This window comes from Hymenobacter amundsenii, from assembly GCF_002204745.1.
Lineage (GTDB): Bacteria > Bacteroidota > Bacteroidia > Cytophagales > Hymenobacteraceae > Hymenobacter > Hymenobacter amundsenii.
On record NZ_NIRR01000004.1, the window covers coordinates 1 to 57,671 of the forward strand.

Below are 57,671 nucleotides of genomic sequence, written 5' to 3' on the forward strand. Positions count from 1 at the left end.
GCCTGCCGCTAGCGTTCATCCTGAGCCAGGATCAAACTCTCCATTGTATAAATTACTACACTATGCCGAAGCATAGCTGATGTCAAGTGCTGATCCGACTCGATTTTCATTTGACGAGCTTTAGTGGGCTCCTCCCATGATTCGCTTTGTTGTCATCTTACCTCAATCAGGTAACGGAGCTTCTGGTTTCACTAGCTGTTTCCCGAAGGAAGCCAGCAGCGAAGCAGGTGCTTCGTTACTCGTTTTGTTTTTTCCAGTCATTCAAAGAACGTGTGCCGATGCCCCGTTGGGCGTCTGCAGTGGACTACTCTAAAAGAGTAGTCGGTGGTTGTTTTTAGCCCCTTCCGGTTGAAGCGGGTTGCAAAGGTAAACAGCTTTTCTCAGCTTGCAAGGAAAAGAAGGAAACTTTTTTTTGAAGCGCTTCTCGTTTCGCGGCTGTTTCCCCTTCCGGTTGAAGCGGGTTGCAAAGGTACACAGCTTTTCGCTTTTTCCAAGAACCGAAGCAGAAAATTTTATTTTTCTTTTCGGTGTCCTCAGCGCTTCCTGTGTTGTTTTCCCACTTATTATAGGGAAACAACGAGGTAACCACTGGTTGCACTTTTTCAAGGATGCTGTTCGAAAGAACGGCGGGTGAAAAGCGCTTCCGGTTGAAGCGGGGTGCAAAGGTAGCATACTGGGTTTCTACTTTGCAACTCCGGAGCAAAAAACTTTTTCAAGTCCTGGCTGCCGTAGCGGCCGGTCCCTTCCGCGTTTCGGATTGGGAGTGCAAAAGTGCGGCATCTATCCCGCTTTTGCAAGCTAGAAAGAGAAGTAGTTTATGAACTAAGCCAGTCGTAGTTTCGAGCAGGCTGTATTATAACCTTTTAGCATCCTGAATAAGTTCGCATCAGCTCTGATTTTTCTTCTTGTACTTCGATAAAGCGCAAAGAAACCTGGATTACAAGTCGTAATCCAGGTTTCGGGGAGGTTAAAATACCTTGCCTATTATGCCATGTGCAACGTGCTTACCCGGTCGGGGCCGACACTAACAATGCTTATAGGTACTTCCAGATGCTGCTCGAGAAAGTGAACATAGTCCTTAAGTTCCTGGGGAAGGGCCTGCGGATCGGTTATTTCCTGAAGATTGGTGCGCCAGCCGGGCAGACTTTCGTACACCGGCGTTAGCTTTTCCAAGTCGCCGTGGTCGGGCATGTGGTCAGTTTTATCACCGTTAGGCATCTGATAATGCGTACAGACCCGGATTTCATCGAATTCATCCAGCACATCGGCCTTCATGAGATGGATTTCGGTGACACCGTTCAGCATGATGCTGTAGCGTAAGGCCGGCAAATCAATCCAGCCGCAACGGCGCGGGCGGCCGGTAGTGGAGCCGAACTCGCGGCCGGCCTGGCGGATCTGCTCCCCTACCTCATCGTGCAGCTCGGTGGGAAAAGGCCCGCTGCCCACCCGGGTACAATAAGCTTTGCTGATTCCGTACACTTTATCGATGTGGCGCGGGGCAATACCTAAACCGGTGCAGGCACCGGCAACAATGGTACTCGACGATGTGACGTAAGGATAGGTACCGAAGTCGATATCGAGCATGGAGCCTTGAGCACCTTCGGCCAACACATTTTTACCTTGGCGGAGCAGGTCATTCAACAGATACTCTGTGTCGGTGAGTTGGAGGGTGCTCAGGAATTCGACGGCGGAAAAGAAATCGGCCTCGAATTCTTCAATTTCGAGGCCGCGGCCGTGGAATTCAGCAATCGTGGTATGGCGGGATACAGCCTCTTGGTAACGTTCTTGGAAGTCGGGCAGCAGGATGTCACCGACGCGCAGGCCGGTGCGGCCAATCTTATCTTGGTACGTGGGACCAATACCCTTCAACGTCGAGCCAATTTTGCTACCGCCACGGGCTTCTTCGCTAATGCGGTCGAGGGCGCGGTGCGAGGGCAGAATCAGCTGGGCTTTGCGGGAGATGTAGAGGTTCTGGCCCCAGTTCACGCCCCGGTCGGTGAGTTTCTTGAGCTCCTGACGGAATACTACGGGGTCGAGCACTACGCCATTACCGACTACATTAATGATGTGGGGGTGGAAAATACCCGAAGGCACCTGATGCAACACATGCTTGGTACCATCGAAGGTGAGGGTGTGACCGGCATTGGGACCACCCTGGAATCGGGCTACTACATCGTAGGTGGGGGCCAATACATCGACAATCTTGCCTTTGCCTTCGTCGCCCCACTGTAGGCCTACTAGTACATCAACGGGCATTACGCGGTTTTTAGGAGTTGAGCGGCCGCCGTTTCGTCGTCGGCCACGGAAAAAATAGCGTTCAGCTTGGTCAGCGCCAACATTTTGCGCGGATGGTCGGCAGGATTTACCAGCACTAGCTCACCGCCACGGCTGCGAAACTTGGTGAGCAGCGACACGAGAACCCCGATGCCTGTGCTGTTGATGTAGCGGATACCCGACAGGTCGACGGCGCAATGGAGCAGTTCTTCACCGAGGTGTTGGTCGACGCTCTGAAGCAGTTGTTGCGTATCGGGGCTGCCGATCAGGTCGCCGGAGAGGCGCACGAAGAGAATGCCGTCCTGGACGGCGGAATCAGTTTTCATTCGGTTGGAGGGCGGCGGCTTTGGCGCGGCAGTCGCCGCACACGCCATAAAGGTTCAAAGAGTGATGCAAGATATGGAAGTTGAGCAACTCCCCGACCATCGTCTGGATGCCATGGATGCGTGGGTCGCAGAACTCGACCACTTTGTGGCACTCGGTGCAGATGACGTGGTCGTGCTGACGGTAACCGTAACTCTTTTCGTATTGCGCTAAGTTGCGCCCAAATTGATGGCGGCTTACTAAGCCGTGCTCGACTAGTAGGTCCAGTGTGTTGTAAACCGTAGCCCGGCTTACCTGCAAGCCTTGCTCCTTCATGCCGGCATAGAGCTGTTCAACATCGAAGTGGCCAGTACGGGAGTATATTTCCTCCAGAATGGCGTAGCGCTCCGATGTTTTGCGCAGCCCTTTATTTTCGAGGTAGGCCGTGAAAATCTTCTTCACCTCCTCGTACTTTTCCTTATCGAGATGCTTCGTTGAAACTGCCATTTAAGGGGCCTTATATATAAGGAGTAGAAAACGTCCGTAAAGCAGCTCCCGCCCACCTGACAAAGGGCTCAGGAATTCGCTAACGAGGCTTTTTTTTGGACTGTTATATACTCGCGGTTTTGAGGAGTACTTTTTAGAGCCTTTGCATGATTATCGATTTAGACAATCATGTCAACACTCAGAGAAACGCCATTGCGCCTCACCCATAGTCAGGAGTCGAATCTATCGACAGCAAGCACGCCAGCCACCCGACTCAAGCGCTGAATGAGGCGGTCGAGGTGGGCGGTGTCATTCACAAAAACCATGATCTGACCATCGAAGATACCATCGTTCGAGTCCATCGTAATAGAGCGCATGTTCACTTTAAGGCTGGTGCTGATGATGCGCGTGACGTCGTTAACGAGGCCCACCCGGTCGGACCCCTTAATGCGGATACCAGCCAGAAAGGCCAACTCCAGTTGTTCGGTCCATTTGGCCCGTACAATGCGGTTGCCGAAGTTCGACATCATCTGCACCGCTTTGGGACAAGAGGTGCGGTGGATGTCAATGCCCTTATCGGTTTCGAAGCCGAACACATCGTCGCCGGGGATGGGGTTGCAACAGGGTGCAATGGTATAGTCGAACTTGTCGGTTCGCTCGCCGATGACCAGCATATTAGCATTCACGCCGCGTACTTTTTGCACCTCATGGTCGAAGGCGCGGGGCTCCAGCCGGGAGGGCAACCGTGGCGATTCGGCAGTGGCGTCAAAGACACTCTGCACGATTTCGCGGCCGTCGAGCTGGCCTAGCGCAATTCGATAGAAGAACTCGGATAGCGTGCTAATGTTGAAATGAGCAAGCAACCGGTTTAGGTTCTCCTGGTTGAGCTCCACCCCGAGCAGCTCCAGCCGTTTCTCTACCAGAAAGCGGCCGTCTTCAGACTTGGCTTTGCGGTCGTCGCGGAGCCAGTCTTTGATGCGGGTGCGGGCCTTGGAAGTGGTTACATACTGCAACCATTCCTCGGTGGGCTTCTGCTTTTGCGAGGTCAGAATCTCAACCTGGTCGCCGTTGCGCAACTGGTAGCTGAGGGGTTGCAGCTTCTGGTTGACCTTGGCCCCAAGGCATTGCATGCCGATTTGGGAGTGAATTTCAAAGGCGAAGTCCAGCGCCGTGGCCTTATCGGGCAGAATGATGAGCTTGCCCTTGGGGGTAAAGGCATACACTTCCTTCACGAACAGGTTCTGGCGGAACTCGTCCATGAATTCGAGGGCGCTGGAGTTGTTGGTTTCCAGCATCTCGCGCACTTTATTGATCCAAGCTTCCAGCGTCGATTCGGGCTGGGGCGTACCGGTTTCCTTGTACTTCCAGTGAGCGGCGTAGCCCTTCTCGGCAATATCATCCATGCGGCGGCTCCGGATCTGCACCTCCACCCACTGGCCAGTGCGCGACATAACGGTGGTGTGCAGGCTCTCGTAGCCGTTGGCCTTGGGCGTACTCACCCAGTCGCGCAGGCGGTCGGGGTTGGGCTGGTAGAAATCGGTGACGATACTGTATACCTGCCAGCAGGCGGCCTTCTCCTGTTCCGGCGGCACGTCTAGAATCACGCGGACGGCAAACAAGTCGTACACCTCATCGAAGGTGATGTTCTGCTTGCGCATCTTTTTAAGGATGGAATAGATGCTTTTGGGCCGGCCTTTCACTTCGTAGGCAAAGCCCTGGGCCTTGAGTTCTTCGTCAATAGGCTGCACGAACTCCTTGATAAAGCGGTTGCGCGCCGTGCGGGTCTGCCGCACCTGCACCGCCAGCTCCTGGTACACTTCCGTATCGGTGTACTTCAAATGGAGGTCTTCCAGCTCCGTTTTAATAGCATAGAGGCCCAGCCGGTGAGCTAATGGAGCATAGAGATAGATAGTCTCGGACGAGATTTTGAGCTGCTTATGCCGGGGCATCGACTCCAGGGTCCGCATGTTGTGCAGGCGGTCGGCGAGCTTGATAAGAATTACGCGCACGTCGTCGGAGAGCGTGAGCAGCATTTTGCGGAAGTTCTCGGCCTGCTCGGAGGTGCCGTAATCGAACACGCCCGAGATTTTGGTGAGCCCGTCGACAATGCGGGCCACCTTGGGGCCGAACTCGCGCTCTACGTCGGCCACTTCCCAGGGCGTATCCTCCACCACATCATGCAGCAGGGCTGCTACAATGCTGGTAGTGCCGAGGCCAATTTCCTCCACCACAATCTGGGCAACGGCCAACGGATGCATAATATAAGGCTCGCCCGATTTGCGGCGCATCTCCTTGTGCGCTTCCAGGGAAGTATTGAAGGCCTTCTTGATAAGCTTGGCGTCGCCGGGCTTGAGGGAGGGTTTGGCGGTGCGGAGCAGGCGGCGGTATTGGCGCAGGATTTCCTGGCGTTCTACTTCGGGGTCGATAACGGTGGACATGGCAGGCAGGCGGCACCCGATGGTGCCCAAAAGAGCGAGTAGCGAAGGTACGACACCAAGCCGGACGCATTCCATTAAAAGTAACAAGAACAAGGCGCACTTGGTGCGGGAAAGCCGCAATGCGCAGCTTATACGGCGCGCATCAGGCCCTGAGGCTCCCTGAAGTACTCTTGGGCAATAAAACGCACGACGGAAGCGGTGCGCAACGACTCTTCATAATGGCTGCGCAACAGTTTAGCAACAGGTTGTTGCGAAAGACGTTGGTTTTGTAAAGAGGCTTGCGTAGTTTTGCGCCCCCGAGGTTAATGACCTCGCGACGCGGATGTGGCGAAATTGGTAGACGTGCCAGACTTAGGATCTGGTGCCGCAAGGCGTGTGGGTTCGAGTCCCTCCATCCGCACAAAGTGGGTTTCAGCTTGGCTGAAATCATTTTTAAACCCTCAACCCACCCGTTGGGGGTTTCTTTTTTAGGCCCCAACGTAGCACTTTTAACCGACCCATCACTTTGGACATTACCCTCGACAAGCAAGACGACCAGCTTCATGCCATCCTGACAGTGAATCTCACGGAGGCCGACTACGCCCCCGCTGTGGAGAGCAAGCTGAAAGAGTACAGCAAGAAGGCCCAGATCAAGGGCTTCCGCCCGGGCAAGGTGCCCGTTACGCTCGTGCGCAAAATGTATGGTAAAGGTATTTTGGTGGACGAAATCAACGGTTTGCTGGGCAAGTCGGTGGATGAGTACATCAAGGAGAACGATATCAAAATCCTGGGCGAGCCCCTGCCGGTAGCTTCCGACATCGACTTCGATGCCCAGAAAGAATACGCTTTTCAGTTCGAGCTGGGCCTGCTACCCGATTTCGAACTGCCCGCCGACCAGGCCGTGACCGTTGACCGCCACAAAGTGAGCCTCGACGAGAACACGCTGAAAGAAACTTACGAGCAGCTGGAGCGCCAGTTTGGCGAAACCACCGAGCCCGAAGCCGCCGAAGCCGGCGATTACCTGCTGGGCAAGTTGCGCAAGGAAGGCGAGGAAGGCGAAGGCCGCATGGTGATGCTGCCAACCAACAAGCTCCAAAACGACACTGATAAGTTTATGGGTGCCAAGCCCGAGGACGTTATTACGTTTGACTTCAAAAGCGCCTTCGGTGGCGACGCTAAAGTAATTGCTGGCTTCACTGGCATGAGCCAGGAAGAGGCTGGTTCGCTGGAAGGCCCTTACACCCTGACCGTGGAAAAGGTAGAGCGCACGACGCCCGCCGAATTCAACCAGGAGCTGTTCGATAAGGTATTCGGGAAGGACATTGTGACGTCGAAGGAGGATTTCGACGAGAAGGTAAACTCCACCGTACTGGAGAACTACGATAGGGAGTCCGACAACCTGATGAATCGGCAGATCATCGACAAGATGTTGGAGAACGTCACCATCGAGTTGCCCCAGGAGTTCTTCAAGAAGTGGTTGCTGCGTGCCAACGAAGGTAAGCTGACGGCAGAGCAGATTGAGGAGCATTACGACGACTACGCCAAGGAGCTGAAGTGGTCGATGATCCGCAACAAAGTGGTGGAAGCCAACGAGCTGAAGGTGGCCAACGAGGAAATCGTAGACCGCACGATGCAGAAGATTCTGGGTCAGTTCAACATGGAAATGACGCCCGAGCTCGAAGAGTCGGTGCGTGGTTTCGCCGACAACTTCCTGCGTCAGGAGAACGGCAAGAACTACGTGCAGGAGTACGAAGCCATTCTGGCAGAAAAAGTACTGGAAAACCTGCGCGGCAAAGTTGTTGTTAACGACAACGAGATTACGGCCGAGGACTTCCGCAATCAGAACGCCGGCTAAGCGCCGTCATTCTTCCGGTTTTCGAACCACCAAAACAAGCCCTTACTTGTCGTAGGGGCTTTTTTTATTGAGAAGTTAGGAGACAGAAGTTAGGAGTTAGAATCATTCTTGCTCTTTAACAACTACTGCTTGCCTCTCAATTCTAGCTCCTAACTTCTATCTCCTAATTCCTTTTTTCTCTCCATGCTGAATAAACAAGAGTTCCGCAAGTTCGCCGTGAAAGGCCAGGGCCTGAATGGCCTGGGCGTTGACCAATACCTAAGCCACGTGGAAGGCCAAGTGCGCAATGGCATGATGATGCCTTCCAACATGACCCGCTCGGTAATTGAGGAGCGCCCGACGCGCTTCGCCGAAATCGACGTTTTCTCCCGCCTCATCATGGACCGCATCGTGTTCCTGGGTACGGCCGTAGACGATTATGTGGCCAACATCCTGACGGCGCAAATGCTGTTCCTGGAGTCGGTTGATGCCAAGAAGGACATTCTGCTTTACATCAACTCGCCCGGTGGTTCGGTGTATGCCGGCCTCGGTATTTACGACACCATGCAGTATGTGAACCCCGACGTGGCCACGATCTGTACTGGCCTGGCGGCCTCGATGGGCGCCGTACTGCTGGCCGGTGGTGCCAAGGGCAAGCGTTCGGCTCTCCCCCACGCCCGCGTGATGATTCACCAGCCTTCGGGTGGTGCGCAAGGTCAGTCGTCGGATATCGAAATTACGGCCCGTGAGATTCTCAAGCTCAAGAAGGAGCTGTACGACATTCTGGCCGACCATACGGGCAAAACCTACCAGGAAATTCACGACAACTCCGACCGCGACTACTGGATGCGGGCTGATGAGGCCAAAGAATACGGCCTGATTGACGAGGTGCTCGAAAAGAAGAAAGCCGAGTAAGTGCACGGCTGAACAAGAACGGCTCAGGCTAAACGGAGCTGGAACCTGGTGCCCTTTTTCGGGAGTGGCGCCGTTTTTACAACCGTTGCTGATTCGTTCTCTATCAACTGAATACCTAAAAAAGCCGCTTCGGCGGGCTTTTTTAGGTATTATAGCGGTAACCTCAACGGCACGTTTTTACCGCTGTTAGGCGTTGGCCTTTTCGTACCTTTGAAGTAGGGTTGGGCAAACGCCCCTCCTCTCCCCTATCCAGCGAGTTCCCTTGGCAATGGCAGATATTACGTGTTCTTTCTGCGGCAAGAGCAAAAAAGACGTTACAGTGATGATTTCGGGCATCAATGCCCACATCTGCGAGCGGTGCGTAGGGCAGGCCCAGCAGATTTTGAACGAGGAGAATAAAATCCGGTCCAATTCCAAGACTCCGAAGTTCAACCTCGTGAAGCCGCGGGAGATGAAGGAGTACCTCGACCAGTATGTGGTGGGCCAGGACGAAGCAAAAAAGGTGATGTCGGTGGCCGTGTACAACCACTACAAGCGCCTGATGCAAACGCCGCAGAAGGACGACGTGGTGATTGAGAAGTCGAACATCATTATGGTGGGCGAAACCGGCACTGGCAAAACGTTCCTGACCCGGATGCTGGCCAACATCCTGCAAGTGCCCTTCTGCATTGCGGACGCCACCGTACTCACGGAGGCCGGTTACGTGGGCGAAGATGTGGAAAGCATCCTCACCCGTCTGCTGCAAGCTGCCGATTACAACGTGGAAGCGGCCGAGCGCGGCATCGTCTACATCGACGAAATCGACAAGATTGCTCGCAAGAGCGACAACCCCAGCATAACGCGCGACGTGAGCGGCGAGGGCGTGCAGCAGGCCATGCTGAAGCTGCTCGAAGGCACCACCGTGAACGTGCCGCCCCACGGTGGCCGCAAGCACCCCGAGCAGAAGATGATTACGGTGAATACCGAAAATATCCTCTTCATCTGTGGCGGGGCTTTCGTGGGCATTGAGCGCATCATCAAGAACCGCCTCAACACTAAGCCCATCGGGTTCGCTAAAACCCAGCTCGACGAGAAGGTGGACACCAATAACTTCCTGCGCTACGTGACGGCCCAGGATCTGAAGTCGTTCGGACTGATACCCGAGCTGATTGGTCGCCTGCCGGTGCTCACCCACCTCAACCCCCTCGACCACGCCACGCTGCGCAAAATCCTGACCGAGCCCAAGAACTCCATCGTCAAGCAGTACCAGCGCCTCTTTGACATGGAAGGCATCGAGTTGAGCTTCTCGGAAGGGGCTCTGGAGTACATCGTGGTGAAGGCCGACGAGTACCGCCTCGGGGCCCGGGGCCTGCGCAGCATCTGCGAAGGCATTATGACCGACGCCATGTTCGACATGCCTTCGGAAGAAGGCGTAAAGGAACTGGTTATCGATGAGGACTACGCCCGCAGCAAGTTCGAGCAGACCGCCATTAAGCAGTTGAGGGCGGCGTAACTGTTTCAGTAGACAGAAAAAGAAAAGCCCCTGTACAGGGGCTTTTCTTTTTCTGTCTACTATGCCTCAAACTCATTTCCTTTTGGCATTGGCTCGTTGTAGTTGCCCGAACCGAAAGGGTCTGAAAAGAACATCTCTTTCCCATGGATTGTACGAACATACTGAGCAATAGCTACTGCATGATACGGTAAACCAATATCTTCTCCTGTAGGTGACAGTTCGTAATGCTGATTTAATTGTAAAAAACCAACTATAGTTGCTTCACTATTTTGCCACGGTAGGCCTTTACCTACCCCTCGGATTTTATTCCAGTGATCCTGATTTTCAGTATCAAAATCAGGTATAAGAAAATAATATTTAGTCAATCCTGACTCATTTTTCAGAATAGGCCCTTGCTTGATTTCCATTTGCTTTATTTATTAGGTGAATACTTTTACTTTATTTCTTAATTAGACTTCGTTACCCCCTCAAATACCCCACCATCAACCCAGCCGCTTTCTCGGCGGATTTCTGCTGCCCCAGCTTCGCATGAATCTCGGCGTAGCCGGCTTTCTGCTGGGCGATAAAGGCTTCGTCGGCAGTGATTTTCTTGAGTTCGGTAACAAGATTGCGGGAGTTAAAATCGCTCTGGATGAGCTCTTTTACGACTTCCTTGCCCGCAATCAGGTTGACAAGGGAAATGTAGGGCACCTTGATAACGGCCTTGCCTATGGCGTACGACACGGCGCTGGTGCGGTAGCACACCACCTGGGGCACGTTGAAAAGGGCTGTTTCGAGCGTAGCCGTACCGCTGGTGACCAGGGCGGCGGTGGCGTGGGCCAGCAGGTCGTAGGTCTGGTCGAAGAGGACGCGGACGTTGTTGCGCTCGAAGTGGGCGTAATAGTTGCGCTCTAGGTTATCGACCCCGGCCACGATGAACTGGTAGTCGAGGAAGGGCGGCAAAATGGCCAGCATTTCGTAGAGCATCTCCTCGATTTCCTGCTTGCGCGAGCCGGGCAGCACCGCAATAATGGGCCGCTGGGGGTCGAGGCGGTTACGCTCGTAGAAGTCGGTGGAAGGCTCGAATTCGCCCACGCTGTCGGCAATGGGGTTGCCGATATAGTCTACTTTATAATCGAAACGCTGGTAGAACTCCTGCTCGAAGGGCAGAATCACGAACATGCGGTCGACCAAGGCCTTTACCTGATGCACCCGACCCTGGTTCCAGGCCCATATTTTGGGCGAGATGTAGTAGAACACCTTTAGGCCGGCGGCTTTGGCGAACTTGGCCACCCGCATGTTGAACCCAGCGTAATCGACCAGAATCACTACGTCGGGCTGCCAGGCCAGCAGGTCGCGCTGGCACTCTTTGAGGTAGCCGCGAAATTTGAGGACGCTGGTAGCGGCTTCCCAGAAGCCCATGATGGCCATTTCCTGGTAGTGGCGCACCATTTCGCCGCCCTCGGCCTGCATCAGGTCGCCGCCCCAGAAGCGGAATTCGGCGGCCGGGTCCTGGTTGCGCAGTTCCTGCATGAGGCTGGATGCGTGAAAATCGCCGGACCGCTCGCCCGCTATCAGGTAGTACTTCATTCTTTTAGATTAAACCTGGCCGTCAGGCTCCGCAACGCGAAGCATATCGCGGGCTGACGTTGCCAAAATAACTTGATTCCTGATGAGCAAAATGCTTCTTCTCCGGCCTAACACGCCACATGCTCAGCACGACAGTTCCGAAACTTACGCTTCCCCGTAGTATTCGACGAAGTTGCGGGGGGTTTCGTAGAGCTTGAGGCAGTGCAGGCGGGCGGGGGAAATCTGCTCGATTTCGGGCTGGAGGATCTTCCAGAAAGCTACGACCAGGTTTTCGGTGCTGGCTAGCTGGCCCTGCATAAAAGGCACGTCGATGTTCAGGTTTTTGTGGTCAACCTGATCGATGACGTGGGTACGGATAAGGGTGCTGAGCTCCTTGAGGTCGATGACGAAACCGGTTTCCGGATCGGGCTGGCCCTTAACCGTGACAATGAGGTCATAGTTGTGGCCGTGCCAGTTAACATTGGCACAGGGGCCGAACACTTCGCGGTTGCGCTCCTCGCTCCACTTAGGGTTGTGGAGCTTGTGGGCAGCGTTGAAGTGTTCCTGGCGGCTGATGTATATCATTTTAAAATCGGATGGTCGGAGGAATTTGGGGCTTTACTGACGCGCTGGGCAGGTTGTAGCCCGGCCGTGCTGAGCGGTGCACAGAAGCTCACAGGAAGTGGCTTCTGTGACACCCACTTTTTGGGTTCTGGGCTTCGTTCAGGCTAAGAGAAATAGAACGCAGACCGTTACGAGCCCATTCGGCGCAGCAAATATACGAAGAACGGTACGCCGAACAGGGCCGTGACCAGGCCCACGGGCAAGCCAGCGGGTGGGTAGAGCAGGCGGGCCAGCAGGTCGCAGAGGACCAGGAAATTGCCGCCCAGCAACGCGCAAAACAGGATGTTGCCCCGGCCCGTGGTGCCCAGCAACCAGCGTGTGATGTGCGGAATAACCAAGCCCACGAACCCAATGGGGCCACACAGCGCTACCACGGTGCCCGTAAGCCCCGAGGCAATCAGCAGCAGCAGCCACCGCGTACGGGCCACGGGCAGGCCCAGAGCAGTGGCCCGCTCCTCTCCCAGCAGCAGCAGGTTCAGGTTGTTGCGTAGCAGTGCCAGTGCCCCCAGCCCCAGCCCTATGGCCACCGCCGGGTAGGGCAAAGTGGCCCAGCTGGCCCGCTCGAACCCGCCCAACGACCAGAACGTGATGGTGCGCAGCTTCTCCTCGGTGGCGGCCAGAAACGTGAGCAGCCCGCCCAGCGCCGTAGTCAGGGAGCCCAGGGCCACGCCGGCCAGCAGCAGCAGCGTGGGCACGATCCGGCCGCGCCGGCTGCCCACCACCACCACTACCAGCGTGGTACCCAGGGCCCCGACTAGGGCCGCTAGCGGGGGCATATAGAGGCCCGCCAACGTGAGCCCGGGCAGAAACATAAACGTGAGGCTGGCTCCTAACGCGCCCCCCGAGGCTGTGCCGAGCAGGTAGGGGTCGGCCAGCGGATTGTTTACCATCGCCTGCATCACGTAACCGCTCACGGCCAGCCCCGCGCCGGCCAGCAAGGCCAGTAGCAGCCGGGGCAGGCGCAGCTCCATCAGCACGAGTTGGGCCGGGTCGCGGGCATCGTAGTGGAGCAGCGCGCGGCCGATCAGGGCATAATCGGTTTCGTAGCTGCCCACCCGCAGGCCCACGGCCAGCAGGCCCGCCATCAGCAGCAGACACGCCAGAATCCAGGGTAGCGCGGGGCGGCTCATGGCGCGGGAGGAGCCCAGATGAGCCGGCGCAGCTCCCGCACCGACTCCACTACCCGCGGGCCGGGGCGCGACATCAGGTCGTCGGTGGTGCCGTACACGCGGCGGGTTTGGTAGGCGCGGAGTCGTTTGAGTTCGGGATACAGCCGGAAGAACGTACTGTCGAGCTGGCCGATGCTTCCGCCGAGTAGCACCTCCGGGTTGAGCTTGAGGATGTATTCGCGGGTGAGGGCGGGGTAGGGCTGGGCGAATTTTTCCACCACCGCGTTCTGCCCCCCCGCTAGCCAGATTTTATCGGTGAACAGCGTATTCTGGCCATACGCGTAAATCGGGTCCTGCCAGGTAATGGCCAGTACTGTAGCGGCCCGCCGGGGCCGGGGCAGCGCCTGAATGGCCCGCAGCTCGGCCCGCAACGAATCGGTGAGGCGGCGCGCCTGGGGCTGGCGACCCAGGATGCGGCCCAGGTCGGTGAGTCCTTGGAAGATGTCCTCTACCTTATCGTACTGCTGGTAATAGACCGGAATACCCAGCTCCTGCAACCGTTGGGCATCGGCTTCCGACGTGATGCCGGTGGTAGTGAATACCACGTCGGGCCGCAGGGCCACGAGGCGCTCCAGATCGAGCGGGTAGCTGCTAACCACGGGTTTGCGTAGCGCGGCCGCAGGATAGTCGCAGACCTGGGTTCGGGCCACGATGGTCGCCGTATCGGCCACGGCGTAGAGCATTTCGGTCATAGAAGCCGCCAGCGCCATAATGCGGCGCGGGTGAGCGGGCACCGTGAGGTTACGGCCTAAATCGTCGCGCAGGTGCTGGGGCGCGGCTTCGGCCGCGGGCAGGACGGTGGTTGCGGGCGCATCGGGGCGGCAGGCGGCCAGCAGCAGCGGCAGGCAGTAGCAACCGAAACGGACGAAGGATGGGCGAAGCATGGGCGCAAAGGTAACCGGCCGGTTGGGAGCAGGAAATAAGAATAGTAGTTCCGACGCAGGAGGAATCTCGCGTGCTGACGCTGGATTTGCATTACAACGTCAGCACGCGAGATTCCTCCTGCGTCGGAATGACCGTTCCTGATTTCGGACTTCTCCCCTGTTCAGCCCGGCTACGGCTACCTTCTGCGGCCCGTTCCGCGTATGCTGGTTACTTTTGAGCTTAACTCTTCTGCCTTATGATCGTCGTCACCGGAGCGGCCGGCTTTATTGCCAGTGCCCTCGTTACCCGCCTAAACGCCGCCAATTTCAACGAAATAGTGGTGGTCGACAACTTCACCAACGAGCGGAAGCTGCTCAATCTTTCGGGGAAGCACCTGCAGCAGTACGTCGATCGGGAGGAGTTTTTTCCCTGGCTCGATGAGCACCATGCCGACGTGGAATTTATTTTCCACCTCGGAGCCCGTACCGATACCACCGAAACCAATCGCGACCTGCTCAACATCCTCAACCTCGAGTACTCGAAGCAGATGTGGCAGGCCTGCTGCCAGTACCAGTTGCCGATGGTGTACGCCTCCTCAGCCGCAACCTACGGCTCGGGCACGCTGGGCTACTCCGACGATGATGCCCTGCTCCCGCTGCTGCGGCCGCTTAACCCCTATGGCGACTCCAAAAACGATTTCGACAACTGGGCCGTGCAGCAGCCGGAAAAGCCGTTTTTCTGGGCGGGCCTGAAGTTCTTCAACGTGTACGGCCCCAATGAGTACCACAAGGGCCGCATGGCTTCCGTGATTCTGCACGCCTTCCGCCAGATTACTGAAACCGGTTCCATGACGCTCTTCCGCTCCCACAACCCCGACTACGCCGATGGCGAGCAGCAGCGCGACTTCGTGTACGTGAAAGACGTAGTGGACGTGTGCATGTTTCTGATGCAGACCCGCCGGCATTCCGGCATTTACAACCTCGGCACCGGAGAAGCCCGCACTTTCCTCGACCTCACCTTGAGCACGTTTGCCGCGTTGGACCGCCCCGCCGATATCCACTTCCGCGACACGCCCGAGGATATCCGCGACACCTACCAGTACTTCACCCAGGCCGATATGAGCAAGCTACGCGGCATCGGCTACGAGCGGCCCTTCACCCGCCTCGAAGACGGCATCAACGACTACGTGCGCCAGTACCTCGTACCCGGGGCTTACTATTAACAGGGTTATTTAACGGCTTTTTTGGCTTGAAAACAGGCGACAACTAGTTACCTGTGAGGCTGCTATTATACTTGTTAATAGTTCGGGCCGCCGCACGGGCGTTAAATAAACGTGTGACAATCACAATTAGCGCGTGGCCTTCTCGCGCTCAAGCCGGGCAATCATGCGCTTCATTTCGGCAATTTCGCGCTCCTGGGCCTTGATGATATCATCGGCTAACTGGCGTACTTCCGGGTCTTTGATGTCGGCCCGTTTGCTGACCATGATGGCAATGGAATGGTGGGGAATCATGGCCTTCATCCAAAGCGTATCATCAACGAATGTCTGGGCCCGGACCATCAACAGGGAGGCAATGAAGAGCGAAATGCTCCCCGTAATAATCAGCCCGTTGCGGGTCTTGTTGGGGTACATCTTCAGCATGAAAAGCAGCATGACCACCGCCATACTCGCAATCATGAGCACGGTCATGTAAAAGCGGGTGAGGCTGAAGTACACGTGGTCGAACTCGTACGTGTTGAAATACATCACGACGTACATGATGACGAACGACACGCCGAGCATGACGAAAAAGCGGCGGTAGTGGCTTTGTTCCATAAAAGAGAGGAGAAGCTGACGGGTAGAAGTGATGAGCATTCTACGTCCGGAAAAGGGTTCGTGCCAAATCTTACCCCAATTCTGCCCAAGATCTGCCCGAATTATGTATGCCGTTGCTTGGACGCATCCAACAGCTACCGGGTTTTGGTGAGCTCGGGCAGCAACCGGAAATACGTGGCCACGAAGCGGTTGTCAACGACCTCGCCCTGCACTTCGGCCCGCCGAATTTTCTGGCAGAAACCATCCTTGGCGTGGGCGTCGCCGTGGGAATCGATGTTGGTGCCGTCGAGGAAATAGGCGTGCCCATTCAGGCGGATGGCCAGGTCGCAGCTCTTGCCCGGCAGACCCAGCTGGCACTGCCCGCAGGAGGCCTCTACTACCTGTAAGGACTTGGTTTTGTCGGGCGCGACCGACGCTTTAGGAGCCGATTGGGCCAGCGCGGCCGTGGCGGGCCCGGCAGCCAGCAGGCCCAGCAGGAGCAGAATTTTCATGGCAAAAACGGTTAGCGAGAGCCGGAATATAGCCAAAAAGCCCGTCGGGCCGGCTATACCGGTGGCCGACGGGCTCCAGGGTGTTACGCTAAGCCGTCCGGGCTACGGAAACTTGGGGAATTTGTCGAAGTCGGGCTCGCGCTTGTCCACGAAGGCATTGCGGCCTTCCTTGGCTTCCTCGCTCAGGTAGTAAAGCAGCGTGGCGTTGCCGGCCAACTCCTGAATTCCGGCCTGGCCATCGAGTTCGGCATTGAAGCTCGACTTCACCATACGAAGAGCTAACGGGCTGCGCTTGAGAATTTTGTGGCACCAGGCGACGGTAGCTGCCTCCAGCTCGGCCAGGGGCACCACTTTGTTTACCAAGCCCATATCGAGGGCTTCCTGGGCGTCGTACTGGTCGCAGAGAAACCAGATTTCGCGGGCCTTTTTCTGCCCTACAATACGGGCCAGGTACGAGGCCCCGAAGCCGCCATCGAACGAGCCAACCTTCGGGCCGGTCTGGCCGAAGCGGGCGTTATCGGCGGCAATGGTCAGGTCGCAAACCACGTGCAGCACATGGCCGCCCCCAATGGCCCAGCCGGCCACCATGGCAATCACGGGCTTGGGCAACGAGCGAATCAGTTTCTGCAAATCGAGCACGTTGAGGCGGGGCACGGCGTCCTCACCGATGTAGCCACCGTGGCCGCGCACGCTCTGGTCGCCGCCCGAGCAGAAGGCCTTGCCGCCCTCGCCGGTGAGAATGACCACCCCGATATCGGTCCGGTCGCGGCAGATGTGCATGGCCTGAATCATCTCGTCCACCGTGAGCGGCGTGAAGGCGTTATGCACCTGGGGCCGGTTGATGCTGATTTTGGCGATGCCGCCGGCCTGGGTGAAGAGGATTTCTTTGAACTCCTTGATCGGGGTCCAGGTGATTTGTTCGGACATAGAAAGGTGTCGTTTTGGGTGCGGCGAAACAGCTTATCACGGCCGCGCCGCAAGGTTATACATGAGCCAACGCAAGCAACCGTGATAAGCTGTTGCCTGCATCAGCCTACTAAGTTGTTAGGCAAAAGCCAATTTCACGGCTGTACGGTACTGCTCGAAAAAGGCAGCGTTGGTTTTGCTGTCGGTGAATATTTCGAGAATGGCCGCGCCGCCTTCGGCTGCGAGGAAAACCGGCAACGCGGCCTCAAGTTCAGTAAAAGTAGCAACCGGAAAGTAGCGCAGCCCAAAATCCCGGGCTGTATTCTCGGCCGTTAGGGTTTGGCGGGTCTCGAAGAACTCCTCCAGCTCGGGCTGCTGGCGGGGCCCATCGATGAGCCGGAAAATGCCCCCGCCGTGGTTGTTGAACAGCACCACCCGCAGGTTGGGCGTGGGGTAGTTGTGCCAGAACGCGTTGCGGTCATAAAAGAAGGCCACGTCGCCCGTCAGCAGCACCACCGGCTGCGCCGGCTGGGCCAGCGCCGCACCCACGGCCGTGCTCGTGCAGCCATCAATGCCGCTGGTGCCCCGGTTGGCGAATACTTCGATTTGCCGGCCCTGTGGGATGCCCAGGATGTTGGCGTACCGCACCGCCATGCTGTTGGCCAGGTGTAGGGCCGTGCGGTTCAACAGTGTGCTCAGAACCTGGTGAAAAGCCGAAAATTCGTTGAATGGCTGGTCATCAGCTGTGAAAAAAGCGGCCAGAAACGCTGTGGCTGTCGTTTCGGCCTGCTGCCAGGGTTGCAGGATTTCGCGCACCGGTAGCTCGGCCGATTCCCAACGCGCAAAAAAATCAGCTGGCGCGCACCGTACGACTTGCGTGAGGCTACCAAACGTATCGGCCACTGGGCCGCTGGCTTGAATATGCCAGTGCTCTTTGGGTTTCGCAGTGCGCAAAAACAGTTTCAGGCTTTTTGAAATCAACGACTGACCGCAGGTAATAAGTAGGTCAGGTTGGAGCGCGTTTTTATCAGCCGCCGACAGGCCCGCCAGAAATACGTCCTGGTGCGTTATGAACTGCTCAGCCGGTGCGGGAAGTAAGCTGGAAACGGCAGGAAAATAGGCACTTCCAACTTCTGAGGCATTTTCTCTTAGGGGCACCATGCCCGTCAAATTGCCAATAACATCACTCACGACGGGAGCTCCGAAAACGGCGGCGAATTTGGCTACCGCCGCCGTTAGCTTGGCGTTGGCAGGCTGTTGCCCCATCACCACCAGAATGCGCATCTCTGGCTTAAGTAGCTGATAAACCCCTAAATCAAGGGAGGTATGAGACCGAGTGCCTCCAAGCTCGTCATCCCGAATAATCTTCACGTCCTGCTCGTACTCAATTTCCTCCTTCGGATAAAACGGCTCCCGCAGCGGAATATTCACCTGCACCGGCCCGGCGGGCGCGGCTTGCGTCAGGTTGATGGCCTCGTTGATAATGCGCCCGGCGTGCCACTTGGCGTCAGGGTGGCTAGTATCGGGGGGGAAATCAAACGCGCCCTTGGCGTGGGCGCCGTAGAGGTTGCGCTGGCGGATGGTCTGGCCGTCGAGTTGGTCGATCCACTCCGGAGGTCGGTCGGCGGTGAGGATGAGCAGCGGTATCTGTTGGAAAAAGGCCTCGGCCACGGCCGGCGCGTAGTTGAGGCCGGCCGTGCCCGAAGTGCACACCAGCACTACCGGCCGCCGCGTGGCCTGGGCAATGCCCAGCGCGATAAACGCGGCGGCCCGCTCGTCGGGCACCACCCGCAACTTGCCCTGGTAGGCCGGGTGCCGGGCAAAGGCCAGCGTCAGGGGGGCCGAGCGCGAGCCGGGCGACAGCACAACGTCGGTAATGCCATGCTGGGCGCAGATTTCGGGTATGTTGTGGACGGCCTGAAGGCTGGACATGGCAGAAGTTAAGGGAGAAGTACTCGTGGAAGCCCAGTGTTATCTGAGAGTAGGTCTTGCCTGCTTTTATATCGAAATATCGTCAGGATTAACGCCCACTATAAGCAGGATTTCGCACGCTAAATCGTATAAATATTCGCGCTCCTCAGTATCGAATTCAATAATATCCCACTCTTCTAGATATTCCTGCACAGCTAGCGTCAGGGGCTTACTGCCAGGTGCCAGTGTGGCTATGCAGGATTGCAGAAAACGCAAAAAATCGACCAGCGCCACCTGCATTTCCTGCTGCGTTTCTTCCGAGGACGGCATTAATCCCCGTTGGTCCCAGTCGGCCAAAGGAAAATTATTGCGGGTAACATAGGATTCAAGTTTCTGAAAAAGGGTGGTTTGCATAATAAAAAAAATAGTGAGGTAGGTAGAAATCACCCTCCCAGAACCGCGCCCACGGTTCGGAGTTTTAGCTCCGTTTCCTGCCATTCGCGGGTGGGGTCGGAGTCGGCGGTGAGGCCGGTGCCGGCGTAGAGCACGGCCTGGCCGGGGCGCAGCTGGAAGCAGCGCAGGTTCACATAGAGATGGGCCGCGCCGGGCTCGGGTAGGTTCACGGGCCCCAGGAAACCGGCGTAGTAGGCCCGGTCGTACCCCTCGTGCTGGCGGATGAAATCCAGGGCCGCCTGCCGGGGCATGCCGCTTACGGCCGAGGTAGGGTGCAGCAGCCGCAGCATATCGGTGCCGAGCGTGGCAAAGGGCACATTGTGCAAATCCACGGCGAAATCGGTGCGCAGGTGCAGCACGTCGCCGGCGGCTACGGTGCGGGGCCCCGTTTCCTGGTATTCGCGCAGCCGCAGCTGTTTGAAGCAATTCACGATGTAGCGGGCTACCAGGGCCTGTTCCTCAATCTCCTTCTGCCGCCAGATGGCCTCGCTGGGTTGGTGGCCGGGCAGCAGGGGCTGGGTGCCAGCCAGCGCCATCGTCCGGAACACTTGGTCGTCGCCCACTTCGGCCAGCACTTCGGGCGTGGCGCCCAGCCAGGTGCCCGCCCCCGGCGCACTCACCAATGATACAAAAGCGTTAGGGTAGCGCTGCTGCAACTGCTCGAAGGCGGCCAGCGCATCGAAGCCGGCCGGCAGCGCTTGGTGCACGGCCCGGCTCGATACCACCTTCTGCACCGTGCCGGCCCGGATGGCGGCTACCCCGGCAGCTACCAGGGCCTCATACTCGGGCTGAGAAGCTGGTTTTGGGGCGTGGCGGGGCCGCACGTGCCAACCGAGCGGGGCGGAGCGGGGTAGGGCCGCGAACTGCTGCCGCAACTCGGGTAGCCGGCCGGCAGCGGCGGCGCTAACCAGTACTTCTTCGGGATGGGCCAAATCGAAGAAAACGTCGGCCGGCAGAAACAGGGGCGGATTATGGTCGGAATCCTGGAACGGAAAGAATGCGAAACCAGCCGGGGCGGTGGCCTCCAGGGCCGGGGGCAAGCCCACGTAGGCCGCCTCCACCCGCAGGCTCAGACAAAGCCGCGCCTGGGTTGCGCCGGGCAGCCGCCACAAAGCCACCGGCCGGCCGCTGCTCAGGGCCAGGGCCACCAGTTGCCGCAGCCGCTGGGGCGGCGTCAGATCAGGATTCCAGGCAACGGATTGGAGCATGTTGGGAAGGGCTTGGGAGCTTAGGGTTTGGGGGAAAAGAACGTCATGCTGAGCGAAGGCGTAGCCGTAGTCGAAGCATCTCTACCGCTTCGTTGCGATTATGTGGAGTTGGCATTGCGGTAGAGATGCTTCGACTGCGCTCCGCTTTGCTCAACATGACGTTCCTTCTTCTCACTTCTCCACATCAATCACCGCCATCGTAATGCGGCTTATGCAGACCAGGGCGCCGGTTTGCTCGTGGGTGATGCGGATTTCCCAGACCTGGGTGCGGCGGCCGACATGCAGGGCCGTAGCCCGGCCGACCACGTAGCCCTCACGGACTCCCTTGATATGGTTGGCGTTGATTTCGAGGCCCACGCAGGCTTGTTTGGTAGGGTCGGGCAGGCGGGTGTGGGCGGCGATACTGCCCAGGGTTTCGGCCAGGGCCACCGAGGCGCCGCCGTGTAGCAGGCCCATGGGCTGGTGGGTGCGACCATCAACGGGCATGCGGCCTTCGAGGTACTCGGGGGTGATGGCTGTGAGTTCGATGCCCAGCGCATCGGCCAGGGTGGGGCGGGTGCTTACCCACTGCTTAAGTTGGTCGAGCTTCATAGGGGAAAAGAGAAGAGGGGCGCAGTGTAAACCGGCCAGCAGCCAAAAGTTGCCGCAGACCCGGGCAAACCAAAGAAACTTCTGCTCAAAAGGGCCGAAAGCTTGCAGCTTGCAGCCTGAAGCTTGTAGCTTTAAAGAGCTTTAGAAATCAAACCGCAAAACTAGGGGGAAAGTGAGCGTCAAAAAAATATACCTGATTCGCCACGGGCAAACCGATTTCAACGTGCGCGGCATTGTGCAGGGCAGCGGGGTCGATTCGTCGCTCAACGAGTCCGGCCGGCGGCAGGCGGCTCGCTTTTTCGCGGCCTACCGCCATGTGCCCTTCGCCAAAGTGTACACGTCGCTGCTGCGCCGCACCCACGAGTCGGTGGCCGGGTTTCTGGAGCTGGGCCTGCCCCACGAGCAGCACGGCGGCCTCAACGAAATTAGTTGGGGCACCCGCGAAGGCACCCGCATTACGCCCGAAGAAGACGAAGAATATCACGGCGTGCTCCAGGATTGGCGGGCCGGCCGTACGGCCTCCTGCCTGACGGGCGGCGAAAGCCCGGAGCAGGTAGCGGCCCGCCAGCGCCCATTTATCGAGCTGCTCCTGAGCCGGCCCGAGGAGGAAACGGTACTCGTGTGCATGCACGGCCGGGCTATGCGGGTGCTGCTGTGCCAGCTGCTTGGCTATCCACTCAGCCAGATGGAACACTTCGAGCACCGCAACCTGGGCCTCTATGAGCTCGATTATACCGGCTCGCTCTTTACGGTGCGCAGTTTTCTGGATACCCGGCATTTGCACGATGCCGAATGAAGGCTGCCGGAGCCTGGCTGGCAGCGGCTGTGGCAGCGGCCGCGAGTGTATTGCTTGCCGGTTGCCATCCGAAAACTGCCCAGCCGCCGGAAGCCCGGGCGCTACAACCCCTGGTTGCCGTCCCGGTAGCGTCCGTTGCCAAGCCTGCGCCGGAAGATACTGCCTCGACTAAATTCGTCTGCTACTTTCCGGAGAGCTGCTACCGGCTGGCAGCGCCCGTTGCCGCCCCACCCGCTATGCAACACCAAGAGCTGGCGGGCCGGGTATTCGTGTACTTTATGGTTGACTCACTGCTTAACAAGCACGATTTCAGGATAGCCTGCGCCCGCCTGACCTGGAAGAGCACGGGCCGCCAGTACGCGGCGGATTGTCAGCACCTGACCCCAACTCAGCAACGAACTCTATTGGCGCTGGTGACGCCCCTGATCCAGCCGTTGCGCTTCGCCCACTACCGCCTCAACCGTAAAGGCTGCGGACAGGAGCGCTGGACCATGCCGGTAACCTTCCGGTAGCGGCGGAGTATTGTTTGCGGGCTGCCGCCAAGGGCGCTCAGGCAATAAAATCCCGGGCAGGCGAAAATTCGCTGTTTTCTAGCGTTTTGGCGAAGATGGGGTTTGGTTTGCACCCCCGGATTTTCGGGCTAATTTTGGCCCTACTAAACTCAACGACGACGACGCAGATGGCCGAACTCATAAAAATGCCCAAGATGAGCGACACGATGACCGAAGGGGTTATCGCGGCGTGGCTCAAAAAAGTAGGCGACAAGGTAAAGTCAGGCGACGTGCTGGCCGAAGTGGAAACCGATAAGGCCACCATGGAGCTCGAAAACTACGAGGATGGCACCCTGCTCTACATCGGCCCCAAAGAGGGCGAGGCTGTGGTCGTGAATGGCCTGTTGGCCATTGTGGGCAAAGAAGGAGAAGATATTGCGGCTTTGCTCCAGGACGCCGAAGCGGCCACCGCCAAGCTTGCCGCGGGCGAAGAAGAAGCGCCCGTAGCCGAAGCCCCCGCACCTGCCCCAGCCGCTCCCGAAGCGCCTAAAGCCGAAGCGCCCGCGCCCAAAGCCGCCGAAGCCCCGGCCCCGGCGGCTCCTAAAGCCGACGCCCCAAAGCCCGCTGCTCCGGCTGACAACGGCAAGAAGGCAACCGTTATCCGGATGCCCAAGATGAGCGATACGATGACCGAAGGCACCATTGCCGCCTGGCTGAAAAAAGTGGGCGACAAGGTGAAATCGGGCGATATTCTGGCCGAAGTGGAAACCGATAAGGCCACTATGGAGCTGGACAACTACGAAGATGGTACCCTGCTCTACATCGGCCCTAAAGAAGGCGAGGCCGTGCCCGTCGACGGTGTGCTAGCCATTATCGGCGAAGAAGGCGCCGACGTGCAGGCCCTGCTCGGCGGCCAGAGCGATGATGCTGCTGCTGCGCCGGCCGCTGCTGAAGCCACCGCTCCCGCGTCTGTTTCTACCTCAGCTGCCGCCCCGGCTGCCGAAGCCGCGCCAGCCGTAACCGGTGGCCGCATCTTCGCCTCGCCGCTGGCCAAAAGCATTGCCAAGGATAAGGGCATTGATCTGAATACCGTGAAGGGCTCGGGCGAGAACGGCCGCATCGTGTCGCGCGACCTCGAAGACGTGGCTGCTTCGGCCGCGCCGGCCCAGGCGGCTTCCCCAGCGGCTTCGGCTTCGGCCACCACCGCTCCGCAGTCGGAATACATTAAGGCCGCTTTGCCCGAGCAGGCCGCCCCGAAAGCAGCCCCGACGGCCCAACAACCAGATGCAGGCACCTACACCGATACGCCGGTGTCGCAGATGCGCAAGGTTATTGCCCGCCGCCTCTCCGAGAGCCTGTTTACGGCCCCGCATTTCTATCTGACGATGGAAATCCTGATGGATCGGGCCATGGAGGTGCGTACCCAGCTCAACGGCCTCTCACCCGTCAAGCTCAGCTTCAACGACCTGGTCATCAAGGCTGCCGCCGTAGCCCTACGTCAGCATCCGGCCGTAAACTCCTCGTGGCTGGGCGACCGAATCCGCCAGAACCACGTCATCAACATTGGGGTGGCCGTGGCTGTCGATGAGGGCCTGCTGGTGCCGGTGGTGCGCAACGCCGACGGCAAGGGCATGTCGCAGATTGCGACTGAAGTGAAGGAGCTGGCCGGCAAGGCTAAGAGCAAAAAGCTCCAGCCCGCCGAGTGGGAGGGCAGCACCTTCACCATCAGCAACCTGGGCATGTTCGGCATCGACGAATTTACTGCCATCATCAACCCGCCCGATGCCTGCATCCTGGCCGTAGGCGGCATCAAGCAGACCGCCGTGGTGAAGGACGGCGAGCTGGCCATTGGCAACATCATGAAGGTAACGCTCAGCTGTGACCACCGCGTGGTGGACGGTGCTACCGGCGCGGCCTTCCTGCAAACGCTCAAAAGCCTGCTCGAAGACCCGTTGCGCATGCTTATCTAACTGGGCCACGTTTACTTATTGCTTTGGAAAAGCCAGCCCTTGCCGGGGCTGGCTTTTTCGATAGGTCGGGCGTGGCGTCGGGCAACGGCGGCCCCGCCCGCGCCGCTGGTTCCGGCATTGTATGGTAACTTCCGCCACGCCGGCGCGGCCCGGTTTTCCATTCTCCCCTCGCTCATTTCTATGCACAAGTATGCAGTGGCCTTTGTGGCCGCCACGTTGGTCGTTACGGCGGCCACGGCCCAGCAGCGGCCCGCCCTCACGGCTTCGGATTACGCCAAGGCCGAACAGTTTCTGAGCTACAACACCCAGCCCCTGGTAGACGGCAGCGCCGGCCCACCCAACTGGCTGGCCAACGACCGGTTCTGGTACCGCGTCTTCACGGCCCGGGGCGCGGAATTCGTGCTGGTGGACCCCGCCCGCAAAACCCGCACCGCAGCCTTCGACCAGGCCCGGCTGGCCGCCGCGCTTTCCCAGGCCAGCGGCAAGACTTACGAGGCCAACCGGCTGCCGTTCCGCAGCTTCACGTTTTCGCCCGACGAGAAAACCATAAACTTCGCGGCGGCGGGTAAAACCTGGCAGTACGCGGTGGCCAGCGGCCTGCTGACCCCCGCCCCGGCCGCAACTCCCGTTGGGGGCGGGGCTGCTTTGCGGGTGCGCTACCGGTAATCGAAGAACAAAAATGCGAATAACAGTTTTTCTTAATTAGGCCTGTTTGCCGACAATATTTCTAGTCATGATGCTTGATAAATGATAATATCATGATAAAGTGAATTTTATTTGAAAAAATAATAATAAGAGTTGCTACATTGGCAGCCCCGATTCGCCCGTTGTACCGGGTGTTGGTTGGCAAGCCCTTTTTCCACCTTTTACTCCCCTTATATGGCTCACAAGTACTCTTCAGCTATTTTATTGGCCGCTTTGCTGGCCGGCTCGGCCCAGGCCCAGGATTTCTCACGCGTGAAGCAGCGCGTCAGCTCCGAGGCCGGTTCGCCGGAGCTCATCAGCTTCAAGGCCGAACGCGCCTACAGTACCCAGGAAGTTCAGCAGCTGTTCCGCGACCAGCTGGCCCTCACCGCCGCCGACCAGCTGCTGCCCCTGCGTGCCAGTACCGACGCCCTGGGAATTGAGCACGAGAAGTATCAGCAGTACTACAAGGGCATCAAAGTGGAGCACGGCACCTACTCCGTCCACGCCCGTCAGGGCAAGGTGGAGGCCGTCAGCGGCCAGTTCGAGCAGATCCGGGGCCTCAACGCCACGCCCACGCTCGATGCCGCCGCCGCCCTGGGCCGCGCCACGGCGTTCGTAGGAGCCAAAACCTACATGTGGCAGGACGCCGAGCAGGAAGCCTACCTGCGCCAGCAGGAAAACAACCCCGCCGCTACTTACAAGCCCCAGGGCGAGCTGGTGGTGGTGCGCAACCAGCGCGCGGCCAACCCCCTGAAAACGGGCAAGCCCGTGCTGGCCTGGAAGTTCAACGTGTACGCCCAGGAGCCCGTCAGCCGCGCCTACATCTATGTGGACGCGCACACCGGCGACGTGGTAATGAAGGATGACATCATTAAGCATGCCGACGCAACTGGCTCGTTTGCCACTGCTTACAGCGGTACGGTTTCGGTGGCTACCGAAAGCTACGGTGGCTCGTTCCGCCTGCGCGAAACCACCCGCGGGCTCGGCATCGAAACGTACAACATGAAGAAGGGGACCAACTACAACCGGGCGGCCGACTTCACCGACGCCGATAACAACTGGGTTGAGTACAACAACAGCACCTTCGATAACGTGGCCGGCGACGCCCACTTTGGGGCCCAGGCCACCTACGACTACTGGCAGGCCGTGCACGGCCGCAACTCCTACGACAACGCCGGGGCCAAAATCAAGAGCTACGTGCACTACGGCCGCAGCTACGAAAATGCCTACTGGAACGGCTCGGTGATGACTTACGGCGACGGAGCCACCACCTTCAAGCCTCTGACCTCGCTGGACGTATGCGGCCACGAAATCGGCCACGCGGTCTGTGAGAAAACGGCTAACCTGACCTACTCGAACGAGTCGGGAGCCATGAACGAGGGCCTGTCCGACATCTGGGGGGCCTGCGTGGAAGCCCGCGCCGTGGCCCAGTTCGGCCTCACCGGCAAGAGCACCTGGGACATTGGCGAGGAAATCAAGAAGGCCGGCGGGGCGCTACGCTCGATGAGCAACCCCAACCTCTACAACCAGCCCGACACCTATAAAGGCACCAAGTGGTACACCGGCACTTCCGACAACGGGGGCGTGCACACCAACTCGGGCGTGCTCAACTACTGGTTCTACCTGCTGACCCAGGGCGGCTCCGGCTCCAACGACCTGGGCAACGCTTACTCGGTCAGCGGCCTGGGCATCGATAAAGCCGCCAAAATCACCTTCCGGATGGAAAGCGTGTACATGACGGCCTCCAGCACCTACCCGCAGGCCCGCACCTACGCCATCCAAGCCGCTACCGACCTGTTCGGGGCCGGCTCGGTCGAGGTAACCGCCACTACCAACGCTTGGTACGCCGTGGGCGTGGGCACCACGACTACGGCGGCCGTGGCCGGTGGCACGACGGCTCCGGCCGGCGTAACCAGCCTGAGCGGCAACAGCGTAACGACGAGCATGAACGTTTTCCCGGTACCGGCCACCGATGAGCTGACCCTGGTGCTGCCCGGCGGTGCTGCTGCCACCAACGTGCGCGTAACCGACCTGCGCGGGGCTACCATACAGGCCGCTCGCTACGAGGGCAACAACCGCCTCAACGTGAGTGGACTGGCCAAAGGCGTATACTTGGTGTCGGCCACCGACGGCCAGCAGACCTACCGCATGCGCTTCAGCAAAGAGTAGGCATCGGGTCCGGGTTACGGACGCCCTGCCTGACGTAAAAACCGGCCTGCTACGTGCGTAGTAGGCCGGTTTTTTTGCGTATCCGAAAGCGTTGATAAGTAGGTAGACTTCCGACGTTTCCTACGTCCCCAGCACGCCCTCCAACACCTGCCACACGTTGTCGGCCAGCAGCTTCTGGCCCTCGGCGTTGGGGTGCACGCCGTCGGGCAGGTTAAGGTGGCGCTGGCCGATGACGCCCTGGAGCAGGAAGGGCACGAAATCGACCTCGTTTTTATCGGCCAGCTGGCGGAACAGGGCCTTGAACTCCTGGGCGTAGTGGCCCATGCGGCCGCCGCCCAGGGTGGCCAGCGGCCCCAGGTCGAACGGAAACTCCAGGCCCACCAGCACCCGGCGGGCTTCGGGGTGGGCGCGCTTCACTTCGTCGAGGATGAATTGCAGGTTTTGAGTGGTTTCGCGCACCGGAATGCCCCGCAACGCGTCGTTGGCCCCGAGTTCGAGCACGAACACGCCCAGCTGCTCGAAGCGGGCCAGCACGCCGGCTAGGCGCTGGCGGCCACCGGCCGTGGTTTCGCCGCTTACGCCGTAGTTGAGGGCGCGGTAGGGCAGGTTTTGGACAGTAAGCTTCTCCTGAATCCGGGACGGAAACGACTCGGTGGCGCGGAGCTGGTAACCCGCCGTAAGCGAGTCGCCGAAGAAGAGAATATCGGGCATAACAGAAAGGAAATTCAACGAAGAAAATCGGCAAAGCCTAACCGGGCCGGGCCGTTTTTCACATGGAAACAGCCGAAAAGCAGCTTCTACTTTTCCGGTTTGATTTCCTGCCCCTCATCCATCCGCCGGTACACCCCTTTGGTGCTGGTGGGCTGGTAGCGGCCGAACAGGTTGGGCACCTTGTATTGCAACTCGGGCATGAGGTTGCGCTGGTCGATGAGGTAGCGGGGCGGGCTGGAGCGGAAGTTGCGGGCCAGCCGGAATACGGCGTCGTACTGGTTGAGGTGGCCGAAATCGGCCTGGGCCAGCTGCCAGTCGAGGTAGGGCGTGGCCAGGGAGTTATGGGCGTAGGGGCGCATATCGGGGCCGAGGACTAGAATGCGTTGGTCCTGCAAAAACCGGTAGCGCGGGTTGGGCTGCACGGCGTAGCGGCTTTCGAGGGGTAGTTGCAGCACGTTGTCGAGGAAGAACACGGCCCGGTATCGCACCACCAGCACGGCCCCTACCAGCAGCAGCAGCCCCAGCTCGGGCACCCAGGCCCGCCGGCTCTTCTGCCACAAATACAGGCTGAAGTACGTGAGCGGGGGCAGCACCAGCACCAGCGTACCCGGGGCCACGCCCCGGCCGGCCGCCGCCATCCCGCCCGCCACCAGCAGCCACCCTAGCATCAACTGCTGAAATTTCACTTGAAACACGAGGCCCGGGGGCTGGAGCAGACTGCGACCCAGGCCCAGTGCCAGCACCAGTCCTGGTATAATCAGCAGCCGCAGTTGCAGGGCCACGGGCAGCCCATCGGCCCCGGCCACGAGGCCGCTCAGCGTGGGCCGCAGGTGCAGTTGGGTGAAGGCGGGCAGCGAATCGGCGTAGAGGAAAAACGTGGCCACCACCGCGTAGGGGAACAGGAATCCGCACACCAGCAGCAGAAAACTCCGAAACGAGTTGGCCGCGAACAGTACCACAGCAAACAGCCCCAACAGCAGAAACAGCGCCAGCGGCAGGTAGCACAGCGCCGCCACCCCAATCAGGAAGCCGGCCCGGAACAGGCGTCGGTTGTCGTAGCCCTCACGCGAAGTGGGCAGCAGGGCGCTAAAGCCGGCAATCAGAAACGTGTGGCCCACCAGCAGGGGCGAGAGGATGTCGAGGTCGGTGGTAACCGAGCCCACCAGCAGGAATACCAGCGCCGCTACGTAGCCGCGCTCGGGCAGCACATCGGCCCGGTTGAGCACAAAGTTGAAGCGCAGCCCCTGGAACGTGATCAGCACCAGTGCCAGCAGCCGGTAGAGCCACAGCGGCCGGTGGCCTACCAGCTCCAGGGCCCCCGCCAGGGCCGCAGCCAGCGGGGCCGTGCTGTCGTAGAGGTCGCGGTAGAGGTAGGCCCCCGCATTCAGCCGCTCGCCCAGCAGCATTTCGCGCAGCTCCACCGGCATCAGGGGCAGGCCCCAGGCCAGCAGCGGCAACCGTAGAGCCAGCAGCAGCCCCAGCAGCACGAGCAGGCGGGTAAGCAAGGCACTCTTAAAGAACTGGAGCAACGGGGAGCGGGGGTTGGAAAATGGAGAGCCTGGGAGGCCGGGGTAGCGACAAATATACGGGCATCCGGCAGCGGGTTTTCCGGAATCCGGCAATTTTCGCTGCGTAAATGGCCAACCGGCGGTGCGCTGCCGTACTTTACAGTTTGGCTGCCCTGGTTCCTACCCAAGCCTCCAGCGCGTATCTTTGCCGGCTCTTATGGAAAGCAAACGACAACAAAAAGTAGCTAGCCTGCTCCAGCAGGAGTTGGCCGCCGTATTTCAGCGCGAGCTGCCCCACCTGTTTCCGGGCCTGCCGCCGGGCATTGCTTTGGTGCGCGTATCGCCCGACTTGGGCGTGGCCCGCGTGTACCTGAGCGTGCTGGTGCTGGGCAACGCCGCTGCCGCCGCCGAAAAGGCCGACGAGCAGCTGGCACTGGTCAAGGACAACGGCAAGGCTATCCGGCAGGCGCTTGCCCAGCGCATCCGCCGCCAGCTGCGCATCGTGCCCGAGCTGGTATTCTTCCTCGACGACTCGGCCGCCTACGCCGCCCAGATGGACAAGGTGTTTGGCGACCTGGAGATTCCGGCCGCCCCGGAGGCCACCCCCGACGCCGCCGATGAGGCGCCCGAAGGCCGCGCCCCGCGCCCCCGCCTCTTCGCCGCCGACGAGGACGAGTAGGTGACTCGGTGAATGCGTGAATGAGTGAACTGTTCGGTCAGTCAGCCTCGTCCATCCCTTCACCAGCTCACCGATTCATTGATTTACTCATTCACCGAGTCACTCATTCGATTTTGTACTACGACCCGATCAAGAAGTCGCTCGGCGACGTGTTCAACCGCACGCCCTTGCTGCGCCGCCTCTTCTACCAGCTGCTCGATTTGCTGCTGCTGCGCACTTGGCACGTGCACCGCGAACTGCGCAAGTGGGGCAAAGGGCGCGCCGACGAGGCCCTAAACATCCTCGATGCCGGCTCCGGCTACGGCCAGTACACGTACTGGCTATCGGGCCAGAGCCCGAAATGGGAAATTCTGGCCGTCGATGTGAAGGACGAGCAGGTGGCCGACTCGAACCGCTTCTTCCGCCAGATTGGCCGCACCAACGCCCAGTTCGCCGTCCAGGACTTGGTGCTCTATCAGCAACCCAACTCCTTCGACCTAGCCTTGTCGGTTGATGTGATGGAGCACATTCTGGAAGACGTGGAGGTATTCCGCAACATCCACGCCTCGCTCAAGGACGGCGGTATGCTGCTCATTTCCACCCCCAGCGACCAGGGCGGCTCCGACGTGCATTCCGACGGCGAAACCAGCTTCATCGAGGAGCACGTGCGCGACGGCTACAACATCCACGAAATCCAGCAGAAGCTGCGCACGGCTGGTTTCGAGCGCATCGAGGCCCAGTACAGCTACGGCGAGCCGGGGCAGGTATCGTGGCGGCTGAGCATGAAATACCCCATCCTGATGCTGGGCTACTCGAAGTGGTTTTTTCTGCTGCTGCCCTTCTACTACCTGCTCACGTTCCCGCTCTGCCTGGTCCTGAACTGGTTCGACGCCAACACCAAGCATGACTCGGGCACCGGCCTGATTGTAAAAGCCTGGAAATAGACCTTTTCGGCTAAGGGGCGTATCTTGGCTTCGAAGTCCACTCCGCTTACCTTATTCATTATGGCCGACAAGCGAGATTATTCGGAAATTATTGCCGAAATGCTCATCGAATTAGGCAAGCATAGTACGCTGCTGGACAAGCACGGCCGCGCCTTGGATAATATCCTCCTCGTGCAGGAGAAGATGTTGGATACTCAGGACCAGATGCAGCAGACGCAGGAGCGCATCGCCGACCGGCTCGACCGCAGCGATGCGGGCTTCAACCACTTCGCTGGTGCTGTGCTCGACCACCTCGGCGCCATCCGCTCCGACTTGCGCGACGTGCGTACCACGGTGTTTCAGGACCACGAGGACCGGTTGCGCCGCCTCGAAGATTTCATGCGCCGCGCCAGCTAAGAGCCCGTTTTTCACACTATCTTTTTTCACCGACCCCGCCCAGCCGCGCCCCGCACGTGAACGTACCGTTGCTCATTGCCCGGCGTTATTTTCTCTCGAAGAAGAAGCGCAACATCATCAGCATCATTTCCAACATCTCCATGGTAGGGGTGGCTGTGGGAACGACGGCGCTGATTATTGTGCTTTCAGTGTTCAACGGCCTCGAAGACCTCGTGCGCAGCCTCTACGGCAAATCCGACCCCGACCTGGTTATCACGTCCGTGCAGGGCAAGTCGTTCGAGTTGCCCGCCCCGCTGCTGGTGCGGGTGCGCAAGGCCCCCGGCGTAAGCCTTGTAACGGAAGTAATTGAGGACAACGCCCTGCTGCAGTACCGCGACCGGCAGATGGTGGTGAAAATGAAGGGCGTTTCGGACAACTACCACTACCAGAGCAACATCGACTCGGCCATCGTAGATGGTAGCCACGAGTTGCAGCGTAAGGGCCTCAGCTATGCCCTGATCGGGGCCGGCGTGCAGCACGAGCTCAGCATCACGCTCGACAACCGCTTTGCCCCCCTCAAGCTGCTTTACCCCAAGGCCGGCAAGTTCAAGGTTTCCATGGACCCCGACGCCTATTTCACCCAGCAACCCATCCTGGCCGGGGGCGTGTTCCTCATCGAGCAGCGCATCGACGACAGCTACATTTTCGTGCCCCTGGAGTTTGCCCGTGAGTTGCTGCACTACGGCTCCCGCCGCACGGCCCTGGAAGTAAAGGTGAAGGCTGGCCAGGACATCGACGACGTGCAGCAGACCTTGCGCAACACGCTGGGTAAGGGCTTCAAAGTGCTCAATTCCGATGAGCAGCACGTTTCGCTGCTCAAGGCCATTAAGGTGGAGAAGATGTTCGTGTTCATCACCTTCGCCTTCATCCTGCTCATTGCCAGCATCAACATCTTCTTCTCGCTCTCAATGCTCGTCATTGACAAGAAGAAGGACATGGCCGTGCTCATGGCTATGGGGGCCGGCCGGCGCACCATCCGCAATATTTTCCTCTTCGAGGGGGCCATTGTGGCCCAGGTAGGGGCCATTACGGGCCTGGTGGTGGGCGTGAGTATCTGCTGGCTCCAGCAAACCTTCCACATTGTGAGCATGGGCATGGCCACCAGCGTCGTCGACTCATATCCGGTTAAGATGCAGCTCTCCGACGTGGTGCTTACCGGCGTGGCCATCATCTTTATCACCATTTCGGTATCGATTCGGCCGGCCCTGAACGCCTCCCGTCTCGACGTGCGCGACAACCTCTAGCGCCTCTGCCGGACCTGCCGGGCCGCGGGCTCAGCCCAATCCGGCCAGTCTGTTTTCAGCATATCACTTTTTCTAACCGGGCCCGCAACGGCCAGCGGGCCGGCCACGCGCTTTCTTTTCGCAACGAAACGGCATTAAGCAGGCAAGTCTGTTACCTTCGTAGATGGTATAGGGCCCTTCGACCCAATCATACAGGCAGTCTGTCTTTTAAATATGACTATTCTTTGATAGTGATAGTGTAATATGCTGAAAATTACGTTATTTAGCACTCGGTACTTTTCCCACATTGCCTACTTATAGCCCGAGCATGAAGGTCTCGACTTCTCAACCTTTTCAGATTGTGTATTCGTTGCTGGAGCACGAGTACCTGGGCTACCTGTTCGAGTCGTATGTGGTGCAGCGCAACGAGCTGGGGCAGCTGACGCTGCTGCACCAGACCGTATCGGCCAAGAATGCGCCCGAATTCGTGGATGGGCTCGACGAAACGGATTTCGAGTTGGTCGCCCTCACCGACCAGATCAGCCAGGATGCGGTAATCAAGGAGTTCTGGGCCAAGAAAACGACCCCGGCCGATTTCTTCTTTAGGATTTACGACCCCGAGAAGGGCGACAAGGGCTTGCAGGAGGCCATTAGCCAATACGTGCAGGAGCGCATGGGCCAGGTATTGGCCCGGCTGCCGGGCAAGCTGGTTTTCATTATGGGCAAGGATGGCGAGCCCACCTGGCGCGAAATCGGGCTGGCTCCGGAGCCGGCTTCCATCCTGTTCCATTTCCGGCGCAACGAGGAAAGTACCCACTACTTTCCCACCATTCAGTACCAGGGCCAGAAGCTCGACTTTCAGTACAAAAACGCGGTGGTGGTGTGCGAGCAACCGGGTTGGCTGCTGCTGGGCGACGTGCTCCACAACTTCCGCAGCGGAGTCGATGGCAAGAAGCTCAAGCCCTTTCTCAACAAGAAGTTCATCGTTATTCCGCGCCAGGTCGAAGACAGCTACTTCCAGCGCTTCGTGGCCCCGCTGGTGGAGTCGTTCGATGTGCATGCCCGGGGCTTCGACATCCGTTCGGAGCGGTACGTGGCCCGGCCCCAGCTCACGTTCTCCGACGCGCCGGGGGCCTTGGTCGTGGCCGCACCCCCGGCCCGGCCGGTTAGGGGCGGAACCCCGGGCCGGCGCGGTGCCACCGCCATGCTGGCCGCCCCGGCCGCGGCGGCGGCCGAGCACATTCATTTCGATCTGAGCTTCCGCTACGGCGACCACACCGTGCCCACGGCCCACGACAAGCGGGTGTGCGTGAAGCTGGAAAAGCAGGCCGACAACTACGTGTTCCACCGTCTGATCCGCAACCTCGACCAGGAGCAGGACATGATTACGGCCCTGCGCGAACGGGCCCTGGAGGTACACAATGGCCGGGCCGTGCTCGAAAAAGCCACCGCCTTTCGCTGGCTCCATCACCACGCCGACGACCTGAAAAGCCTGGGCTTTACGGTCAGCCAGGGCGCGACTTCGGGCAAGGATTACTTCATTGGCACCGTGTCGGTGGAGGTGGGCATCACCGAAACCAACGACTGGTTCGACGTGCACGGCACGGTGCGCTTCGGCGAGTTCGAGATTCCGTTTATCCGGCTGCGGCCCTACATTCTCAACAAGCGCCCCGAGTTCCGGCTGCCCAACGGCCAGATTGCCATCATCCCGGAGGAGTGGTTTACGCAGTATCTGGAGCTGTTTGCCTTCGCCGAAGAAAACGCCGACGGCCTGAGCCTGCGCAAGCACCACGTGGCGCTGGTAGCCGACCTGCAGAGCGGCAACCTGGCCACCGTGCTGATGTCGCGCAAGCTCGAAAAGTTGCGCGAGTTCGAGGCCGTGGAAGACCAGCCGTTGCCGGCCACGTTCCGGGGCGAGCTGCGGCCCTACCAGAAGGCGGGCTACAACTGGCTCCACTTTGTGCAGGAGTACCACTTCGGGGGCTGCCTGGCCGACGATATGGGCCTGGGCAAGAGCGTGCAGACGCTGGCCCTGCTACTGCAACGCAAGGAAACCGGGGCGGCCAACGGCGCGGCTTCGCTGCTCGTGATGCCCACTTCGCTGGTATACAACTGGATGGCCGAGGCCTTCAAGTTCGCGCCCGCCCTGCGCCTGCTCATCTACACCGGCACCTACCGCGAGAAAAACGTGGCCCAGTTCGCCGACTACGACGTGGTGCTGACCAGCTATGGTATCGTGCGCCTCGACATCGAGCTGCTCAAGACTTACTCCTTCGACTACGTGATTCTCGACGAGTCGCAGGCCATCAAGAACCCGGGCTCCACCACGTCGCAGGCGGTGCGGGAGCTGCACTCGGGCCACCGCCTGATTCTGACCGGCACGCCGGTGGAAAACAGCACCATGGACCTGTGGTCGCAGATGTCGTTCATCAATCCCGGGCTGCTGGGCACCCAGGCGTTCTTCCGCAAGGAGTTCCTCAAGCCCATCGAAAAGCACAAGGACGAGGCCAAAATGCGGCGTTTGCACGCCCTCATCAAGCCCTTCATTCTGCGCCGCCATAAGGCCCAGGTGGCCACCGAGCTGCCCGCTAAAATCGAAAACCTGAGCTACTGCCCCATGACGGACGAGCAGCAGCAGTGCTACGAGGAAACCAAGAGCTTCTACCGCAACCAGATTCTGCAGAGCCTGGAGGAGCACGGGAAGGCCAGCACCCAGTTTGTGCTGCTCCAGGGCCTCACCAAGCTGCGCCAGATTGCCAACCACCCCCGCATGGCCGACGCCGACTACGCCCACGAGTCGGGCAAGCTGCGCGAGGTGGTTCGGATGATCAAGAACGTAGTGGCCGAGGGGCACAAGGTACTCGTGTTCAGTCAGTTCGTAAAGCACCTCGACCTGGTGCGGGCCGCCCTCGATGAGCGCCATATTACCTACGCCTACCTCGACGGCAACACCCGCGACCGGCACCAGGAAGTGGCCCGCTTCCAGGAAACGGAGGCGTTGCGCGTGTTCCTCATCAGCCTGAAAGCGGGTGGCGTGGGCCTCAACCTCACGGCCGCCGACTACGTGTTCATTCTCGACCCCTGGTGGAACCCGGCCGTGGAAGCCCAGGCCGTGGACCGCGCCCACCGCATCGGGCAGGAGCGTACGGTGTTCACCTATAAGTTCATCACGCAGGGCACGGTGGAGGAGAAAATCCTGGCCCTGCAAAACAAGAAAATCCAGCTCGTTACCGACCTCATCACCACCGACGAAACCATCATCAAGAGCCTCACCAAGGAAGATATTGAGGAGCTGCTGGGGTAGGGGAATACCTTTGCCCATTACGCCTCCTCCCAGAGTCGTTACGCTCTGGTACGGTCGCCCTCCGCGTGCGCCTCACCCCCCGGCCCCCTCTCCGAAAAAGGAGAGGGGGAGCCAGACGATTTAGCGGCTAACGGATAACTATTGGCTGACGTCCTTTTCGGTTGGATGAGAGCTAAACAGCTCCGGCAAAGTCTCCCCCTCTCCTTTTTCGGAGAGGGGGCCGGGGGGTGAGGCGCAACCTTAGAACGAAGCCTGTTTCCTTTATCATAATCGCACGCTATCCACTAAATTATGGGACTATTCGATGCCCCTGAACCCATCGGGGTCGAGATAAAGGGCCACGCCCTGCACTGCGTTATCTGCCGCCACCCCCGGTTTCACCGCCACAAAATCAAGCTCGACCGTGCTGGCCTGTTCACCTCCGACTGGTCGGACCCAATGGCCGTGAGCTACGAGTGCGCCTACTGCGGCTACCTGCACTGGTTTATGCCCCAGTAGTTAGCGGACCCCTGAAAACCCACTGCCGCCGCCCGGGGTTATGCTGGCATGAACCTCTACCTGCGCACCCGAGTAGCCGCCACCCCCGCCGAGGTGTGGCAGGGCTTTACCCGCGAACTGTTCGTGGCTTTGGCCCCGCCGTTTCCGCCCTTCCGGCTGCTGCGCTTCGATGGCTGCCTGCGCGGCGACGAGGTGCACCTGGAGCTGGGGGCCGGCCCGTTGCGCCAGCGCTGGACCTCACTCATTACCGACAACGGCCGCACGGCTGACGGCACCTTTTACTTCGTGGATGAGGGCCAGGAGTTACCCGCGCCGCTACGATACTGGCAGCACCGCCACCTACTGCAACCGGCGCCCGGCGGCGGCACCTACATCGTGGAAGACCTGGAGTACCGCACCGGCTCGAAACTACTCGACCGGCTGCTGTGGCCCGCCGTGTGGGCGCAGTTTGCCTGGCGCCGGCCCATTTACCGGCGCTGGTTCGGCGGCCCCGCCGGCAGCTAACGGCCCGGTTGAAGCAGGCCAGGCAGCGCGAATGACTTATCTGCCGTATAGGCTCCGGCAACCCGCGTATATTGCCGCTCCTCTTGCTTCTGCCAATGCCCCATCCTATTATTCCCGCTGCCCGCTCCACCCGGCGGCTCACCCGTTTGGCGGCCGTCCTGAGCCTGCTGCTACTGGCCGCAGGCTGCCGTAGCGCCCAATCGGCCTACCAGTTCCGGCCCGCTTCGGCGGTGGCCGTAACTGATGCCGAACTCCGGCTTGCGACGACCGAAGCGCCGGCTTTCCCGGAAATAGGTAGCAACCAGCCAGCCGGTCCGGTATTGGTGGTGCCGCCAACACCAGCTTCGCAGATGGCGGTGGCACAGAAGATGAAACGGGAAGCCGGCCCAGCGCCATTGCGCCAACTCCACCGTCGGGCTGGCCGGGCGCAGGCGGCCAGCGTAGCGTATGCGGCGGCGCACCCGCGGCAAAACAGCCATTCCGGCGGAGCGCAGGGCACGGCCGAAGTAGGCCTCGGCACTACCGTGCTGGGCGTGCTGGGCCTGGTGGTAGGCCCGATTGCGCTGCTGGGCCTGTTGATCTGGGGCGGGCCGGTATGGGCTGTTCTGGCGGCCCTGGCAGCGTTGGCGGTACTCGTGGCGTACATCGACCCCTTCCAATAGGGGCGCGTTTCCCCGTGCCGGCCGGTGGCGGTGGCTCGAGGAACAGCGCTGCTTGGTTGGCGGTGAAATGAGGGCTAGTGATGAACCGAAGCCTGAGTGGGGGCACTTCCGCCGGGTTTGGCAACGGGGCCCGGCGTATCTTTGCGGCTCATTCTGCTAAAACTGCCGCCATGTCTGCCGCCACCGTTACGCTCAAGCCCGGAAAAGACCAATCGCTACGCCGCCGCCATCCGTGGGTGTTTTCGGGGGCCATTGGGCGGCTGGAGGGCCAGGTAACCGAGGGCGCGGCCGTAACAGTGCGGGCCGCCAACGGCGAAACGCTGGGCGTGGGCCACTACGCCCCCGGCTCTATTGCCGTGCGCATGCTCGATTTCGGCCCCGATGCCCAACTGCCCGACGCCACGTTCTGGGAAAACCGCCTCCGCGACGCCTACCAGCTGCGCCAGGGCCTGGGCCTAACCGGCACCGGCAACACCGACGTATACCGCCTCACCCACGCCGAGGGCGACGGCGTGCCCGGCCTCATCATTGATGTGTACGGCGATACGGCCGTGGTGCAGGCCCACAGCGCGGGCATGTACCAGGCCCGCCCGCTGATTGCGACGGCGTTGCAGGCCGTTATTCCGGGTCTACGGGCCATCTATGACAAGAGTGCTGAAACTGTGCCCGCCAAGGCTGCCCCGGGAGCCCAGAACGGTTACTTGTTCGGCGAAAGCAGCGGGCAGGAGCACGTGGTACACGAAAACGGCCACCCCTTCGCCGTTGATTGGGAAACGGGCCAGAAAACCGGCTTTTTCATCGACCAGCGCGACAACCGCAGCCTGCTGGCCCGTTACGCCCCCGGCCGCCGGGTGCTCAACACGTTCTGCTACACCGGCGGCTTCAGCTCCTACGCCTTGCAGGCCGGGGCCGAGCTGGTGCATTCCGTCGATAGTTCGAAGCGCGCCATTGAGCTGACCGAGCGCAACGCCGCCCTCACGGGCCTCGAAAGCAAGCACGAAGCCTACGCCGAGGACGTGTTCAGCTTTATGAAAAACAGCCAGGAGCAGTACGACCTCATCGTGCTCGACCCGCCGGCCTTCGCCAAGCACCTCTCGGCCCGCCACAATGCCCTGATGGGCTACAAGCGCCTCAACGCGGCCGGTATCCGTCAGATTGCGCCCGGGGGCCTGCTGTTCACCTTCAGCTGCTCGCAGGTGGTGTCGGCCGAGCTGTTTGAGGGCGCGGTGCTGGCCGCCGCCATCGAGGCTGGCCGCCCCGCCCGCATCCTGCACCGCCTCACCCAGCCCGCCGACCATCCCGTGAGCCTCTTCCACCCGGAGGGGGCATACCTGAAAGGGTTGGTGCTGGCCGTAGAGTAAGGCCCGCGGGCGGCGCGGCTGCCCCATAAAACCAAAAGCCGGCCTGCCCCCCTAACGGGCAAACCGGCTCTGGTATAACTCCGCGGGGTACAGCCCGCCGGAGGTTGAATAAGGGGCCTGGACGGGCCGGCACTGGGCGGTTGCAGCCCCCGGTGCCGGCCTCTTTCGTGCCCGGACCCCATCCCGCTCTCACTCAGGAGCGGATAATGGTCCGGCCGGCGGCCGGGCTGCTTATTTGTACTGATAGTGGCGCACGTAGTCCACCTGCATTTGCTGGGGGAACACCGTGGACGGCGTAGGGTCGCCGTCGAAGTCGCCACCCACGGCCACGTTCAGAATCATGAAAAACGGATTGTTGAACGGGAACGGGCTAGCATCGGAGCCGGTGAAAGTGTAGTACAGCTGCTCATCGACGTAGAAGCGCAGCAGGTCCTTGCTGCGCACCACCGAATACACGTGGAAATCGTCGGAGAGGGGGGCAGGCTGGATTTTGGTCGTGCCTTTAAACCGATGGTCGGCCGTGCTGTTGCCAAAATGCATGGTGCTCAGCAGCTGGTCGGGGGTGCTGCCGCGCAGTTCCATGATGTCGATTTCGCCGCACCGAGGCCAGTTGTTCTGGTCGATGTCGGAACCCAGCATCCAGATGGCGGGCCACACACCCTTGCCCTTGGGCACCTTGGCCCGGATGTCGAGGCGGCCGTAGCGGAAGCTCTGTTTGCCCTTCGTAATCAGGCGGGCCGAGGTGTAGCCGTTGTTGCCCGACTGCTCGCGGCGGGCCTGAATGGTGAGGTTGCCGCCGCTGATAAACGTGTTGTCGGCCGAGTTGGTGTAGGCCTGCAGCTCGTTGTTGCCCCAGCCACCGCCACCCAGTTCGTAGCTCCACTTGGTCAGGTCGAGCGGGCCAGTCGTAAACTCGTCGCTCCACACTAGGCTATTGTACTGGCCGTAGTCGCGGGGGTCTTCGTTCACGGCCGGCGTGGTCGTTGGCGTGGTGGGGGTGGTAGGAGTAGGAGTGAACTTGGTTTCGGACTCGGTGCAGGCCAGCAGCCCCAGCGAGAGGGCCAGGCCAGCGCCCAGTGAATAGCGGCGGATAGGGGGAAAGTGTTTTTTCATTATCAGAAAAGAACGTAAACGAACGGTTGCGCGAATACCGCTACCCACTCACCTTCGGCCGGCCCAACCGAGCCCGCCGGAGGTGAGTGCATAGTGGCTAAGGCTTTACAACCATTTTAATGGTGAAGACCGTTCCCCCGTTGAGGCCGCTGCCACCGCGCAGGAGCATTTTCTTGTCCGTGATTTCCATGATGCGGTACAGCCCATCGGGCGAGGCATCGGTGGCTCCGATGAAGGCATTAGCTCTGGTGAGCTTGAATTGAGCCAACCCGCCGCTGCCCGAAGGACCGAAGATGAAGGGCGAATCGCCCGTCTGCGGAGCCGCGCAGGTGTAGCCCGCCGCTGCCGAGAAGGTCTGGCCTTTGGCGTCGTACTTCATAATGTTGCCCGTTGTGAAGGTGTACTCATCGTCGGACTGGCAGGCGGGCAACTCGCCGGCTTTCACGCCCGCAAAATAGGCGAGCGGGTTGGCCTCGGTGCCCACCGTAATGGGGGCGTCGGCGGCGTTATCTAGCATCCAGGTGCGGGCCGAGCCGCCGGTGAGCAGCAGCTTGTAGGGCGCCGTGGCGTCGTAGGGAGCCAGCGTCACGATGGTGCGGGTACCGTCGGGGTTGGTGCCGCGCAGGCGCAGCTTGGTGTCGGTTGCTTCCAGGATGTCGTAGGTCTTGTTGACCACCGAATCGGGCAGGCCGATGAAGCCACCCTTGCCCTTGAGCACAATCTGGGGGTTGCCGCTGGGGTTGGGCCGGAACACGAAGTCGCCGCCCCGGTTGAGCGACGTTCCGCAGGTGTTGTTGCGGAAGGTCTGGCCCGCGCTTTCGTAGTTGAGCGTGAAGCTGTTGCTGAACGAGAATTGGTCGTCGAGCTGGCAGGCATTGAGCGCGCCCGAAGTGGAGATAACCGTTCCGTTTGCCGCCTCGCGCACAATGGCGCCGGGCGTACCGGCGAAGGCCCACACGCGGGTGCCGCTGCCGGCGCAATCCACCAGCTTGCTGAAGCTGGCGTTGGTGCAGGCATCGGGGATGTTAACCGTCTGCTTGGCTGAGATGCCCGTGCCGCCGCGGCCGGCCGTAATCAGCTCGACCTGATAGGCCCCAGGCTTGGGGTAGGTGTGCTGAATGGGCGTGCCGGTACCCGTTTTCGAGTCGCCAAACACCCACTCGTAGAGGAAGCCGTTCTGGCTGGTAGCCGTGAAGGTTACCACGGTCGGAAACTCGGTGGTGTTCACGTTGAAGGTAAAACTCGACTGCGGCGCGGGGCCTTCGAGCTTGTTGTCGTCGCCCTCCTTCTGGCAGGAGCCCAGCAGCAGCGGGCCCGCCAGTAGGCCGAGCAAAGCAATGCGTGTTATCGTTTTCATGGGAATTCGGGGGGAAGTGGGAAGTAAAAGGCCAATTCGGACTAGTAGCCGGGGTTCTGCTTCAGGCCTGTGTTCACGTCAAGCTCATCCTGCGGGATGGGTAGCACGACGTTGAAGGACTTGATGCCCTTAGCCTTGGTATAATCGGAGGTGAGCAGCTCGCCGGTCCGCTTCATATCAAACCAACGGTCGTTTTCGAAGGCCAGCTCGTACTTCCGCTCCCGCCACACGGCCTTTTTGAAGTCGGCGGCACTGATGCCGGCGGCAATATCGCGGGTGCTGGCCGCGTCGATGGGTAGGCCGAAAGCCCGGCGGCGCACCTTGTTGAGCGCCTCCAGCCCGGAAGCCGTGGGGCCTTCGCCTTCAGCCTGAATCAGGTACATCTCGGCCAGGCGCAACACCGGAATATTGAGCTCCGAATCCCAGATGTTGGTGTTCACCTTGCCCACAAACCACTTTTTGCAGTTGTAACCGTTGGGCGAGCCGGGCAGCGAAGCCGGCTGCACGCGGCCATCAGGGTATTTGTCGCCGGGCTCCCAGATGGTTACCTGGCGGCGCTTGTCGCCGGCCTCGTAGCCATTCACGAAGCCGGGCTCAGGCACGTTGAAGCCGTAGCCGCCCTGGGGCACGATGCCCTGGCCGCGGGGGCCAAAGAACTCGTTGCCCACGAAGCCCAGGCCATCGAAGGTGTACTGGTTGCGGCCCGCGATGTACTGCACCTCAAACAACGACTCCTTGCCGTTTTCGGTGGCCACCTTGAAGTTGTCGCCATAGTCGGCCCACAGGCTTTTGCCGCTGCCGGCAATAACGGCCTTGGCCTGGGTGGCGGCCCCGGCCAGGTTGCCCTGCGTCAGGTACACCTTGGCCAGCAGGCCGGTAGCGGCCCACTTGGTAGCCCGGCCGATGTCTTCGCCGCTATACGAGGCGGGCAGCAGGTCGATGGCCTCGGTGAGGTCCTTTACAATCAGGGCGTACACGTCGGCCGCAGGCGAGCGGGCTACGTTCACTTCGGCCAGCGAAACGGGCGGTTTCGTGAGCAGTGGCACATCGCCGTAGGCCCGCACGAGGTCGAAGTAGTACTTGGCCCGCAGGAAGTGGGCTTCGCCGAGGCTGCGCTTCTGAATGGCCGGGTCGATGGTCATCGTGGGCACCTTCTGGAGCACAATGTTGGCCCGGCCGACGCCGATAAAGCTGCCGCCCCAGAGGCGGGCGACGATGGGGTTGGTGCTGGGAATGTTGTAGTTGTCGAGCTGCTGCTGCTCAATGCCGTCGCCGCCGCCGCCGCCGCCGGTCGTGGAAATGTCGGCCCCGATGTCGCCGAGACCCCACAGGGCGTAGTTGTACTGCCCACCCTTGCCCAGCTCGCTGTAAGCGGCATTAACGGCCTGGATAGCGTCGGTGGTGGTTTTGTAGAAGTTGGCGTCGGTTACTTGGTCGGTCGGCGACTCGGCCAGGAAGTCTTTGCCGCAACCCGTGAGCAGGCCCAGGGTGAGCAGCGTGAGGCTGGTATATTTCGTGATGGATTTCATCAAAAAGGCTGATTAAAAGAATGGAATGAGTACTACCTCCGCTTAATTCGTGCCCTAAGGGCAGCGTGCTGACGCTGGTGGTCCGGCACTTGAAAAGGCGTAGGCCCAAGTAGAAAGTTCCTGGCCTAGAAGCCGATATTGACGCCGGCCAGCAGCACCCGGGGTTGCGGATACACGCCCAGATCGACGCCGCTCGCCCCTACCTCGGGGTCGAAGCCCGTGTACTTGGTCAGCGTCACCAGGTTCTGGCCCGTCACGTACAGCCGGATCTGCTTGGCCGAAATGCGGCCGAGCACGGCGGCGGGCAGCTTGTAGCCCAGCGTGAGGGTTTTGAGGCGCAGGTACGAGCCGTCCTCCATGTAGTAGCTGCTCACCCGCAGGTTGGTGTTGGGGTCGCCGGCAATGGCGCGGGGCACGGTGTTGCTCGTGCCGGGGCCGGTCCAGCGGCCCAGCACCCGGGTACTGCCGCTGCTGTTGCCGTAGAGTGCGCTTTCCAGAATGTAGCGGTTCTGGTTGTAGATCTGGTTGCCCTGCGAGCCCTGCAGGAACACGTTCAGATCGAAGCCCTTCCAGGTAACGGTGTTGTTGATGCCGTAGGTGAAATCGGGGTTCGGGTTGCCGATGAACGTGCGGTCGAGGGCCGTAATGAGGCCGTCGCCGTTGAGGTCCTTGAACCGGATGTCGCCGGGGGCGGCCCCGTTCTGGGTGGCGTGCTTCTGCACGTCTTCGGGCGTCTGGAACAGGCCGTCGGCCACATAGCCGTAGTACGAGCCAAAGGCCTGGCCTTTATCGTAGCGGACGATAACGCCGGCCAGCGAGCCCAGCCCGTTATAAGGCTGCCCCACGCCCAACGACTCGAGGCGGGTTTTGTAGGCCGAGAACACCAAGTTGGTCGTCCAGTCGACGGCCCGGCTGCTGCCCTGCAAGTTGTGGGAGGTGAAGGAAACGTCGATGCCGCGGTTGTAGGCCGAGGCCGCGTTGCGGTTCACTCGCTCATAGGTGCCCGACACCAACGACACCGGCACCGGCGCAATCAGGTTGGGCGAGTTGCGGTTGTAGAGGTCGACGGTGGCCTCGAAACGGTTATCGAGGAAGCCAAAGTCGAAGCCCAGGTTGGTCTGGTTGTTCGTTTCCCAGCGCAACTCATTGTTTGACAGGCGGGTGGGAGCACCCCCGTTCTGGATGGTGCCGTTGGGGCCGAAGGGGTACTGAATGTCCGGGTTGATGCTGAACAGGTAGGCGAAGCGGCCGGCGTTGTTGGGGTTGCCCACCTTGCCGTAGCCGGCGCGCACCTTCAGGTTGCTGATGACGTTGTTGCCCTTGAGGAAATCTTCCTCCGAAACCCGCCAGCCGGCCGATACGCCGGGGAAGAAGCCAAACTGGTTGCCGGGCTCAAAGCGGCCCGAGCCGTCGAGGCGGGCCGTGGCCGAGAACAGGTACTTACCACCAAACTCGTAGTTCACCCGCCCGAAGTAGCTGGCCAGCTTGGCCGTGGGGTCGATGCGGCCGGCGTTGGCCAGCTGGGTGTTGATAGGGCCGCTGTTGATAACCTGCAGGTCGTTGCGCAGGTAGCCCGTGCGGTAGGCCTCCACGTTGCTGAAGTTGAACCACTGCGCCGACTGGCCCAGCAAGAACGTCACCTGGTGCTTGTCGGCAAACAGGCGGTCGTAGGTGGCGGTGTTCTCAATCAGGTAGCTCGGCGCGTACGAGGAGGTGGCCGTGCCGCCGGCCAGGTTGTAGCGGGTGCTGTAGGTGTCCTGGCTGCCGTCGGGGTTGTTCACGCGCAGTTCGGGCACCGTGGGCCGGAAGGCGTTGAAGTTGTCGAAGATGAAGTCGAAGCCCACGTTGGTGCGCAGGCGCAGGCCTTTCACGGGCTCCAGCTCGGCAAACAGCGTGGTCAGGGCCCGGTTGCGGGTAAAGCGCTGATTGTTAAGCGTGGCCGCCACTACCGGGTTCTCCTCAATGAAGTTGTCCTGGGCACCACGAGGCTCGTAGAAGTAGCCGTCGGGGCGGTAGAGCGGAATGATAGCCGGCACCCGCAGTGCCTGCTGCACCGTGCCGTACTCGCCGTTGTTGGTTGTAATCTGCCGGTCGCTCAGGTGGGTCAGCGAGATGCTGTTGCCGAACTTGAGGATGCGATTCACCTGCACGTCGCCGTTGGCCCGGAGCGTGAATCGCTCGAAATTCGAGCCCACGATGGTGCCGTCCTGCTGGAAGTAGGTGCCCGACACCGCGAAGCGAGCCTTCTCGCTGCCGCCCGTGGCCGACAGTGCGTAGTTCTGGATAGCGGCCCGCCGGAAAATGGCGTCCTGCCAGTCGGTGCCCTCGCCCAGGGCCTGGGGGTTGCGCAACCGGTCGACCACGATGGGCTGACCGGCGGCCACGCGGCTTTCGTTGTTGATGACGGCATACTCCTCGGCATTGAGCAGCTCCAGCTTGCGCCACACCGACTGCACGCCCCGGTACACATCGAGGTTGATGGTGGAAACGCCTGCCTTGCCTCGCTTGGTCGTGATGATGACCACACCGTTGGCGGCTCGTACCCCGTAAATAGCGGTGGCCGAGGCATCCTTCAGAATGTCAATCGTCTCAATGTCGTTGGGGCTGATGGCGTTCAGCTGGTTTTCGCCCCCGTCAGGCAGTGGGAAGCCATCGACCACATATAGGGGGCTGTTGTTTCCGGCCGAGGTCAGGCCGCGGATGCGTACCGAGGTGCCGGCCGCGCCGCCCGGGGCGCCGCCGTTCGAGGTAACCGTAACGCCGGCGGCCCGGCCCTGCAGGGCCTGGGTAACATCGGCTACGGGCTGGGTGGCAATTTCGCGCGACGAAACCGACGATACGGCGCCCGTTACGCTGCCGCGCTCCTGGGTGCCGTAGCCTACTACCACCACTTCGCTCAGGGCGCGGGCGTCTTCCTGCAGCGTGATGCTCAGGCCGGCGGTAGCGCCGGAAAGTGGCACCTCGCGACGGGTGAAGCCCACATAGCTGAAAATAAGGGTCGAGTTTTCGGGGGCGGTGAGCGAGAAGTTACCGTTAGCGTCAGTCGAGGCACCGATAGTGGTGCCCTTCACGATAACTGTAACGCCGGGCAACGGCTGGCCGTTTTCCTGCACTACCCGGCCCGATACAGGTACGTCGGCAAGCAAGGTGGCGTGCATGGTGGCCGGGGCCGCAGCGGGGGCGGGAGCCGCAGCTAACGCCGGGGCAGCCGGCAGGCCCAGGGCCGCCAACCACAAAGTCCGCCGCAATGCCTGAGAGTAGAGGTGTTGGTTCATTGATACGTGGGAGTTAAAAGGGCTGGGGAAAACAGGTGGGACCGTTATCAGGGAAGTACAAAGGCGGAATGCTGGCGAGGCGGTAACGCAGGCTCGGGGCAGCAGCAGAGCAAATAAGGAGCGGGGAGGCAAGGCTGCTGGAGCCCGAAGGTTTCCGGCGGCAAGGAGTACAACTGCCCATTAGGTGGCTGCTGGGTGTTCGGTACGGGCTTAGCCAGGAGTTGAGGCCTCAGCCAGAACAATCAAATATACCCCGACTTGTTCAGGAAAAGCAACGATAAAAAGGGCTTCCCAGCGCTTAATAGGGGTTTTGTATCGGTAGCGCCGAAGTGCTTATACGCTTAGTGCACACGCTAAAAATGGCGCTGCCGGGCCCAGGATAACGCAGTTGGGTTGGTTGGGCTAAACAGCGGGCCACATAAAAAACAACCTAGAAAATATCGTTGGAGTATAATTTTTTTTCAGGGAATTGCCCGATGAGTAGGCACTTACCCACTATTGGTATAGATTCTGGTGCACCGGATTTGCTAGTAGCAAGTAGCTTGCTTGTGGTCAGGTGTTTTGCTTGTCGGGTATTGCCAAAACCGCCTGGCCCCGGCCGGCGGTTCAGGTTTGCGGACGCTAAACCAGGGAGCCGGCCGGGGGTGGGCAGTTTTTGGGGGATGATGTTCAGCACGCAAGGCCAGCTATTTTCCGCCCACTATTTGAGGGAACAACAGTTGCTATGCCGAGGTGTTGGCCGACTCGGCCGCCGGCTCCTCCACTTCGGCCGTTGTGGCATCGTCGAGCAGGGTATGGGTCCACCCTTCGTTCTCATCGAAGTCGGGGGCCTGGCGGCGGCGGCGCATGGCTTCCAGTACCTTCTGACTGAAGCTCCAGCAGGTGCCCTGGCGCAGGTCGAGCACCCGCGACAGTTCCTGGGAAGAGTAGTTGCCCTGGTGGGTGTAGATAAGAAAGGCGGCGTAGAAGGCTTTGATGATGGAGAACTTACACTTTTGGAGCAGCGTATAAGCCGTGGCCGACTCCACGTAGCGGCACTTGGTGCAGCGGCGCGAGTGGGGCTCCCGGCCGTCGCAGTACTTCTCGTGGCCGCATTTGCGGCACTGGTAGCCATTAGCCCACTTCAGGTTGGCCAGGTACGTCAGGCAAGCATCTTTATCGGGGTAAATCTGGCTGAACTCGCCAAAATCAACCTCCTTCGACAGTACCCGGGCCGTCTTTACTTCCTGCAAATCGCGCCGCAGATTCTGGTTGAGCTGCTCGATGGCGGCCGACTGCAACGCCAGCAGCCCGTTGGCCTGGAGGAGCTCCCGATTCTGAGCGGCAATGGTTTCGCCCTGCTGGCTCAGCTCCGTAGTGCGCTGGGCTACCAGGCTTTCGAGCTCGGTGTTGAGCTGGTTCTGAAGGTCCTGGTTCTGGTGGAGCTGCTCGACCAGCTGCTGCTGCACCGCGTGCTTCTTGCGCAACTGCTTTACCAGCTTGCCCTGGGTTCGAATGGTAGCATCCTTGATGACCTTGATTTTTTCGCCCAGCGCGTACGAGAGCACGACCACTTCCACCACGAAGGCCACGTTCATACTGTACACCGTGCCAGTACTGGTAAACGTGTCGATGCCGAGGCGACGCAGAATCAGGAATAGCACACTGAGAGCGACCAGGGCATGGGCCAGCAGGAAAAACCGGGCCGGCCGGTAGCCCCGCCGCCACACCCGGAACGCGGCGTAGTAAATAAGGCTGTAGGGCACTAAATAGAGCAATACGGCCCAACCCGAACGGATCCAGACGGCGTTCAGCACCAGCACGGCTACGCTCCCCAGCGTCACCGCCTGTAGCCACCTGTCGAGGCGGGGTAGGTGCTGGGCTGTGTCGAGGAATTGCCGGGCGTAGAAGCTGAAGGTAAACAGCAGCAGAATGGGCGCTCCGGCAATAATAACTTCATTGATGGCCGGATGATGGGGCCACAGATACTGGAAGCCCAACCCATCCTCCGACAAAAACAAGAGGCTGCAGCTGAGCACGTACAGTACGTAGCGTAGGTAAGTCTGCTCGCCGATAAACAGGTAGAGGCACAGGTTGTACACCACCATAATCAGCAACACGCCATAGAATGCGCCCAGCAGGCCGTACTCGGTCTGGAAATGCACGGCCAGCGGCTGCTCGGCACGAAGGCGGCCCAGAAAAGTGGTTTTGGAACTCGAAACCAGCCTCAGGAAGTAAGTCTGGGTCTGCTGGTCGCGCAAGGCCAGCTGGAACAGGAAGTTTTTGTAGGGAAACTTGCGGGTGCTTAGCGGCCGGCCAGCCCCAGTAATCGTAGGGGCAGCTCCATTGGCCGGGAAAAATGCTACCTCATTAAGGTGAGAATCGAACATTTCCAGGTACCAGTGCTGGGCCAGCGCCCCATCGGCCCGTACCCGCAGGCGCAGCCAGTAGGCCGCGCCGGGGTGCTCCATGGTGGTGGTAGGCAGGCTGCTGGCCCGCCGAAACTGCCTGGCCCAACGGGGCTGCCTGACCTGCCCCAGCGTGAGTTGGCCCGTCGGGTCCTCCAATACGTCGTAGGAGCCGGGGGCCAGAAAAACTTCCGCCAGCCCCGGAGCTACGCGAAGCGTATCGGCGGCTTGGCCCTTAACCAGGGCCGGAAGCAGCAGTAAAAAGAGCAGGTTGCCGAATAGTATCAGCAGTGGCGGCAACCCGCCAACCCGCCGCAGAGAAAGGAAGAAACGTGCGAACGTCATTTTCCAAGGTACAAAAAGCCGCCCGGTTCCTAGTGCCTCCCCACCTCGGCAGCCGGGGCCGCGGGCGAAAACCGCATCCACCCCAGCGCCTGCACGGGCTGCTCGACCCAAACGCGGAGCACGTGCCGGCCAGCGGGCAGCGAAGGCGTCGTCAGGGTCACGGTCGTCCAGCCAGGGGCGGGCGCTACGGTCGCGGTGCCCAGGCCCTGTTCATCGAGGCGGAGCATGAGGCGGCCGGGGTTGGGGCCGGGGCGCAGGCGCAGCTCGGTGAGGTAGGCGCCGGGCGTGGTCACGGTAACAGTATAGCTGAGCCATTCGCCGGTTTCCAGCTCCTGCACGGCGAAGCCGCCGGGCAGGTCGGGCGTCGCCCCAATGTCCACGCCGTCGTTGCGGTAGGCCCCGCCGTGGTTGGTGGGCCGGTTGTCGCGGTAGTCGGTGCGGGCCGAGTGGGTGTCGTGGTAGGCCACGCCGTCGCGGCCAAGGTCGTAGTCGGGGGCATTTAGGGTGCCGGGAATGGTGAGAGGCCGGAAGGGGGCGCGGTAGTCGGCGGCCTGGGTGAGGGCGGCGGCCACGTCGCGGTTGAGTTGGCCGGGCGCAAACCGCACGTTGCGCAGCAGCGCCGACCGGCCTTCGGGCCGGAGCAGGCTGCCATAGGGAGCCACCCGCAGCAGCCCGGCCCCCGAATCAACCCGCTTGATGTTCCAATGGCACCAGCCGATGTTGGCCGCATTCAGGTCCTGCACGGCGGCGGCAAACCACTCGTTGGAGTTTTCGCCCGTTTCGCCCACCCATACCGGCACCTGCCACCGCTGCCGGAAAGCCACCAGGTTAGCTATCAGGTTGATCTGGTTGGGATTGGGGTCGGTGAGGGTGGGGTCGTTGGAGCACCAGTAGCGGTGGCCGTTGTACACGAGGTTGGTTTTGTCGCGGGCCGTGAGCTTATCGGGGGTGAGGTTGGAGTACTCGTTGCCGTAGCCGTTGCCCTCAAGCAGCAGCAGGTGCTGGTCCTGCCGGGCCCGTACGGCGTCAATCAGGCGGGAGTAAAACACATTCAGCTCCTGGTTGTCGGCCGAGAGGCCGTGGTCGGGGTTGAGGTTGTGGGGCTCGTTGATGAAGTCGTAGAGCGCAATGGTGGGCTCGTGCCGGTAACGGGCGGCCAACTGCTCCCAGAGGCGCACCGTTATGTCCTGGTAAATGAGGCGGCCTTTTTCGTCGCGGCGTTTCCACAGGTCGAGGGGCCGGAAGTTGTCGTTGATGTTGGCGTCGGTGCCCTGGCCGCCGGGCGCCGCGTGCAGGTCGAGCACCACGTACAGGCGGTTGGCCGCGCACCACTTCACCACGTCATCAATATAGCGGATGCCGTCGAGCTGCTGGGGCCGAGCGAATAGCTCGCCGGCGTCGTACCATTGGCTGAGCTGCTGCACGTAGGCGGCCAGCGTGGCATCGTTCTGCGGGTCGCGGATGACCTCGGTGCGGGCGTGGCGCTGCGCGGGCGTCAGGAACAAATCGTAGTGCAGGGGCAGGCGCACGCAGTTGAACCCCTGGCGGGCGAGCAGGTCGATATCGGCCTTCGTGACGAATTGCTGACGGTACCGGCGGTAAAACGCTTCCATGTCGGCCTCGGGCATGGTGCGCAACATGCCCTGCTTGATGCGCCACTGGCTGTTGAGCGTATCGGTGCCCAGCATATAGCTTTCCTGGAGCAGCCAGCCGCCCACGTTGTAACCGCGCAGCACCACTTCGCGGCCGGTGGCATCCAGCATGCGTGGGCCTTCGGCGTGCAGCGGGCTCAGCTTTTGGGCTTGGGCGGGGCAGGTGGCCGTTAGCAGGCCAGCCAGCAGCAGGCCCGCGCAAACAAGCACCTTACAACGGGGTAGCAATGGCCGAAAATACCGGGTCATAGTCATCTGAGTAGCTTGAAATAAGCGAAAGGCGATAGAGCGGCTCTATGCCCGCGGTGGGCTTCTCCCCGCCTGATCTTATAGCGGAGGGCCGCCGCAATACCGGCCGCTGGCCGCCCGGATACTACCGGGTTGATTACCAAATATATCAGCTTCCGGCAGCCAAAATCAACCTGCAAAACCTTGATTATGGCGCCAAAAGGCATTTCCCCGAACTGCCACCTGCGTGGTTATACGCTTACGGCACACGCGAAAAAAGGCCCTGCCGGTGGAAGTTGGCCCAGTGCCAGGAGCCAGGGGCAGCTAAGCAACAACTGAAAAAAGACGGCCGCACTCCCGATTAATTTTCCGGTTTCCCTTAATGCCGCTCCGCCAGACCGCCCGCGCAAACATTTCCGGGCCGCGAGTTGTGTAAAGCCACGCCACTGTCCGTTCTTCGTAGCGGCTGGCGGGCCCTGTCCGGCTGGTAGCCGTCTGCCCACTCCCATTCCTTCGCCGCGTGCCCGATTCTGCTGCTTCCTCGTCACCCGCCGCTGCTACCGCCATTATCGGGGCCGGCATTGGGGGCATTGCCACGGCCGTGCGCCTGGCCGTGGCCGGGCACCGCGTGGTGGTGTTCGAGGCCCAGGAAAGCTTCGGGGGTAAAATGCACCAGCTGGAGCTGCCCGGCGGCTACCGCTTCGATGGCGGCCCCTCGCTTTTCACTCTGCCCCACCTCGTCGACGACCTGTTCCGGCTGGCTGGCCGCGACCCGCGCGACTACTTCCGCTACCAGCGCCTCGACCCGATTACCGAGTACTTCTTCGCCGACGGCACCCGCCTCACGGCCTGGGCCGATGAGGAAAAGTTCGCCCGCGAAATCGAAGCGAAGCTGGGCACCCCCGCCGCCGACGTACTCGCTTTTCTGGCCCGTAGCGGCCGGGCCTACGAGGCCACGGCGGGTACGTTCCTGCAAAAGTCGCTGCACAAGGCCGGCACCTACCTCAGCCCCGAGGTGCTCAAGGCCCTGGCCGCGTTGCCCCAGCTCGGCCTCACCAGCACCATGCACCAGCGCCACCAGGCCGCCTTTTCTGACCCGCGCCTGGTCCAGCTCTTCGACCGGTTTGCCACCTACAACGGCTCCGACCCCTACCAGGCCCCGGCCACCCTGAGCATGATTCCGCACCTGGAGCACGGCATCGGGGCGTTCTACCCCGAGGGCGGCATTTATGCCATTGCCCAAAGCCTCGTGCGGCTGGCCCAGGAGTTGGGTGTGGAATTCCGGTACTGCGAGCCGGTGCGCGAAATCCTGGTCAGCGCCGGAAGCCGCGTAACCGGCCTGCGCACCGACCAGGGCTCCTACCAGTTCGACCAGGTGGTGAGTAACATGGATGTGGTGCCTACCTACCGCCACCTGCTAGCCGCCCAGCCCGCCCCCGAGCGCACCCTGGCCCAGCCCCGTTCCTCTTCGGCCCTTATTTTTTACTGGGGCATTGGGCGGCGCTTTCCCGAGCTGGGCGTGCACAACATCTTCTTCTCCGAGGATTACAAGCGGGAGTTCGAAGCCATTTTCCGGGAACAAACCATCAGCGCCGACCCCACGGTGTACGTCAACATCACGAGCGGCCACACGCCCACCGACGCGCCCGCGGGCCACGAAAACTGGTTTGTGATGATCAATGTGCCCCACGACCAGGGCCAGGACTGGCCGGCGCTGGTGGTCCAAACCCGCGCCGCGGTGCTGCGCCGCCTCAGCCAAGCCTTGGGCACCGACCTGGCCCCCCTGATCCGGGCCGAGCACGTCTGGGACCCGCCGGGCATCGCGGCCCGAACCTCCTCGTTTGGGGGCGCGTTGTACGGCAGCTCCAGCAACAACACCCTGGCCGCCTTCCTGCGCCACCCCAATTTCTCGGGTCGGCTGAAAGGGCTGTACTTTTGCGGGGGTTCGGTGCATCCCGGCGGCGGTATTCCGCTCTGCCTGCTCTCGGCCCAAATCGTCTCTGACCTACTTAAAGATTAAGAGCGAAGCATTGAAAGTTGACTGAATGATTGCCGTTTGCCCGTGCTCAGGCCCGCTCCGACATCATTTGCCAATGGCTACTACTTCGTTTCCGGTTCCCCCTCATGCCCGATCCTACGCAACAACTTCCCGCCGCCGCTACGGCCGATCTGTCCGCCGCCGCTGCTGCCCACCGGCGCCTGCGCTGGGCCCAGGGCGTGCTACTGCTCTTTCACGTCACGGGCTTCGTCGGACTGGGTTTTTCCCAGGACCCTGGGTTTTTCCTGCGCTTCATGCCCCTGACCATGCTGCTCACGTTGGGCCTGCTCATCGCCTTTCAGCGCGAGCGCACGGCGGCCTTTTGGAGCTTCTGCGTGGTCGTGATGGTGGCCGGGTTCTGCGTGGAGGTAGTGGGCATCCGGACCAACTTGCTGTTCGGACAATATGCCTATGGCGACGCCCTGGGCATCAAGTTTTTAGAGGTGCCGCTGCTGATTGGCGTCAACTGGCTGATTGTAACGTATTCGGCGGGGGTGCTGGCCTCCTACCTGCCGCTGCCGGGCTTCGTACGGGCCCTAGTGGCGGCGGTGCTCATGGTTGGGCTTGATATTTGTATCGAGCCGGTGGCCGTGCATTACGACTTCTGGCACTGGCAGTACGATGTGATTCCGTTGCTCAACTTCAAGGGCTGGTTCGCGGTCAGTCTGATTCTGCAGGTGTATTTCAACCGGGTCGAATTCAGCCGCCGCAATCCGCTGGTACCGTTGGTATACCTGGTGCAGTTGCTGTTTTTCTTCGGGCTGGGCATGCTACTTTGAAAGCCAGAAGTGTTAGGCAGGCGTTTGGTATCTAACCTCAGCAGTCCTGTTTTTTATGGAAGAACTCGTACTCCACCAACTCCTCGACCGTGCCCACGCCCTGTTCCGCCAGGTCGGCGTGGGCCTGATTCATGAGGAGCAGCTCGCCGCCGCCCTCGACTGCTCGATGGCCGCCTTTCGGGAGCAGTTTGGCTCCAAGGCCGAGCTGCTGCATACCGTTACCGAGCGCAACCTGCGCCGCCAGCGCCAGGAGCACGAACAGCTGCTGCGCAACCTCGATACGCCCGCCGAGTGCCTGGTGGGCATATTGCGCCACAGCCTCCAGGAGCTACGCCGTTCGCCCCACCACGACTACCACGTGATGCGCGACCAGTACCCCGATTCCTGGCAGCTTATTCAGGTGTACCTGTATGACTACAACCAGCCCCTGCTGATGCGCCTGCTACAAGAGGGTATCCAGCAGGGCCAGTTCCGCGCCGACCTTGACCCGCGCTTCATCGCCCACATCATTCTGGCGCAGTTCACGCTGGTAGTCAACGAGGAGCTGTTTCCCCCCGATCAGATCAGCCTAGCCGATACTTACTGCAACATCTTCTCCCCCTACGTGCGCGGCCTGTGTACTCCCGCCGGATTGCAGGCGGTCAGCTCCCACTTCGAAAGGTTTTAGTAGTGAATGAGGTTACGAGGTGGCACAACGAAACAATCCGTCCTCTCCAAAGTGCGAAACACGACCTATTCAAAAAGCCCCCGACGTCTGCTGGCGTCGGGGGCTTTTTGTTTGTCGGGGCTTTTGACTCCGTAAAGGACTGTTTGCTTCGCTTGCAATGACCGAACACACTCATTCACCGAGTTACTCAGGCACCACTAGCAGCTGATTTTGGCTACCCGGGTCTGGTGGCGGCCGCCTTCGAAGGCGGTGTTGAGGAACTGGCTGGTAATGGCGCGGGCGGTTTCCTGGCTCACGAAGCGGGCCGGGATGCAGACCACGTTGGCATTGTTATGCTGGCGGGCCAGCGTGGCCAGTTCCGGCTCCCAGGCAATAGCGGCCCGGATGCCTTGGTGCTTGTTGGCCGTGATGCACACCCCGTTAGCTGAGCCGCAGAGCAGCAGGCCCAGCGCAAACTCGCCTTTTTCCACGGCCGTGGCCAGCGGGTGCACGTAGTCGGGGTAGTCGACCGAGTCGGCTGAGTGGGTGCCGAAATCCTGCACCTCATAGCCGTTGTCGCGCAGCCATTCCAGCAACATCTGCTTGTACTCGAAGCCCGCGTGGTCGGAGCCAATTGCCAGTTTCATAGGGTAAGGATGAATGGGTTCAATCAGAACGTCATTCTGAGCAGCGCGAAGAATCTCGCGTGCTGACGTTGCAATGGTATCCTGATGGTAGAAATTATTTTGGCACGCGAGATTCTTCGCGCTGCGGACACCAGATGAAGAATGACGCTCTTTTTCCAGCCAATTCCCTACTCCGCTACGCCTTGGTTTTCGGCCAGCTGGGCGTTGAGGGAGGCGGTGCGGTTGCGGGCAACCACCCGGGCAATGTTGATGCTCAGCTCGTAGAGCAGAATGATGGGGATGGTGACAATGATTTGCGACGTGACCTCGGGAGGCGTGATGATGGCCGCCACGATGAGCACGACTACGATGGCGTGCTTGCGGTACACGCGCATGATTTCGGGCGTAATCAGGCCCGCTTTGGCCAGGAAGAACACAATCATGGGCAGCTCGAACACGAAGGCGCAGGAGAGGCTCATGGTCGTGAGCGTGCTCAGGTAGCTCTGCATGTCGATCTGGTTCTCGATGCTGGCATCAACCACGTAACCGGCCAGGAACTGGATGCTCATGGGGGCGGCAATGTAGTAGCCGAACAGCAAACCCAGAATAAAGAGCACCGACACGAAAAACACCGCCCCGCGCGAGTTCTGCCGCTCGTGCGGGTACAGGCCCGGCTCGATAAAACGCCACAACTCCCAGAACAGGTACGGGAAGCCCAGCACAATGCCCACGATAAAGCTCGTGCTGATGTGCATGGTTAGCTGCCCGCTCATTTCGCGGTTCTGAATCACGAACCCGATTTTATCGATGCACAACCCCGGGGCCCCCAGCCAAGCGGCCAGCTGGCACGACATGCGGTAAGTCCAGAAGTCGGACCGCGAGGGCCCCAGCATTAGGTCGTGGAACAGGAAATCCTTGGCGAAGAAGGCGCCGGTGGCAAATACCACGACGGCAATGGCCGCCCGGATAACGTGCCAGCGCAGCGCCTCCAGGTGGTCGATAAACGACATTTCCTGCTGTTCGCCCAGCAAGGGTTGAGTTGAAGACACGGAAAGGAATGAAGGAGTGAATGAGGGAATGAGTGACTCGGTGAATCGGGGGAGTCGTGGGGTTGAAGGAGAACAAACGGAAATACGAGGTGTCAGGATGTAGGCCGATCAGCTTCGTAAACGCACGCATGCACCGCGTCAGTCATTCGCGCATTGATTTAAGCGAAAAGCGGATACTGCTGCATCCACTCGTTGATTTCGCCGCGCACCTTCGCAATGCGGGCGTCATCGGCGTTGTGGGTCAGCACCTGGTCGATGAAGTCGACGATGCGGACCATATCGGGCTCCTTGAGGCCCCGGGTGGTTACGGCGGCCGAGCCGATGCGCATGCCCGAGGTCACAAAGGGCGACTTATCATCGAAGGGTACCATGTTCTTGTTGATGGTGATATCGGCCTTCACGAGCGTGTTTTCGGCCAGCTTGCCGGTCAGGCCCTTGCTGCGCAAATCAATCAGCATCAGGTGGTTGTCGGTGCCGCCCGAAATCAGCTCGTAGCCCCGCTCCACGAAAGCGCCGGCCAGGGCCTGGGCGTTGCTGACGACTTGGCGGGTGTAATCGGCGTAGGTGTCGGTGAGGGCTTCGCCGAAGGCTACGGCCTTGGCCCCGATAACGTGCTCCAAAGGTCCGCCCTGGGTGCCAGGGAACACGCCCGAATCGAGCAGGGCCGACATCATGCGGGTTTCGCCCTTGGGCGTCTTCAGGCCGAAGGGGTTCTCGAAGTCCTTGCCCATCATAATCAGGCCGCCCCGGGGGCCGCGCAGGGTTTTGTGGGTGGTGGTGGTTACGATATGGCAGTGCTGGAACGGGTTGTTGAGCAAGCCCTTGGCAATCAGGCCCGAGGGGTGCGAGATGTCGGCCAGCAGCAGGGCGCCTACTTCGTCGGCGGCTTCGCGCAGGGCTTGGTAGTCCCAGTCGCGCGAGTAGGCCGAGGCCCCGCAGATGATGAGCTTGGGCTGCTCGCGGCGGGCCGTTTCCTTTACTTTCTGGAAGTCGATGAGGCCGGTTTCCTTCTCTACGCCATAAAAGGAAGGCTTATAGAGCTTGCCCGAGAAGTTGACGGGCGAGCCGTGGGTGAGGTGGCCGCCATGGCTGAGGTCGAAGCCCAGGATTTTGTCGCCGGGGTTGAGGATGGCCAGCATCACGGCCGCGTTGGCCTGGGCGCCGGAGTGCGGCTGCACGTTTACCCACGCCACCCCGAACAGCTCCTTGGCCCGGTCGATGGCCAGTTGCTCGATCTGGTCCACGATTTCGCAGCCGCCGTAGTAGCGCTTGCCGGGCAGACCCTCGGCGTACTTGTTAGTCAGGATGGAGCCCTGGGCCCGCATGACCTGCTCCGATACGTAATTCTCGGAGGCAATGAGTTCGATGCCGTGGGTTTGGCGGGCTTTCTCCTGCTTGATGAGGTCGAAAACGGCGGTATCGGG

48 protein-coding genes and 1 tRNA gene (1 of these 49 running past the window's edge) are annotated in these 57,671 nt (G+C 60.5%); 22 read left to right on the forward strand and 27 right to left on the reverse strand.

Annotated elements, in window-relative coordinates:
• Positions 1 to 984 precede the first annotated feature (984 nt).
• The 4 genes from CDA63_RS04075 to CDA63_RS04090 all read right to left on the reverse strand — a co-directional run bounded on the left by CDA63_RS04075 (position 985) and on the right by CDA63_RS04090 (position 5,501).
• Positions 985 to 2,256: an adenylosuccinate synthase gene (locus tag CDA63_RS04075; protein WP_088463180.1), complete on the reverse strand. Its 1,272-nt coding sequence runs from the start codon at positions 2,254 to 2,256 to the stop codon at positions 985 to 987.
• Positions 2,256 to 2,600 (reverse strand): STAS domain-containing protein, encoded by a 345-nt coding sequence (locus tag CDA63_RS04080; RefSeq protein WP_088463181.1) that lies wholly within the window; start codon positions 2,598 to 2,600, stop codon positions 2,256 to 2,258. The genes CDA63_RS04075 and CDA63_RS04080 overlap by 1 nt, the downstream gene beginning before the upstream one ends.
• Complete coding sequence (locus tag CDA63_RS04085; protein ID WP_088463182.1) at positions 2,590 to 3,084, reverse strand: Fur family transcriptional regulator; 495 nt, start codon at positions 3,082 to 3,084, stop codon at positions 2,590 to 2,592. Before CDA63_RS04085 ends, CDA63_RS04080 begins: the two co-directional genes overlap by 11 nt.
• Before the next feature lie 209 nt (positions 3,085 to 3,293).
• Positions 3,294 to 5,501 (reverse strand): RelA/SpoT family protein, encoded by a 2,208-nt coding sequence (locus CDA63_RS04090; RefSeq protein WP_088463183.1) that lies wholly within the window; start codon positions 5,499 to 5,501, stop codon positions 3,294 to 3,296.
• A 318-nt stretch (positions 5,502 to 5,819) separates the two neighbouring features.
• On the opposite strand from CDA63_RS04090, the gene CDA63_RS04095 reads away from it, so the two are divergent.
• The 4 genes from CDA63_RS04095 to clpX all read left to right on the forward strand — a co-directional run bounded on the left by CDA63_RS04095 (position 5,820) and on the right by clpX (position 9,721).
• Positions 5,820 to 5,901 (forward strand) — tRNA-Leu (locus tag CDA63_RS04095).
• A 105-nt stretch (positions 5,902 to 6,006) separates the two neighbouring features.
• On the forward strand, positions 6,007 to 7,335 hold the full coding sequence (gene tig / locus CDA63_RS04100) for a trigger factor (RefSeq protein ID WP_088463184.1): 1,329 nt from the start codon (positions 6,007 to 6,009) through the stop codon (positions 7,333 to 7,335).
• A gap of 183 nt (positions 7,336 to 7,518) precedes the next feature.
• Complete coding sequence (locus CDA63_RS04105; RefSeq protein WP_088463185.1) at positions 7,519 to 8,229, forward strand: ClpP family protease; 711 nt, start codon at positions 7,519 to 7,521, stop codon at positions 8,227 to 8,229.
• A gap of 268 nt (positions 8,230 to 8,497) precedes the next feature.
• Positions 8,498 to 9,721: an ATP-dependent Clp protease ATP-binding subunit ClpX gene (gene clpX, locus CDA63_RS04110; protein ID WP_088463186.1), complete on the forward strand. Its 1,224-nt coding sequence runs from the start codon at positions 8,498 to 8,500 to the stop codon at positions 9,719 to 9,721.
• 59 nt (positions 9,722 to 9,780) lie between these two features.
• On the opposite strand, the gene CDA63_RS20305 is transcribed toward clpX, so the two are convergent.
• The 5 genes from CDA63_RS20305 to CDA63_RS04130 form a co-directional block, all read right to left on the reverse strand.
• Positions 9,781 to 10,128, reverse strand: a complete 348-nt coding sequence (locus CDA63_RS20305) for a hypothetical protein (protein ID WP_126546724.1) — start codon at positions 10,126 to 10,128, stop codon at positions 9,781 to 9,783.
• Between the two features lie 52 nt (positions 10,129 to 10,180).
• Entirely contained in the window at positions 10,181 to 11,290 is a 1,110-nt protein-coding gene (gene lpxB, locus CDA63_RS04115) for a lipid-A-disaccharide synthase (RefSeq protein ID WP_088463187.1), read from the reverse strand.
• 144 nt (positions 11,291 to 11,434) lie between these two features.
• Positions 11,435 to 11,854, reverse strand: coding sequence for a 6-pyruvoyl trahydropterin synthase family protein (locus CDA63_RS04120; protein WP_088463188.1), 420 nt, complete (start codon positions 11,852 to 11,854; stop codon positions 11,435 to 11,437).
• 167 nt (positions 11,855 to 12,021) lie between these two features.
• Entirely contained in the window at positions 12,022 to 13,023 is a 1,002-nt protein-coding gene (locus CDA63_RS04125; RefSeq protein ID WP_088463189.1) for a FecCD family ABC transporter permease, read from the reverse strand.
• A complete protein-coding gene (locus CDA63_RS04130) occupies positions 13,020 to 13,946 on the reverse strand; it encodes an ABC transporter substrate-binding protein (RefSeq protein WP_088463190.1) in 927 nt (308 codons plus the stop codon). The genes CDA63_RS04125 and CDA63_RS04130 overlap by 4 nt, the downstream gene beginning before the upstream one ends.
• Positions 13,947 to 14,182: 236 nt before the next feature.
• On the opposite strand from CDA63_RS04130, the gene rfaD reads away from it, so the two are divergent.
• Positions 14,183 to 15,148, forward strand: coding sequence for an ADP-glyceromanno-heptose 6-epimerase (gene rfaD / locus CDA63_RS04135; RefSeq protein WP_088463191.1), 966 nt, complete (start codon positions 14,183 to 14,185; stop codon positions 15,146 to 15,148).
• Positions 15,149 to 15,274: 126 nt separating this feature from the next.
• Here the strand turns inward: rfaD and CDA63_RS04140 are convergent, their stop codons facing one another.
• The 7 genes from CDA63_RS04140 to CDA63_RS04170 form a co-directional block, all read right to left on the reverse strand.
• Entirely contained in the window at positions 15,275 to 15,742 is a 468-nt protein-coding gene (locus CDA63_RS04140) for a DUF305 domain-containing protein (protein WP_088463192.1), read from the reverse strand.
• Positions 15,743 to 15,876: 134 nt separating this feature from the next.
• Positions 15,877 to 16,233, reverse strand: a complete 357-nt coding sequence (locus tag CDA63_RS04145; RefSeq protein WP_199797488.1) for a DUF6370 family protein — start codon at positions 16,231 to 16,233, stop codon at positions 15,877 to 15,879.
• A 102-nt stretch (positions 16,234 to 16,335) separates the two neighbouring features.
• Positions 16,336 to 17,160 carry a 1,4-dihydroxy-2-naphthoyl-CoA synthase gene (gene menB / locus CDA63_RS04150; protein ID WP_088463193.1) on the reverse strand — a complete coding sequence of 275 codons (825 nt, stop codon included), beginning with the start codon at positions 17,158 to 17,160 and terminating at the stop codon, positions 16,336 to 16,338.
• Between the two features lie 117 nt (positions 17,161 to 17,277).
• Complete coding sequence (gene menD, locus CDA63_RS04155) at positions 17,278 to 19,071, reverse strand: 2-succinyl-5-enolpyruvyl-6-hydroxy-3-cyclohexene-1-carboxylic-acid synthase (RefSeq protein ID WP_088463194.1); 1,794 nt, start codon at positions 19,069 to 19,071, stop codon at positions 17,278 to 17,280.
• A 66-nt stretch (positions 19,072 to 19,137) separates the two neighbouring features.
• Positions 19,138 to 19,464: a hypothetical protein gene (locus tag CDA63_RS04160; protein ID WP_088463195.1), complete on the reverse strand. Its 327-nt coding sequence runs from the start codon at positions 19,462 to 19,464 to the stop codon at positions 19,138 to 19,140.
• A gap of 29 nt (positions 19,465 to 19,493) precedes the next feature.
• Complete coding sequence (locus CDA63_RS04165; RefSeq protein ID WP_088463196.1) at positions 19,494 to 20,711, reverse strand: chorismate-binding protein; 1,218 nt, start codon at positions 20,709 to 20,711, stop codon at positions 19,494 to 19,496.
• A 171-nt stretch (positions 20,712 to 20,882) separates the two neighbouring features.
• Positions 20,883 to 21,302, reverse strand: a complete 420-nt coding sequence (locus tag CDA63_RS04170) for a hotdog fold thioesterase (protein ID WP_088463197.1) — start codon at positions 21,300 to 21,302, stop codon at positions 20,883 to 20,885.
• A gap of 172 nt (positions 21,303 to 21,474) precedes the next feature.
• On the opposite strand from CDA63_RS04170, the gene CDA63_RS04175 reads away from it, so the two are divergent.
• The 5 genes from CDA63_RS04175 (at position 21,475) to CDA63_RS04195 (ending at position 27,415) form a co-directional block, all read left to right on the forward strand.
• Positions 21,475 to 22,098 (forward strand): histidine phosphatase family protein, encoded by a 624-nt coding sequence (locus tag CDA63_RS04175; protein ID WP_088463198.1) that lies wholly within the window; start codon positions 21,475 to 21,477, stop codon positions 22,096 to 22,098.
• 236 nt (positions 22,099 to 22,334) lie between these two features.
• Entirely contained in the window at positions 22,335 to 22,610 is a 276-nt protein-coding gene (locus CDA63_RS20310) for a hypothetical protein (RefSeq protein ID WP_126546725.1), read from the forward strand.
• A gap of 167 nt (positions 22,611 to 22,777) precedes the next feature.
• Positions 22,778 to 24,559: a pyruvate dehydrogenase complex dihydrolipoamide acetyltransferase gene (locus CDA63_RS04185; RefSeq protein WP_088463200.1), complete on the forward strand. Its 1,782-nt coding sequence runs from the start codon at positions 22,778 to 22,780 to the stop codon at positions 24,557 to 24,559.
• Between the two features lie 180 nt (positions 24,560 to 24,739).
• Positions 24,740 to 25,225: a hypothetical protein gene (locus tag CDA63_RS04190; RefSeq protein WP_088463201.1), complete on the forward strand. Its 486-nt coding sequence runs from the start codon at positions 24,740 to 24,742 to the stop codon at positions 25,223 to 25,225.
• Positions 25,226 to 25,438: 213 nt separating this feature from the next.
• Complete coding sequence (locus tag CDA63_RS04195; RefSeq protein ID WP_088463202.1) at positions 25,439 to 27,415, forward strand: M4 family metallopeptidase; 1,977 nt, start codon at positions 25,439 to 25,441, stop codon at positions 27,413 to 27,415.
• Positions 27,416 to 27,535: 120 nt separating this feature from the next.
• On the opposite strand, the gene CDA63_RS04200 is transcribed toward CDA63_RS04195, so the two are convergent.
• The gene (locus tag CDA63_RS04200; protein WP_088463203.1) at positions 27,536 to 28,126 is read right to left on the reverse strand and encodes an arylesterase; all 591 of its coding nucleotides are present in this window, start codon (positions 28,124 to 28,126) and stop codon (positions 27,536 to 27,538) included.
• A gap of 86 nt (positions 28,127 to 28,212) precedes the next feature.
• Positions 28,213 to 29,655, reverse strand: coding sequence for a hypothetical protein (locus CDA63_RS04205; protein WP_088463204.1), 1,443 nt, complete (start codon positions 29,653 to 29,655; stop codon positions 28,213 to 28,215).
• Between the two features lie 196 nt (positions 29,656 to 29,851).
• On the opposite strand from CDA63_RS04205, the gene CDA63_RS04210 reads away from it, so the two are divergent.
• The 9 genes from CDA63_RS04210 to CDA63_RS04250 all read left to right on the forward strand — a co-directional run bounded on the left by CDA63_RS04210 (position 29,852) and on the right by CDA63_RS04250 (position 39,223).
• Entirely contained in the window at positions 29,852 to 30,313 is a 462-nt protein-coding gene (locus tag CDA63_RS04210; RefSeq protein WP_088463205.1) for a ribosome-binding factor A, read from the forward strand.
• A gap of 113 nt (positions 30,314 to 30,426) precedes the next feature.
• Positions 30,427 to 31,236 carry a class I SAM-dependent methyltransferase gene (locus tag CDA63_RS04215; RefSeq protein WP_088463206.1) on the forward strand — a complete coding sequence of 270 codons (810 nt, stop codon included), beginning with the start codon at positions 30,427 to 30,429 and terminating at the stop codon, positions 31,234 to 31,236.
• Between the two features lie 60 nt (positions 31,237 to 31,296).
• Positions 31,297 to 31,632: a hypothetical protein gene (locus tag CDA63_RS04220; RefSeq protein ID WP_088463207.1), complete on the forward strand. Its 336-nt coding sequence runs from the start codon at positions 31,297 to 31,299 to the stop codon at positions 31,630 to 31,632.
• A 56-nt stretch (positions 31,633 to 31,688) separates the two neighbouring features.
• Positions 31,689 to 32,915 (forward strand): FtsX-like permease family protein, encoded by a 1,227-nt coding sequence (locus CDA63_RS04225; protein WP_088463208.1) that lies wholly within the window; start codon positions 31,689 to 31,691, stop codon positions 32,913 to 32,915.
• A 307-nt stretch (positions 32,916 to 33,222) separates the two neighbouring features.
• Positions 33,223 to 36,198, forward strand: coding sequence for a DEAD/DEAH box helicase (locus CDA63_RS04230; protein WP_088463209.1), 2,976 nt, complete (start codon positions 33,223 to 33,225; stop codon positions 36,196 to 36,198).
• A gap of 291 nt (positions 36,199 to 36,489) precedes the next feature.
• Positions 36,490 to 36,696, forward strand: coding sequence for a hypothetical protein (locus tag CDA63_RS04235; protein ID WP_088463210.1), 207 nt, complete (start codon positions 36,490 to 36,492; stop codon positions 36,694 to 36,696).
• A gap of 48 nt (positions 36,697 to 36,744) precedes the next feature.
• A complete protein-coding gene (locus CDA63_RS04240; RefSeq protein ID WP_088463211.1) occupies positions 36,745 to 37,200 on the forward strand; it encodes an SRPBCC family protein in 456 nt (151 codons plus the stop codon).
• Between the two features lie 95 nt (positions 37,201 to 37,295).
• Positions 37,296 to 37,862 (forward strand): hypothetical protein, encoded by a 567-nt coding sequence (locus CDA63_RS04245; RefSeq protein WP_088463212.1) that lies wholly within the window; start codon positions 37,296 to 37,298, stop codon positions 37,860 to 37,862.
• A 170-nt stretch (positions 37,863 to 38,032) separates the two neighbouring features.
• Positions 38,033 to 39,223 carry a class I SAM-dependent rRNA methyltransferase gene (locus CDA63_RS04250; RefSeq protein ID WP_088463213.1) on the forward strand — a complete coding sequence of 397 codons (1,191 nt, stop codon included), beginning with the start codon at positions 38,033 to 38,035 and terminating at the stop codon, positions 39,221 to 39,223.
• Positions 39,224 to 39,454: 231 nt separating this feature from the next.
• Here CDA63_RS04250 and CDA63_RS04255 read toward each other — a convergent pair whose 3' ends face one another.
• The 6 genes from CDA63_RS04255 to CDA63_RS04280 form a co-directional block, all read right to left on the reverse strand.
• Positions 39,455 to 40,336, reverse strand: a complete 882-nt coding sequence (locus tag CDA63_RS04255) for a glycoside hydrolase family 16 protein (protein ID WP_088463214.1) — start codon at positions 40,334 to 40,336, stop codon at positions 39,455 to 39,457.
• 97 nt (positions 40,337 to 40,433) lie between these two features.
• Entirely contained in the window at positions 40,434 to 41,693 is a 1,260-nt protein-coding gene (locus tag CDA63_RS04260; RefSeq protein ID WP_088463215.1) for a PKD domain-containing protein, read from the reverse strand.
• A gap of 41 nt (positions 41,694 to 41,734) precedes the next feature.
• Positions 41,735 to 43,222, reverse strand: a complete 1,488-nt coding sequence (locus CDA63_RS04265; RefSeq protein ID WP_088463216.1) for a RagB/SusD family nutrient uptake outer membrane protein — start codon at positions 43,220 to 43,222, stop codon at positions 41,735 to 41,737.
• A gap of 125 nt (positions 43,223 to 43,347) precedes the next feature.
• Positions 43,348 to 46,497 (reverse strand): SusC/RagA family TonB-linked outer membrane protein, encoded by a 3,150-nt coding sequence (locus CDA63_RS04270; RefSeq protein WP_088463217.1) that lies wholly within the window; start codon positions 46,495 to 46,497, stop codon positions 43,348 to 43,350.
• Between the two features lie 722 nt (positions 46,498 to 47,219).
• Positions 47,220 to 49,229, reverse strand: a complete 2,010-nt coding sequence (locus CDA63_RS04275; RefSeq protein WP_088463218.1) for a 7TM diverse intracellular signaling domain-containing protein — start codon at positions 49,227 to 49,229, stop codon at positions 47,220 to 47,222.
• A 29-nt stretch (positions 49,230 to 49,258) separates the two neighbouring features.
• A complete protein-coding gene (locus CDA63_RS04280; RefSeq protein ID WP_165768189.1) occupies positions 49,259 to 51,130 on the reverse strand; it encodes a cellulase family glycosylhydrolase in 1,872 nt (623 codons plus the stop codon).
• Positions 51,131 to 51,629: 499 nt separating this feature from the next.
• Here CDA63_RS04280 and crtD point away from each other — a divergent pair, with 499 nt between their 5' ends.
• The 3 genes from crtD to CDA63_RS04300 all read left to right on the forward strand — a co-directional run bounded on the left by crtD (position 51,630) and on the right by CDA63_RS04300 (position 54,593).
• Positions 51,630 to 53,129, forward strand: coding sequence for a 1-hydroxycarotenoid 3,4-desaturase CrtD (gene crtD, locus CDA63_RS04290; protein WP_088463221.1), 1,500 nt, complete (start codon positions 51,630 to 51,632; stop codon positions 53,127 to 53,129).
• Between the two features lie 104 nt (positions 53,130 to 53,233).
• Positions 53,234 to 53,926 carry a carotenoid biosynthesis protein gene (locus CDA63_RS04295; protein ID WP_088463222.1) on the forward strand — a complete coding sequence of 231 codons (693 nt, stop codon included), beginning with the start codon at positions 53,234 to 53,236 and terminating at the stop codon, positions 53,924 to 53,926.
• Between the two features lie 55 nt (positions 53,927 to 53,981).
• Complete coding sequence (locus CDA63_RS04300; RefSeq protein WP_088463223.1) at positions 53,982 to 54,593, forward strand: TetR/AcrR family transcriptional regulator; 612 nt, start codon at positions 53,982 to 53,984, stop codon at positions 54,591 to 54,593.
• 197 nt (positions 54,594 to 54,790) lie between these two features.
• Here CDA63_RS04300 and rpiB read toward each other — a convergent pair whose 3' ends face one another.
• From rpiB to CDA63_RS04315, 3 genes are all read right to left on the reverse strand, one after another.
• On the reverse strand, positions 54,791 to 55,219 hold the full coding sequence (rpiB, locus tag CDA63_RS04305) for a ribose 5-phosphate isomerase B (RefSeq protein ID WP_088463224.1): 429 nt from the start codon (positions 55,217 to 55,219) through the stop codon (positions 54,791 to 54,793).
• Positions 55,220 to 55,386: 167 nt separating this feature from the next.
• A complete protein-coding gene (gene tatC / locus CDA63_RS04310; RefSeq protein ID WP_317044034.1) occupies positions 55,387 to 56,247 on the reverse strand; it encodes a twin-arginine translocase subunit TatC in 861 nt (286 codons plus the stop codon).
• Between the two features lie 158 nt (positions 56,248 to 56,405).
• On the reverse strand, positions 56,406 to 57,671 hold the 3' portion of the coding sequence (locus CDA63_RS04315; protein WP_088463226.1) for a serine hydroxymethyltransferase. The gene runs 27 nt beyond the window's last position; 1,266 of the gene's 1,293 nt are visible here — the last part of the coding sequence; the start codon falls outside the window, past its right edge; its stop codon occupies positions 56,406 to 56,408.

Excerpts from the sequence above, each read along its gene's own strand:
- CDA63_RS04255 (WP_088463214.1), bottom strand. The coding sequence starts at position 40,336 with ATGAAAAAACACTTTCCCCCTATCCGCCGCTATTCACTGGGCGCTGGC.
- CDA63_RS04085 (WP_088463182.1), bottom strand. The coding sequence starts at position 3,084 with ATGGCAGTTTCAACGAAGCATCTCGATAAGGAAAAGTACGAGGAGGTG.
- CDA63_RS04300 (WP_088463223.1), top strand. The coding sequence starts at position 53,982 with ATGGAAGAACTCGTACTCCACCAACTCCTCGACCGTGCCCACGCCCTG.
- CDA63_RS04165 (WP_088463196.1), bottom strand. The coding sequence starts at position 20,711 with ATGCTCCAATCCGTTGCCTGGAATCCTGATCTGACGCCGCCCCAGCGG.
- CDA63_RS04185 (WP_088463200.1), top strand. The coding sequence starts at position 22,778 with ATGGCCGAACTCATAAAAATGCCCAAGATGAGCGACACGATGACCGAA.
- CDA63_RS04280 (WP_165768189.1), bottom strand. The coding sequence starts at position 51,130 with ATGACCCGGTATTTTCGGCCATTGCTACCCCGTTGTAAGGTGCTTGTT.
- CDA63_RS20305 (WP_126546724.1), bottom strand. The coding sequence starts at position 10,128 with ATGGAAATCAAGCAAGGGCCTATTCTGAAAAATGAGTCAGGATTGACT.
- lpxB (WP_088463187.1), bottom strand. The coding sequence starts at position 11,290 with ATGAAGTACTACCTGATAGCGGGCGAGCGGTCCGGCGATTTTCACGCA.
- CDA63_RS04295 (WP_088463222.1), top strand. The coding sequence starts at position 53,234 with ATGCCCGATCCTACGCAACAACTTCCCGCCGCCGCTACGGCCGATCTG.
- CDA63_RS04080 (WP_088463181.1), bottom strand. The coding sequence starts at position 2,600 with ATGAAAACTGATTCCGCCGTCCAGGACGGCATTCTCTTCGTGCGCCTC.
- CDA63_RS04220 (WP_088463207.1), top strand. The coding sequence starts at position 31,297 with ATGGCCGACAAGCGAGATTATTCGGAAATTATTGCCGAAATGCTCATC.
- CDA63_RS04120 (WP_088463188.1), bottom strand. The coding sequence starts at position 11,854 with ATGATATACATCAGCCGCCAGGAACACTTCAACGCTGCCCACAAGCTC.
- CDA63_RS04160 (WP_088463195.1), bottom strand. The coding sequence starts at position 19,464 with ATGCAAACCACCCTTTTTCAGAAACTTGAATCCTATGTTACCCGCAAT.
- CDA63_RS20310 (WP_126546725.1), top strand. The coding sequence starts at position 22,335 with ATGCAACACCAAGAGCTGGCGGGCCGGGTATTCGTGTACTTTATGGTT.
- CDA63_RS04195 (WP_088463202.1), top strand. The coding sequence starts at position 25,439 with ATGGCTCACAAGTACTCTTCAGCTATTTTATTGGCCGCTTTGCTGGCC.
- CDA63_RS04105 (WP_088463185.1), top strand. The coding sequence starts at position 7,519 with ATGCTGAATAAACAAGAGTTCCGCAAGTTCGCCGTGAAAGGCCAGGGC.
- CDA63_RS04260 (WP_088463215.1), bottom strand. The coding sequence starts at position 41,693 with ATGAAAACGATAACACGCATTGCTTTGCTCGGCCTACTGGCGGGCCCG.
- menB (WP_088463193.1), bottom strand. The coding sequence starts at position 17,160 with ATGTCCGAACAAATCACCTGGACCCCGATCAAGGAGTTCAAAGAAATC.
- CDA63_RS04140 (WP_088463192.1), bottom strand. The coding sequence starts at position 15,742 with ATGGAACAAAGCCACTACCGCCGCTTTTTCGTCATGCTCGGCGTGTCG.
- CDA63_RS04270 (WP_088463217.1), bottom strand. The coding sequence starts at position 46,497 with ATGAACCAACACCTCTACTCTCAGGCATTGCGGCGGACTTTGTGGTTG.
- CDA63_RS04210 (WP_088463205.1), top strand. The coding sequence starts at position 29,852 with ATGGAAAGCAAACGACAACAAAAAGTAGCTAGCCTGCTCCAGCAGGAG.
- CDA63_RS04230 (WP_088463209.1), top strand. The coding sequence starts at position 33,223 with ATGAAGGTCTCGACTTCTCAACCTTTTCAGATTGTGTATTCGTTGCTG.
- CDA63_RS04240 (WP_088463211.1), top strand. The coding sequence starts at position 36,745 with ATGAACCTCTACCTGCGCACCCGAGTAGCCGCCACCCCCGCCGAGGTG.
- CDA63_RS04275 (WP_088463218.1), bottom strand. The coding sequence starts at position 49,229 with ATGACGTTCGCACGTTTCTTCCTTTCTCTGCGGCGGGTTGGCGGGTTG.
- CDA63_RS04190 (WP_088463201.1), top strand. The coding sequence starts at position 24,740 with ATGCACAAGTATGCAGTGGCCTTTGTGGCCGCCACGTTGGTCGTTACG.
- CDA63_RS04170 (WP_088463197.1), bottom strand. The coding sequence starts at position 21,302 with ATGAAGCTCGACCAACTTAAGCAGTGGGTAAGCACCCGCCCCACCCTG.
- CDA63_RS04090 (WP_088463183.1), bottom strand. The coding sequence starts at position 5,501 with ATGTCCACCGTTATCGACCCCGAAGTAGAACGCCAGGAAATCCTGCGC.
- CDA63_RS04265 (WP_088463216.1), bottom strand. The coding sequence starts at position 43,222 with ATGAAATCCATCACGAAATATACCAGCCTCACGCTGCTCACCCTGGGC.
- rpiB (WP_088463224.1), bottom strand. The coding sequence starts at position 55,219 with ATGAAACTGGCAATTGGCTCCGACCACGCGGGCTTCGAGTACAAGCAG.
- rfaD (WP_088463191.1), top strand. The coding sequence starts at position 14,183 with ATGATCGTCGTCACCGGAGCGGCCGGCTTTATTGCCAGTGCCCTCGTT.
- CDA63_RS04075 (WP_088463180.1), bottom strand. The coding sequence starts at position 2,256 with ATGCCCGTTGATGTACTAGTAGGCCTACAGTGGGGCGACGAAGGCAAA.
- CDA63_RS04130 (WP_088463190.1), bottom strand. The coding sequence starts at position 13,946 with ATGCTTCGCCCATCCTTCGTCCGTTTCGGTTGCTACTGCCTGCCGCTG.
- CDA63_RS04235 (WP_088463210.1), top strand. The coding sequence starts at position 36,490 with ATGGGACTATTCGATGCCCCTGAACCCATCGGGGTCGAGATAAAGGGC.
- CDA63_RS04125 (WP_088463189.1), bottom strand. The coding sequence starts at position 13,023 with ATGAGCCGCCCCGCGCTACCCTGGATTCTGGCGTGTCTGCTGCTGATG.
- CDA63_RS04145 (WP_199797488.1), bottom strand. The coding sequence starts at position 16,233 with ATGAAAATTCTGCTCCTGCTGGGCCTGCTGGCTGCCGGGCCCGCCACG.
- CDA63_RS04245 (WP_088463212.1), top strand. The coding sequence starts at position 37,296 with ATGCCCCATCCTATTATTCCCGCTGCCCGCTCCACCCGGCGGCTCACC.
- clpX (WP_088463186.1), top strand. The coding sequence starts at position 8,498 with ATGGCAGATATTACGTGTTCTTTCTGCGGCAAGAGCAAAAAAGACGTT.
- menD (WP_088463194.1), bottom strand. The coding sequence starts at position 19,071 with ATGTCCAGCCTTCAGGCCGTCCACAACATACCCGAAATCTGCGCCCAG.
- CDA63_RS04250 (WP_088463213.1), top strand. The coding sequence starts at position 38,033 with ATGTCTGCCGCCACCGTTACGCTCAAGCCCGGAAAAGACCAATCGCTA.
- CDA63_RS04200 (WP_088463203.1), bottom strand. The coding sequence starts at position 28,126 with ATGCCCGATATTCTCTTCTTCGGCGACTCGCTTACGGCGGGTTACCAG.